Source organism: Pseudomonas weihenstephanensis (genome assembly GCF_016812185.1).
Taxonomy (GTDB): domain Bacteria; phylum Pseudomonadota; class Gammaproteobacteria; order Pseudomonadales; family Pseudomonadaceae; genus Aquipseudomonas; species Aquipseudomonas weihenstephanensis.
In genome coordinates this window covers 566,310-623,980 of sequence record NZ_JAAEBV010000002.1, presented here as the reverse complement: position 1 = coordinate 623,980, position 57,671 = coordinate 566,310, and the positions used below count along the sequence as shown (strand labels likewise).

The 57,671-nt window shown below is 56.6% G+C and carries 48 protein-coding genes (2 of these 48 cut by a window edge); 10 read left to right on the top strand and 38 right to left on the bottom strand.

All coding sequences use genetic code 11. The features are described 5' to 3' along the window. The 25 genes from GYN01_RS10305 to rpmH all read right to left on the bottom strand — a co-directional run. Positions 1-760, bottom strand: the 5' portion of a protein-coding gene (locus GYN01_RS10305) for a TnsD family Tn7-like transposition protein (RefSeq protein ID WP_203306980.1). Its footprint begins 743 nt before the window's first position; the window shows 760 of its 1,503 coding nt (coding positions 1-760); the start codon lies at positions 758-760; its stop codon lies beyond the left edge, outside the window. A 21-nt stretch (positions 761-781) separates the two neighbouring features. Further along, positions 782-2,227: an ATP-binding protein gene (locus GYN01_RS10300; RefSeq protein ID WP_203306979.1), complete on the bottom strand. Its 1,446-nt coding sequence runs from the start codon at positions 2,225-2,227 to the stop codon at positions 782-784. Then, complete coding sequence (locus GYN01_RS10295) at positions 2,220-4,391, bottom strand: Mu transposase C-terminal domain-containing protein (protein ID WP_203306978.1); 2,172 nt, start codon at positions 4,389-4,391, stop codon at positions 2,220-2,222. The genes GYN01_RS10300 and GYN01_RS10295 overlap by 8 nt, the downstream gene beginning before the upstream one ends. Then, on the bottom strand, positions 4,384-5,235 hold the full coding sequence (locus tag GYN01_RS10290) for a TnsA endonuclease N-terminal domain-containing protein (protein WP_203306977.1): 852 nt from the start codon (positions 5,233-5,235) through the stop codon (positions 4,384-4,386). Before GYN01_RS10290 ends, GYN01_RS10295 begins: the two co-directional genes overlap by 8 nt. A 319-nt stretch (positions 5,236-5,554) precedes the next feature. Further along, positions 5,555-7,390: a glutamine--fructose-6-phosphate transaminase (isomerizing) gene (glmS, locus tag GYN01_RS10285; protein WP_048402132.1), complete on the bottom strand. Its 1,836-nt coding sequence runs from the start codon at positions 7,388-7,390 to the stop codon at positions 5,555-5,557. A 9-nt stretch (positions 7,391-7,399) separates the two neighbouring features. Next, positions 7,400-8,167, bottom strand: coding sequence for a DeoR/GlpR family DNA-binding transcription regulator (locus GYN01_RS10280; RefSeq protein WP_048402131.1), 768 nt, complete (start codon positions 8,165-8,167; stop codon positions 7,400-7,402). A 266-nt stretch (positions 8,168-8,433) separates the two neighbouring features. After that, positions 8,434-9,801, bottom strand: coding sequence for a bifunctional UDP-N-acetylglucosamine diphosphorylase/glucosamine-1-phosphate N-acetyltransferase GlmU (glmU, locus tag GYN01_RS10275; RefSeq protein ID WP_203306976.1), 1,368 nt, complete (start codon positions 9,799-9,801; stop codon positions 8,434-8,436). Between the two features lie 115 nt (positions 9,802-9,916). Further along, positions 9,917-10,336: a F0F1 ATP synthase subunit epsilon gene (locus GYN01_RS10270; protein WP_420850406.1), complete on the bottom strand. Its 420-nt coding sequence runs from the start codon at positions 10,334-10,336 to the stop codon at positions 9,917-9,919. A 53-nt stretch (positions 10,337-10,389) separates the two neighbouring features. Continuing rightward, positions 10,390-11,769, bottom strand: a complete 1,380-nt coding sequence (atpD, locus tag GYN01_RS10265; RefSeq protein WP_019828667.1) for a F0F1 ATP synthase subunit beta — start codon at positions 11,767-11,769, stop codon at positions 10,390-10,392. Positions 11,770-11,796: 27 nt separating this feature from the next. Continuing rightward, positions 11,797-12,657, bottom strand: a complete 861-nt coding sequence (gene atpG, locus GYN01_RS10260) for a F0F1 ATP synthase subunit gamma (RefSeq protein ID WP_048363763.1) — start codon at positions 12,655-12,657, stop codon at positions 11,797-11,799. Positions 12,658-12,707: 50 nt separating this feature from the next. Further along, a complete protein-coding gene (atpA, locus tag GYN01_RS10255) occupies positions 12,708-14,252 on the bottom strand; it encodes a F0F1 ATP synthase subunit alpha (protein WP_048363764.1) in 1,545 nt (514 codons plus the stop codon). Positions 14,253-14,273: 21 nt separating this feature from the next. Then, a complete protein-coding gene (locus tag GYN01_RS10250) occupies positions 14,274-14,810 on the bottom strand; it encodes a F0F1 ATP synthase subunit delta (RefSeq protein WP_048363765.1) in 537 nt (178 codons plus the stop codon). A gap of 12 nt (positions 14,811-14,822) precedes the next feature. After that, entirely contained in the window at positions 14,823-15,293 is a 471-nt protein-coding gene (locus tag GYN01_RS10245) for a F0F1 ATP synthase subunit B (protein ID WP_047279006.1), read from the bottom strand. 57 nt (positions 15,294-15,350) lie between these two features. Beyond that, positions 15,351-15,608: a F0F1 ATP synthase subunit C gene (atpE, locus tag GYN01_RS10240; RefSeq protein WP_002555987.1), complete on the bottom strand. Its 258-nt coding sequence runs from the start codon at positions 15,606-15,608 to the stop codon at positions 15,351-15,353. 120 nt (positions 15,609-15,728) lie between these two features. Beyond that, positions 15,729-16,598 carry a F0F1 ATP synthase subunit A gene (gene atpB / locus GYN01_RS10235; protein ID WP_047279004.1) on the bottom strand — a complete coding sequence of 290 codons (870 nt, stop codon included), beginning with the start codon at positions 16,596-16,598 and terminating at the stop codon, positions 15,729-15,731. 16 nt (positions 16,599-16,614) lie between these two features. Beyond that, entirely contained in the window at positions 16,615-17,022 is a 408-nt protein-coding gene (locus tag GYN01_RS10230; RefSeq protein ID WP_048363766.1) for a F0F1 ATP synthase subunit I, read from the bottom strand. Between the two features lie 147 nt (positions 17,023-17,169). After that, a complete protein-coding gene (locus GYN01_RS10225) occupies positions 17,170-18,042 on the bottom strand; it encodes a ParB/RepB/Spo0J family partition protein (RefSeq protein ID WP_048363767.1) in 873 nt (290 codons plus the stop codon). A 9-nt stretch (positions 18,043-18,051) separates the two neighbouring features. After that, positions 18,052-18,843, bottom strand: a complete 792-nt coding sequence (locus GYN01_RS10220; protein WP_048363768.1) for a ParA family protein — start codon at positions 18,841-18,843, stop codon at positions 18,052-18,054. A gap of 18 nt (positions 18,844-18,861) precedes the next feature. Beyond that, positions 18,862-19,506 carry a 16S rRNA (guanine(527)-N(7))-methyltransferase RsmG gene (gene rsmG, locus GYN01_RS10215; RefSeq protein WP_048402129.1) on the bottom strand — a complete coding sequence of 215 codons (645 nt, stop codon included), beginning with the start codon at positions 19,504-19,506 and terminating at the stop codon, positions 18,862-18,864. Further along, positions 19,503-21,395, bottom strand: coding sequence for a tRNA uridine-5-carboxymethylaminomethyl(34) synthesis enzyme MnmG (gene mnmG / locus GYN01_RS10210; RefSeq protein ID WP_048364273.1), 1,893 nt, complete (start codon positions 21,393-21,395; stop codon positions 19,503-19,505). The genes rsmG and mnmG overlap by 4 nt, the downstream gene beginning before the upstream one ends. 805 nt (positions 21,396-22,200) lie before the next feature. Next, positions 22,201-23,568 (bottom strand): tRNA uridine-5-carboxymethylaminomethyl(34) synthesis GTPase MnmE, encoded by a 1,368-nt coding sequence (gene mnmE, locus GYN01_RS10205; protein ID WP_048402127.1) that lies wholly within the window; start codon positions 23,566-23,568, stop codon positions 22,201-22,203. A gap of 80 nt (positions 23,569-23,648) precedes the next feature. Continuing rightward, the gene (gene yidC, locus GYN01_RS10200) at positions 23,649-25,334 is read right to left on the bottom strand and encodes a membrane protein insertase YidC (protein WP_203306975.1); all 1,686 of its coding nucleotides are present in this window, start codon (positions 25,332-25,334) and stop codon (positions 23,649-23,651) included. Between the two features lie 2 nt (positions 25,335-25,336). Beyond that, positions 25,337-25,582 (bottom strand): membrane protein insertion efficiency factor YidD, encoded by a 246-nt coding sequence (gene yidD / locus GYN01_RS10195; protein WP_048402126.1) that lies wholly within the window; start codon positions 25,580-25,582, stop codon positions 25,337-25,339. Next, complete coding sequence (gene rnpA, locus GYN01_RS10190; RefSeq protein WP_203302153.1) at positions 25,575-25,976, bottom strand: ribonuclease P protein component; 402 nt, start codon at positions 25,974-25,976, stop codon at positions 25,575-25,577. Before rnpA ends, yidD begins: the two co-directional genes overlap by 8 nt. Positions 25,977-25,992: 16 nt before the next feature. Then, positions 25,993-26,127, bottom strand: coding sequence for a 50S ribosomal protein L34 (gene rpmH / locus GYN01_RS10185; protein ID WP_003213577.1), 135 nt, complete (start codon positions 26,125-26,127; stop codon positions 25,993-25,995). A 563-nt stretch (positions 26,128-26,690) separates the two neighbouring features. On the opposite strand from rpmH, the gene dnaA reads away from it, so the two are divergent. The 4 genes from dnaA to gyrB are packed head-to-tail and all read left to right on the top strand — an operon-like array spanning position 26,691 to position 32,892. Continuing rightward, complete coding sequence (gene dnaA / locus GYN01_RS10180) at positions 26,691-28,202, top strand: chromosomal replication initiator protein DnaA (protein ID WP_203306974.1); 1,512 nt, start codon at positions 26,691-26,693, stop codon at positions 28,200-28,202. Positions 28,203-28,240: 38 nt separating this feature from the next. Further along, positions 28,241-29,344: a DNA polymerase III subunit beta gene (dnaN, locus tag GYN01_RS10175; protein WP_048363774.1), complete on the top strand. Its 1,104-nt coding sequence runs from the start codon at positions 28,241-28,243 to the stop codon at positions 29,342-29,344. Between the two features lie 21 nt (positions 29,345-29,365). Further along, complete coding sequence (gene recF / locus GYN01_RS10170; RefSeq protein ID WP_048363775.1) at positions 29,366-30,469, top strand: DNA replication/repair protein RecF; 1,104 nt, start codon at positions 29,366-29,368, stop codon at positions 30,467-30,469. 5 nt (positions 30,470-30,474) lie between these two features. Then, complete coding sequence (gene gyrB, locus GYN01_RS10165) at positions 30,475-32,892, top strand: DNA topoisomerase (ATP-hydrolyzing) subunit B (RefSeq protein ID WP_048402142.1); 2,418 nt, start codon at positions 30,475-30,477, stop codon at positions 32,890-32,892. A 73-nt stretch (positions 32,893-32,965) separates the two neighbouring features. On the opposite strand, the gene GYN01_RS10160 is transcribed toward gyrB, so the two are convergent. The 3 genes from GYN01_RS10160 to GYN01_RS10150 form a co-directional block, all read right to left on the bottom strand. Next, on the bottom strand, positions 32,966-36,070 hold the full coding sequence (locus tag GYN01_RS10160) for an autotransporter serine protease (protein WP_203306973.1): 3,105 nt from the start codon (positions 36,068-36,070) through the stop codon (positions 32,966-32,968). 74 nt (positions 36,071-36,144) lie between these two features. After that, the gene (gene eprS, locus GYN01_RS10155; protein ID WP_420850405.1) at positions 36,145-39,078 is read right to left on the bottom strand and encodes an autotransporter serine peptidase EprS; all 2,934 of its coding nucleotides are present in this window, start codon (positions 39,076-39,078) and stop codon (positions 36,145-36,147) included. Between the two features lie 232 nt (positions 39,079-39,310). Further along, on the bottom strand, positions 39,311-40,198 hold the full coding sequence (locus GYN01_RS10150; protein ID WP_048364276.1) for a LysR family transcriptional regulator: 888 nt from the start codon (positions 40,196-40,198) through the stop codon (positions 39,311-39,313). 137 nt (positions 40,199-40,335) lie between these two features. Here GYN01_RS10150 and GYN01_RS10145 point away from each other — a divergent pair, with 137 nt between their 5' ends. Continuing rightward, entirely contained in the window at positions 40,336-41,997 is a 1,662-nt protein-coding gene (locus GYN01_RS10145; protein WP_203306971.1) for a GMC family oxidoreductase, read from the top strand. Between the two features lie 90 nt (positions 41,998-42,087). Further along, positions 42,088-43,710, top strand: coding sequence for an MFS transporter (locus tag GYN01_RS10140; protein WP_048363778.1), 1,623 nt, complete (start codon positions 42,088-42,090; stop codon positions 43,708-43,710). A gap of 214 nt (positions 43,711-43,924) precedes the next feature. Here GYN01_RS10140 and GYN01_RS10135 read toward each other — a convergent pair whose 3' ends face one another. The 4 genes from GYN01_RS10135 to glyQ form a co-directional block, all read right to left on the bottom strand. Then, positions 43,925-44,695, bottom strand: coding sequence for a lysophospholipid acyltransferase family protein (locus GYN01_RS10135; protein ID WP_048363779.1), 771 nt, complete (start codon positions 44,693-44,695; stop codon positions 43,925-43,927). A gap of 77 nt (positions 44,696-44,772) precedes the next feature. Next, positions 44,773-45,306 carry a D-glycero-beta-D-manno-heptose 1,7-bisphosphate 7-phosphatase gene (gmhB, locus tag GYN01_RS10130; protein ID WP_048402122.1) on the bottom strand — a complete coding sequence of 178 codons (534 nt, stop codon included), beginning with the start codon at positions 45,304-45,306 and terminating at the stop codon, positions 44,773-44,775. A gap of 9 nt (positions 45,307-45,315) precedes the next feature. Continuing rightward, complete coding sequence (gene glyS, locus GYN01_RS10125) at positions 45,316-47,370, bottom strand: glycine--tRNA ligase subunit beta (protein WP_203306970.1); 2,055 nt, start codon at positions 47,368-47,370, stop codon at positions 45,316-45,318. Further along, positions 47,367-48,320 carry a glycine--tRNA ligase subunit alpha gene (gene glyQ / locus GYN01_RS10120; RefSeq protein WP_019828634.1) on the bottom strand — a complete coding sequence of 318 codons (954 nt, stop codon included), beginning with the start codon at positions 48,318-48,320 and terminating at the stop codon, positions 47,367-47,369. Before glyQ ends, glyS begins: the two co-directional genes overlap by 4 nt. A gap of 81 nt (positions 48,321-48,401) precedes the next feature. Here glyQ and GYN01_RS10115 point away from each other — a divergent pair, with 81 nt between their 5' ends. Both GYN01_RS10115 and GYN01_RS10110 read left to right on the top strand, forming a co-directional pair. Continuing rightward, positions 48,402-48,959, top strand: coding sequence for a DNA-3-methyladenine glycosylase I (locus GYN01_RS10115; RefSeq protein WP_048363782.1), 558 nt, complete (start codon positions 48,402-48,404; stop codon positions 48,957-48,959). A 149-nt stretch (positions 48,960-49,108) separates the two neighbouring features. Further along, on the top strand, positions 49,109-49,996 hold the full coding sequence (locus tag GYN01_RS10110) for a lysophospholipid acyltransferase (RefSeq protein WP_048364277.1): 888 nt from the start codon (positions 49,109-49,111) through the stop codon (positions 49,994-49,996). Between the two features lie 68 nt (positions 49,997-50,064). On the opposite strand, the gene GYN01_RS10105 is transcribed toward GYN01_RS10110, so the two are convergent. The 5 genes from GYN01_RS10105 to def form a co-directional block, all read right to left on the bottom strand. Next, the gene (locus tag GYN01_RS10105; protein WP_203302112.1) at positions 50,065-50,379 is read right to left on the bottom strand and encodes a tetratricopeptide repeat protein; all 315 of its coding nucleotides are present in this window, start codon (positions 50,377-50,379) and stop codon (positions 50,065-50,067) included. A 12-nt stretch (positions 50,380-50,391) separates the two neighbouring features. Continuing rightward, on the bottom strand, positions 50,392-51,768 hold the full coding sequence (gene trkA, locus GYN01_RS10100; protein ID WP_048363784.1) for a Trk system potassium transporter TrkA: 1,377 nt from the start codon (positions 51,766-51,768) through the stop codon (positions 50,392-50,394). A gap of 21 nt (positions 51,769-51,789) precedes the next feature. Beyond that, entirely contained in the window at positions 51,790-53,100 is a 1,311-nt protein-coding gene (gene rsmB / locus GYN01_RS10095; RefSeq protein WP_203306969.1) for a 16S rRNA (cytosine(967)-C(5))-methyltransferase RsmB, read from the bottom strand. Then, positions 53,097-54,062, bottom strand: coding sequence for a methionyl-tRNA formyltransferase (fmt, locus tag GYN01_RS10090; RefSeq protein ID WP_048402119.1), 966 nt, complete (start codon positions 54,060-54,062; stop codon positions 53,097-53,099). Before fmt ends, rsmB begins: the two co-directional genes overlap by 4 nt. 162 nt (positions 54,063-54,224) lie before the next feature. Then, positions 54,225-54,731: a peptide deformylase gene (def, locus tag GYN01_RS10085; protein WP_048363787.1), complete on the bottom strand. Its 507-nt coding sequence runs from the start codon at positions 54,729-54,731 to the stop codon at positions 54,225-54,227. Positions 54,732-55,297: 566 nt separating this feature from the next. On the opposite strand from def, the gene dprA reads away from it, so the two are divergent. Together dprA and tsaC are read left to right on the top strand one after the other, a co-directional pair. Further along, positions 55,298-56,404, top strand: coding sequence for a DNA-processing protein DprA (dprA, locus tag GYN01_RS10080; RefSeq protein WP_203306968.1), 1,107 nt, complete (start codon positions 55,298-55,300; stop codon positions 56,402-56,404). Positions 56,405-56,440: 36 nt separating this feature from the next. Then, a complete protein-coding gene (tsaC, locus tag GYN01_RS10075; protein ID WP_048363789.1) occupies positions 56,441-56,998 on the top strand; it encodes an L-threonylcarbamoyladenylate synthase type 1 TsaC in 558 nt (185 codons plus the stop codon). Positions 56,999-57,051: 53 nt separating this feature from the next. Here tsaC and GYN01_RS10070 read toward each other — a convergent pair whose 3' ends face one another. Next, positions 57,052-57,671, bottom strand: partial view of an NADPH:quinone reductase gene (locus tag GYN01_RS10070; RefSeq protein ID WP_048402117.1) — the 3' portion only. Its footprint extends 358 nt past the window's final position; only the last 620 of its 978 coding nucleotides appear in the window; its start codon lies beyond the right edge, outside the window; its stop codon occupies positions 57,052-57,054.

Here is a 57,671-nt window from a genome sequence, read left to right as displayed (position 1 = left end):
CGCGAGGGCTACAGAGCAAACGAGGGGTCAAGAAACTCTTTAATGTCTGTAGCCTCACCCGGCCAGCCTTGAGGAAGCCCATCTCATCCAGACGATGCCAGAGGAAGTCTCCGACCAGTAGATTACGAACAGCCGCAGGGTGTTCGAGTCCCCAAAGTTGCATTTCACTTAATTCACCAGCTGCAGGCCTGCAAGGAACCTGCATCACTGGCGACCCTACCACTTCTGCCGGAAACAGCATGCAACGCCAGTCTGCTCCATTCGGAAACGTCGTCCCGCAGAGCACCTCTCCATGGAGGGGGCAGATGCAAGTACCCGTCGCCTGGTGAATACGATGCCAGTAGGCCGATCCGCAATGTTGAATGTCTTCCTCAACACATCTCTCGCAGTATCTGAAAGATGCGTGCTTGAGGAATCCTGAGGCTGTGATTCCTAGGCTCATCTTCAGGCCTGTGCCGTCGTCACCAGCCATGGCGATACGCGCAGCACGGCTCTTCGTGTCATTTAAGAATGGTTCGTACAGAGGCAAAAGGGTAAAACGGTCAATCAACTGCTCTACCGAATAAGCTGATGCCAACCGTTGCGACAGCGCGCCCAAGCAGCACGGCAAGATAGAGCCACAGGTTCTGGAATACACACCAAACAGCTCCTGGCTTGTCCGGCGATAGCTGTCGTTCGACAACAGCCTGTGATAACGGACCGCCAGGCTATAGAGAGACTCGTCAGGGAACGGTTGAGGAAATCCATGCAAGCGATCCATTAACCTAATCTCCCGGGTTCATCACCAGGCTGACTCCTTATCCACCCACCCCCTCTGTTCGAGCTGAGTTTGCACATCAACACCTTCGACAAAATGGGCAGTTGGTACTGGCTCGTTGGGAACCGGAACTACCGGTTTACTAGCAGGCTTTGTTGCTGCTTTTTCGCTGTGCATAACGGGTGCGATCGCGGCCTGGGTGATCAACGAGAGATACGATCTGTCTGCGCGACGCGCCAAATCGTAATTCATCATCTGAGCAATCTGGTCCTTCGTAGGCATCAAGTCCTCGAAGTCAGCAATCTGTAATGGATCCCCGCTTCGCAAAGCCTCAATAGGCTTGTGAAGGATCGCCATCTGATCGTCGTACACCTCCTGCAGAAGCGCCGGCGTGATCGAGTCGATGTTCTCCCAGATCGCGTGCCGTTGAGCTAGCTGAAGAAGCTTGACCAGGAAATCCGTGTCTCCTTGGGTGAGATCATAGATTTTGGCAACGAGCCTGCCCGTCAACGGAACCGAAGTTTTGGTCCAGTCGTATGACCAAAGCTGTGACACCAGATGCGCCCAATACGGGTCACCCTCGGGAAACCTATCAAAGGCGATAGGACCCATTCCTGCTGCACGCCGGGCATTTCGCACAACACCTGAAAACAGTGGAAGCATGGCATTCGTGCCGACGTAGACCAGCGGGATGCCGGCATCATTCGATAGCTGCACGAAAAAATTGAGCAGCTTTTCGCGATCTTTCCCGCCTCGGGATGAGCAAAGATGCTGCATCTCATCAATGATGAGAACCCCGATGAAGTAGGCCTTGCATAGCTGACTAATTCTTTGAAGCATGACGCTGATGCTGCGGCCAGTACCGGCTCTGCCTGAGTACTTCTCAATGCCCAATGCGTCATCCAACGACGAGAAGAATGCGGCGCAAAAACCGCCTAACGAGCCATCGTGCGGACAATCGATCTTGAGCCAGACCACCTGAGTCTCGATGAAGATCTGCCGCTTATACTTACTGTGACTGATTACTTGTGGATAAAGCTTGGCAATGGAGTTCAGCGCAGTCGTTTTACCCATGCCACTCAACCCTATCAGGGTCAAAGTTTCAGCGGTGGACATGAACCCATGCCCCTTGATTTCCGCAGAAGAAGGCAAGCGATGTCTAACGGTAGACGCATGCAATGGGTTGCGCCCGGTGTACCCATATCGAATCAACTGACTGAACAGATCCTCAAGTCTGAGGTGGATATGAAAAGGTACGACGACATCCTTCATCCTGTTGATGCCATGGCCACGTAGCTTAGGGTCCAAGGCTCGCTCCGTCTCATCAGGCCGAGGAGGCATGTGTCCGATGCGCCGGACTACATCAACGTCCGACAGAATCTTCGGAAGGCACTCAATCAGAGGATTACCGTCGTATTGAGGCATGCCAGTCAGGTTGTAATCTGCCCGCGCAAATCTGACCTTACTCATGGTTAGCCTCGTTGTCCGTATTGATCACCAATCTCAGGAAAGCCGCGCTCCTACCCGAGACGGTCATTACAGTGTCTGGCTTATGAGTTTCCACTGCAACCGGCGGCTTATCCACAAGGCGAATCTGATTTAGATCAGCTGTATGCAGGTCGCGCTCATTCTGGGCTTCTGCGGCACGTTTCGAGCGCTTGTCACGCTTGAATTCAGCGTGTGACTTCGGATCCCCTTGGCCTTTGCGTTTGGCCTGCGCCCGCTGAAGGATCTCCTCCTGGTGGTCCTGGAGGAGTGCTCCAGTGTTGGCATCCTCGTACCTGGCATCAGGAGCGACCTGGCTCAGAATCTTGATCATATCGAGGACCTCCTCCATACGAAGCCCGCCATACTTAGCTCGCTGCTGCGGTACGATGGTTAAAGGCTCGAAACCCGCCTCAGATTTCATCCAGCAGTTTTCGATAGAGTTTGGGTCGTAGAAAACCCTTACGTACCTCGTTTTAAAGTTGTGAGATCGCTCCAACCACTCCAAACGTATGGCGGTTTCACACGTGTACTGCACACCTTGGAAATTGATGCCACCTCGACTGATCCGACACTCCTGCGACGGCAGCAATGCGATCTTCAGCTCCGCCGGTGACACAATCTTCGAGTTCAGAAGATTGTTTGCCATAGACCACTTCCACATGGCTATAGGCGTAGGCTCAACTTCTGCGGCGATCATCTCCCGGTTCAGGAGATGAGGAACGCGGAGGCTTATGTTGTGAGCCAAAACACCGGCGATGACCATCTCAGTAAACTCATCGATGTCGAAGATTGCGTCGAGCTGATAGTCACGGTCACCTCGCTCCATCTTCCGAGCGTCTACGCCACCCGGGACGAACTTCAAATCCAGTTGTCCGTTTATCAGCCGGAATCGGCTTTCAATGATACTTTTCCAATCAGGCCGGAACGGTGGCAAAATCTTCAATGCCGTGCCAAGCATTTTCGTCATCGTCTCCCCAGCTTCACTGAGTAGTTCGGCGCGATCTGCGACAAGCTCGACAGGAAGATGAGAGCAAGGCCAGTCAGCCTCATCGATCTCAATGTTGTAGCGCTTGCAAAACTCTTTCTTGGGCGTGCAAGCATTATAAATGGCATGTCGAGCGCCATTCCAACTGGGCCCTTCAAGACCGACATGAATGCCTACAATCATTCTGGTGAACGTATCAACCACTACATACAATACTGGCCTGCCGATCAGCCACAATCGATTTACACGGTGCACTAGATAAACATCAGCAATCGTCGAGTCGATCTCGTAACGATGGCCTGCACCGATCAACCCTTGAGAGGCAGATCCAATTAACGCGCGGTGGTCTTTGTTATAGCGAATTGCACCGCCACTTTTCTTCAGCTTATAGAGTTCATCAAAGAAGTTTTTCCCATTATATTCAAACTGGTTTATAGACGGGTAGCTGCCGCGAACCAAATTTCCTTTCGAACCATCGGGCTTAACCGATCTGTAAAACTTATTGAGCATCCAATCATAAGCTTTCTTTAACTTACCGCACTTGCCACTGGCAAAGCGCCCATAGGCCAAGCGAATGTGCGTGATGTGCCGCGACTCGAGCAGAATGGCACCACCGTCATCCACAACTACACCCCGATATTTAAGCGGTCGACCAGGAACGATGCACGAGGCACGACTTTTTTTCTTCCCTGGGCCTCCGCACGCGCTGGTATTCCACAAAAAGGCATTACGTGTCTGCCCCATGCTCCAATACCGATAGAGCAGGCGATAAATTTGCTTCCGATCAACCCCCTCCATGATTGCATGATCAGCAACAAGTGCACCGAAGTTCGACGTCAAGATATCGAGGGGGCCATGGTCTTCCACCAAACCACGCACCCGCTCCCAGTTCCTATCTCGGCTGGCCTTTTCATTCTCACCGATCTCGTCATCACTTCGAAGCAAGTGCAGAGGTACCAGTTCTGGATTAATAACTGCCGCTCCGCTATTAATCTCTTCGATCAGCAAAGATATTACAACCCACCATGGTTTCCTCGGCATCAAGCCAAGTTCAATGACTAAGACAAGTTCATCCTTTATGCCTAAAACCCTGACCGGCTTATTCAGAAGCCCAGAGCCTTCACCTGGAGAAACGATACAGTTAACTCCAAGACTAAGCATGACGAAGCACCTCTATTTTTGGTGTACTGGAAGCGAATGACTCACTAACCCAAACTCGTAAAGGTTCAGATAAGCTTATCAACCTATCAGTAAGATCCGTCTCCAGTTTGCCCATCCAGAGAAGGTGATGAAAGAGGCGTTTAACATCCATATACTCGATAAAAACTACTCGTGAGGCTTTTTGAAGTAGTACCTTAAGTGGTAATTGTTCAGTATTACATCCCGCTATAACCTCGAGGAGGTTATTTATATTTTTATCAGTAGGCAAAGAAGGATGAATGTTCGCATAAGTTCTAAGAATTACGAGATTTGCTATCTTGATGCGAGAGAGACTTTCATGGAGAACCAGTTTCCACTCTACATTCCTCACGGCCCAGTACTTAGCTTCGATCTCGAGCTTTTCCGCCATGCGATTCTGTTCCCTTCGGTCGGCCTCCTCAAATTCCTTGCGGTATTTCACCGAGCGTGCAGCTAACCTCGCTTCGCCCGCCGAATCTATAAACGTTATGAGAAAGTCAGTGGTCATAACCACAGGGACCTGAGTACCTGGATACACAGGGTGATGGTAATTCAAGCTCGAAGCGATCGCCTGAGTTTCAGCCTGTGTTAGTAGTGGAAACTGCTCGCGGATGTCGATGATTGAGGGGTCATGCTCGAGGATCAGGTGAAAGTCGCGCTCCGCGTTGGATAGCAAATGATGGCTGCGACGAAATTTAACTCCAGGTACGAGATGTGATACTCCTCTCGACTTGATATCCCATATTTTGATCCAAGGCTCATAGGACTCTCTTACGCCAAATCCGCGACCCGATTTGATTTTCCTATCAATTTTCTTCTGGGTCATCAGTCTCGAGGAGACTGGTGCCGGCTGTGCAGCGGATATAGTTGTCATTTCACGAGTCGCTCATCGTTGAGTAACCCACTCGATCGGATCGGAACGGCACAGGGGGTTGTGGCGTGTGGAAATCACGAGCGGGTCCATCCAGGACAGCTGTCACTGTGGTGCAGAAGGGATTGTGCTCCTATATCAAAAGACCAGGCTCTGCCCCGACTAACGGCCGAGGCAGAGCTCTGTGACAACCTTTCCTAACTTGAGACTACCTTTATTCTTTTGTGACAACCTTTATTCTTGAAAAACAAACGTTTTATCAATCCGGTGATGTTTATTCTACCGTCACGGACTTAGCCAGGTTACGCGGTTGGTCGACGTCGGTGCCTTTCAATACGGCCACGTAGTACGACAACAATTGCAGCGGCAGCGTGTAGAGGATGGGCGCCAATACATCGTGGATGTGCGGCATGTTGATCACATGCGTGCCTTCACCATTGGTCATGCCCGCTTGCTCATCTGCAAACACAATCAATTCACCGCCACGGGCGCGTACTTCTTGCAGGTTAGATTTCAGTTTTTCCAGCAGCTCGTTGTTGGGGGCCACCGTGACCACCGGCATGTCGCTGTCTACCAGCGCTAATGGACCGTGCTTCAACTCACCCGCCGGGTAGGCTTCGGCATGGATGTACGAAATTTCTTTGAGCTTAAGCGCGCCTTCCATCGCTACCGGGAACTGAGCACCACGGCCGAGGAACAAGGTGTGGTGTTTATCGGCGAACAATTGCGCGACTTTTTCAACCGTGGTGTCCATTGCCAGCGCTTCGCCCAAACGAGCTGGCAGACGACGCAACTCTTCAACCAACTGGGCTTCAACACCCGCTTGCAGGGTGCCACGCACCTGACCCAATGACAGGGTCAGCAGCAACAAACCGACCAATTGAGTGGTGAAGGCTTTGGTGGATGCCACACCAATTTCACGCCCTGCGTGGGTGAGCAAGGTCAGATCAGACTCACGTACCAGCGAACTGATGCCGACGTTACAAATAGCCAGGCTGCCAAGGAAACCCAGTTCTTTGGCGTTGCGCAATGCCGCCAGGGTGTCAGCCGTTTCACCGGACTGCGAGATCGAAACAAACAAGGTATCGGGCTGAACCACCACTTTGCGATAACGGAACTCGCTGGCAACTTCGACCTGACACGGAATGCCGGCCAACGATTCCAGCCAGTAACGCGCAACCATCCCCGCGTGGTAGCTCGTACCGCAGGCAACGATCTGAACATTGCGCACCTTGGCGAACAGTTCAGCCGCTTGTGGGCCGAAAGCCTGAACCAGCACATGGTCCTGCCCCAAACGATTTTCCAGAGTGCGTTGCACAACAGCCGGTTGCTCGTGAATTTCTTTGAGCATGTAGTGACGGTACTCGCCTTTGTCGGCTGCTTCAGCACCATCGCTGTATTGCACCGCTTCACGCTGCACGCTTTGGCCGGTCACATCCCAGATTTGCACGCTGTCACGATGGATTTCAGCAATGTCGCCTTCTTCCAGGTACATGAAGCGATCCGTCACTTGGCGCAGAGCCAATTGGTCGGAGGCAAGGAAGTTTTCGCCCAGACCCAGACCAATCACCAAAGGGCTACCGCTACGCGCTGCTACCAGACGATCCGGTTGTTTGGCGCTGATTACAGCCAAACCGTAGGCACCGTGCAATTCTTTGACGGTGGCTTTGAGCGCGGTCGTCAGGTCGTTGTTGTCTTTGAGCTTGTGGTTAAGCAGGTGAGCAATGACTTCAGTGTCGGTGTCCGAGGTGAACACATAGCCCAAGCCTTTAAGTTGTTCGCGCAGGGCTTCATGGTTTTCAATGATGCCGTTATGCACCACAGCCAGGTCCGAACCCGAGAAGTGCGGGTGCGCATTGCGCTCGCAAGGTGCACCGTGCGTGGCCCAACGCGTGTGGGCAATACCCAGCCGTCCGACCAGCGGTTCACCGGCCAGGGCTTGTTCCAACTCAGCGACTTTGCCATTTCGGCGCATGCGCTCCAGTGTGCCGTTGTTTGTAAAAACAGCCACACCGGCGCTGTCATAGCCGCGGTATTCAAGACGCTTCAGGCCTTCGAGCAGAATGGCCGTGATATTTCGTTCAGCGACTGCGCCAACAATTCCACACATAACGTTCTCCTAACTAAGTGCCGCGCATAACAAGGTTATGCCTCGGGCCTGAATCTGTTCGCGAGCGTCTTTGGGCAAGCGATCATCAGTAATAAGGGTATGGACGCTGCTCCAGGGCAGTTCCAGATTGGGTATTTTGCGGCCGATTTTGTCGGACTCGACCATGACAATGACTTCACGCGCGACTTCAGCCATGACCCGGCTCAGCCCCAGCAACTCATTAAAGGTGGTGGTACCGCGGTGCAGATCGATTCCGTCAGCGCCGATAAACAGTTGGTCGAAATCGTAAGAGCGCAGCACTTGCTCCGCCACTTGGCCCTGAAAAGATTCGGAATGCGGATCCCAGGTGCCACCCGTCATCAACAACACTGGCTCGTGCTCAAGTTCAGTGAGGGCATTGGCGACATGCAACGAGTTGGTCATGACCACCAGGCCAGGTTGCTGGCCTAACTGAGGAATCATCGCCGCGGTGGTACTGCCACTGTCGATGATGATGCGTGCGTGTTCTTTGATCAGTGCCACAGCAGCACGAGCGATGGCTTGCTTATAAGCAGACACCGGCTGAGTGGGGTCTATCACCAACTCTTGGGGCAAGGTAATAGCGCCGCCATAACGACGCAGCAGCAGGCCATTACTTTCGAGTGCTGCCAAGTCCTTGCGAATCGTAACCTCTGAAGTTTCGAAACGTTTGGCCAGTTCATCCACACTGACTTCACCTTGCTCACTGAGCAGGGCAAGAATGTTGTGTCTGCGTTGAGGCGTATTGCGCTTGGACATAACGACCTAAGTTTCGTTTCGAAAGATAACGAAAGCAATGAAACCCGATCTCGAAATTTTCGTCAACAAAAAACTCCATACACGGGGTTGTGCATAACTTCTCGTGCCAAGGATTTGCAGGGGGGTAAGCCCTGTTTTCGGGTTATTAAAAAGCCCTTATCCACAAGGCATGGATAAGGGCTTTAGCTAACATATTGATTTTTAACAAAAATGTAACAATCAAACTTACCCACAAACTGCTTTTTTAGCGTGTGGATAAAACCCTCTCAAGCCTTGGGTCGCTTAACGGGACGCTTCCAGCCTTCGATATTGCGCTGGCGTGCACGACCCACGGCAAGCTGTTCAGCGGGCACGTGCTGATTAATGGTCGAACCGGCAGCCGTCGTGGCGCCGTCAGAGATATCCACAGGTGCAACCAGTGAGTTGTTGGAACCAATGAATACATCTGCGCCCAACACTGTCGTCCACTTATTGGCGCCATCGTAGTTACAGGTAATGGTGCCGGCGCCGATATTGGTGCGCGCCCCCACTTCAGCATCGCCCAAGTAGGTCAGATGGCCACACTTGGCGTCTTCACCGAGGTGGGCATTTTTCAGCTCAACAAAGTTACCCACATGAGCACGGGCATCAAGCACGCTACCTGGGCGTAATCGGGCGAATGGGCCTGCATCGCTGCCCTCGCCCATGATGGCACCGTCCAGATGACTATTAGCTTTGACCACGACACCTTTGCGCAAGGTGCTGTCCTTAATCACGCAATTAGGACCAATCACCACGTCGTCTTCAATCACTACGCGACCTTCGAGGATCACGTTAATGTCGATCAGCACATCACGCCCGACGCTGACTTCGCCGCGCACATCAAAGCGCGCCGGATCGCGCAAGGTCACACCCAATGCCATCAGACGGCGGCCTTCACGCAACTGATAGTGACGTTCCAGTTCACTGAGTTGCTTGCGGTCGTTGGCGCCCTGTACTTCCATCGGGTCCAGCGCATGTTCGGTGGCCACGACCAAACCATCGTTCACCGCCATTGCGATCACGTCGGTCAGGTAATACTCGCCCTGTGCATTGTTGTTCGACAGGCGGCTCATCCAGTCCGCTAATCGATGGGCCGGCAACGCAAGAATCCCAGTATTGCCTTCAGAGATTGTGCGTTCAGCTTCGCTCGCATCCTTGTGCTCAACGATGGCACTGACCTTGCCGCTCGCATCACGAACGATACGGCCATAACCGGTCGGGTCTGGCAGGTTGACGGTCAGCAGGCCCAGTTGTTCAGGGCCGACTTGCTTAAGCAGGCGTTGCAGGGTCTCAACTTCGATCAACGGGACATCGCCGTACAGGATCAGCACGTTTTGTGCCGTTATAAACGGCAGTGCCTGAGCCACGGCGTGGCCGGTGCCCAACTGCTTGTCTTGCAGCACAAAATTCAAGTCTTCTGCGGCCAGACGTTCGCGTACTAATTCAGCCCCATGGCCGATCACTACGTGAATACCGGTTGGCTTGAGTTGGCGGGCGCTGTGGATAACATGGCCCAACATGGAATTGCCGGCCACCGGGTGCAATACCTTGGGCAAGGCCGAACGCATGCGTGTGCCCTGACCTGCGGCGAGAATGACGATATCGAGAGACATGACTGGCTACCAATCCTGGGTGGTCAGCGGCTGCGACCAAAAAGTATTTCGCGGAAAAAGAAAAAGGGTAGCCGAGGCTACCCTTTTTAATCAATCACACAATGAAGCAGGAGCCTTAGCCGCCGAACTTCTTGCGGATTTGCTGGACGGTGCGCAGCTGAGCTGCGGCCTCGGCCAGTCGTGCAGCAGCAGATCCGTAATCGAAATCTGCGCCTTTTTCGTTCAGGGCCTTCTCGGCAGCCTTAACGGCTTCCTGAGCGGAGGCTTCATCCAGGTCGGCAGCACGTTGCACGGTATCGGCAAGTACCTTAACCATGTTCGGCTGAACCTCGAGGTAACCGCCGGAGATGTAAAACACCTCGGCTTCCCCACCCTGTTTGATCAGGCGGATCGGACCTGGCTTGAGTTCAGTGATCAGCGGAGCGTGACCCAGAGCGATACCAAGATCACCCAGGCTGCCGTGCGCAATCACCATCTCAACCAGACCGGAAAAGATTTCTCCTTCCGCGCTGACGATATCGCAATGGACTGTCATATTAGCCATCTGATTGCCTCAACCTGATTAGCGCCCGTTACCGGGCGCCCGAATTACAGTTTCTTGGCTTTCTCGATCGCTTCTTCGATGCCGCCGACCATGTAGAACGCTTGTTCTGGCAGGTGGTCGTAGTCACCGTTGAGGATGCCTTTGAAGCCAGCAATGGTGTCTTTCAGGGAAACGTATTTACCCGAAGCGCCAGTGAAGACTTCAGCCACGAAGAACGGCTGAGACAAGAAACGCTGGATCTTACGAGCGCGAGATACCAACTGCTTGTCGGTTTCCGACAGCTCGTCCATACCCAGGATCGCAATGATGTCCTTCAGTTCTTTGTAACGCTGCAACACGTACTGAACGCCGCGAGCGGTGTCGTAGTGTTCCTGGCCGATTACGTTCGGGTCCAGCTGGCGCGAAGTCGAATCCAGTGGATCTACCGCTGGGTAGATACCCAGGGAAGCGATGTCACGGGACAGAACGACAGTGGCGTCCAAGTGGGCAAACGTGGTCGCAGGCGACGGGTCAGTCAAGTCATCCGCAGGTACGTATACCGCTTGGATCGAAGTGATCGAACCGTTTTTGGTCGAAGTGATGCGCTCTTGCAGAGTACCCATCTCTTCAGCCAGAGTCGGCTGGTAACCTACTGCCGAAGGCATACGGCCCAGCAGTGCGGATACTTCAGTACCGGCCAAGGTGTAACGGTAGATGTTGTCAACGAACAACAGTACGTCGTTACCTTCGTCACGGAACTTCTCGGCCATGGTCAGGCCAGTCAGTGCAACGCGCAGACGGTTACCCGGCGGCTCGTTCATCTGACCGTAAACCAGTGCCACTTTGTCCAGTACGCTGGAATCCTTCATCTCGTGGTAGAAGTCGTTACCCTCACGGGTACGCTCGCCCACACCAGCAAACACAGAGTAACCGCTGTGTTCCATGGCGATGTTACGGATCAGTTCCATCATGTTTACGGTTTTGCCTACACCGGCACCACCGAACAGACCCACCTTACCGCCTTTTGCAAACGGGCAGATCAGGTCGATAACCTTGATGCCTGTTTCCAGCAGGTCGTTGCCGCCAGCTTGCTCAGCGAAGGACGGTGCAGGACGGTGAATGCCCCAACGCTCTTCGGTGTCAATCGGGCCAGCTTCGTCGATCGGGTTGCCCAGAACGTCCATGATCCGGCCCAGAGTCGCTTTACCGACTGGAACGGAGATGGCTGCGCCAGTGTCGGTGACTTCCAGACCGCGCTTCAAGCCCTCGGTGGAACCCATCGCAATGGTACGAACCACGCCGTCGCCCAGCTGCTGCTGAACTTCCAGAGTGGTTCCGGCCGCGCTTTGTACTTTCAGCGCGTTGTAGATGCTCGGTACGTTTTCGCGTGGGAATTCCACGTCGATCACGGCGCCGATGATTTGAACGATACGTCCGCTACTCATAGCTGGATCCTCTGAATATTTGAACCGTTAAACCGCGGCAGCGCCGCCGACGATTTCCGAGATCTCTTGGGTGATCGCAGCCTGACGCGCCTTGTTGTAGATCAGCTGCAAATCGCTGATCAAATCACCGGCGTTATCAGTGGCGTTCTTCATTGCGATCATCCGCGCAGCTTGTTCAGCTGCACTGTTCTCGACCACCGCCTGGTACACCTGCGACTCCACGTAACGCACCATCAAGCCATCAAGCAGCTCTTTGGCATCTGGCTCGTAGAGATAGTCCCAGTGGTGCTTGAGTTCTTGATCCGGGGTCGCCACCAGTGGAATCAGTTGTTCCACAGTAGGCTGTTGCGTCATGGTGTTGATGAACTTGTTGGATACCACAGAAAGGCGATCAATACGGCCTTCCAGGTAAGCATCCAGCATCACCTTAACGCTGCCGATCAAGTCATTGATCGACGGTTCTTCACCCAGATGGCTGATTGCAGCAACGACGTTACCGCCAAAGTTGCGGAAAAAAGCCGCACCTTTGCTGCCGACCACGCACAGATCAATCTCGACGCCGTTTTCGCGGTTTACCGCCATGTCCTTGACCAAAGCCTTGAACAGGTTGGTATTCAAACCACCGCACAAACCACGGTCACTGCTCACAACCACATAACCCACACGCTTGACAGCACGGTCGATCATGAATGGGTGGCGGTATTCCGGGTTGGCGTTGGCCAAATGCCCAATAACCTGGCGGATGCGCTCCGCATAAGGACGGCTAGCAGCCATGCGCATTTGTGCCTTGCGCATTTTGCTGACCGCCACTTTTTCCATGGCGCTGGTAATTTTTTGCGTGCTTTTGATGCTCGCAATCTTACTGCGAATCTCTTTTGCGCCTGCCATGTAACACCTATCAGGTTAGCAAGCGGGAGCCTTGCGGCTCCCGCTGCGGCTTACCAGGTTTGGGTGGCCTTGAACTTCTCGATACCGGCTTTGATGCCAGCATCGATGTCGTCATTGAAGTCACCTTTAACGTTGATCTTCGCCATCAATTCGGCGTGATCGCGGTTGAAGTAAGCAATCAGCGCTTGTTCAAAGCTACCGACCTTGGTGATTTCGACGTCAGTCAGGAACCCACGCTCAGCGGCATACAGCGACAGCGCCATGTCAGCGATCGACATTGGTGCGTATTGCTTCTGCTTCATCAGCTCGGTAACGCGCTGACCATGCTCAAGTTGCTTGCGGGTCGCTTCGTCCAGGTCAGAAGCGAACTGGGCGAATGCCGCCAGTTCACGGTACTGAGCCAGAGCGGTACGGATACCACCGGACAGCTTCTTGATGATCTTGGTCTGAGCGGCACCACCCACACGGGATACCGAAACACCGGCGTTCACAGCAGGACGGATCCCGGAGTTGAACATGGCCGATTCCAGGAAGATCTGACCGTCAGTGATGGAAATCACGTTGGTCGGAACGAACGCAGAAACGTCGCCAGCCTGGGTTTCGATGATCGGCAGTGCGGTCAGGGAACCGGTTTTGCCGGTCACTGCGCCGTTGGTGAACTTCTCTACGTACTCTTCGGAAACGCGGGATGCGCGCTCCAACAGACGGGAGTGGAGATAGAACACGTCGCCTGGGTAAGCTTCACGGCCTGGTGGACGGCGCAGCAGCAGGGAAATCTGGCGGTAAGCCACTGCTTGCTTGGACAGATCGTCATAAACGATCAGCGCGTCTTCACCGCGGTCGCGGAAGTATTCGCCCATGGTGCAACCGGAGTACGGTGCCAGGAACTGCAGCGCTGCGGATTCGGATGCACTGGCAGCTACGACGATGGTGTTAGCCAGCGCGCCGTTTTCTTCCAGCTTGCGAACCACGTTGGCGATGGTCGATTGCTTCTGACCGATCGCTACGTATACACAGAAAATGCCGCTGTCTTTCTGGTTGATGATCGCGTCGATCGCCAGAGCGGTTTTACCGATCTGACGGTCACCGATGATCAGCTCACGCTGGCCACGGCCGACAGGGATCATGGCATCGACAGCCTTGTAGCCAGTCTGTACAGGCTGGTCTACCGACTTACGCCAGATCACGCCTGGAGCAACTTTCTCGACTGCATCAGTCTCGGTGTTGTTCAGCGGACCTTTGCCGTCAACGGGGTTACCCAGTGCGTCGACAACGCGACCCAGCAGTTCCTTACCAACAGGAACTTCCAGGATACGGCCGGTGCACTTGGCGCTCATGCCTTCAGCCAGAGTCGTGTAAGCGCCCAAAACTACGGCACCTACAGAGTCTTGCTCAAGGTTAAGCGCCATACCGAAGACGCTGCCCGGAAACTCGATCATTTCGCCGTACATTACGTCGGCCAGACCGTGAATCCGCACAATGCCGTCAGATACGCTGACGACAGTGCCTTCGTTGCGGGCTTGAGAGGTCACATCGAGTTTTTCGATGCGGCCCTTGATAATTTCACTTATTTCGGAAGGATTGAGTTGCTGCATTGCTCTGCTGCCCCTTCAAACTCAAGATTTCAATGCTTCGGCAAGGTTTGCGAGTTTCCCGCGAACCGAGCCATCGATAACCAGGTCGCCGGCGCGGATGATGACACCACCTATCAGGCTGGCATCCTCCGCAACTTGCAGGCGCACTTCCCGGTTGAGTCGTGCACTGAGAACCTTGGCGAGTTTGTCTTGCTGTTCTTGGTTCAATGCAAAAGCACTGGTCACTTCAACGTCTACCGATTTCTCTTGTTCGGCCTTGTACAGGTCAAACAGAGCGGCGATCTCCGGCAATAGCGGGAGACGGTCGTTTTCGGCAACGACATTGATGAAGTTCTGTGCTTCTACAGTGAACTTGTCACCGCACACATCAATAAATGTGGCGGCCTTTTCTGCGCTCGTCAGTCGCGGGGCCTTGAGCACGCGCTGCATAGTGTCGTCTTGCGACACTGCTGCAGCCAGGCCGAGCATGGCTGACCAAGAGGCCAGTTGCTGGTGGGCCTGGGCGTGCTCGAAGGCTGCCTTAGCGTAAGGTCGGGCCAACGTGGTCAATTCTGCCATGATCGCCCTCGCTTAAATTTCAGCAGCCAGTTTATTAACCAGCTCCGCGTGCGCGTTTTGATCGATTGTGGCACCCAGGATCTTCTCTGCGCCTTCAACAGCCAAGCCACCCAATTGGGTACGCAGGGCGTCTTTGACGCTGTTCAGTTCCTGTTCGATCTCGGCCTGAGCCTGAGCCTTCACACGGTCAGCTTCAACGCGAGCCTGTTCACGGGCTTCGTCTACGATCTGAGTACCGCGTTTCTTGGCTTGCTCAATGATTTCAGCTGCTTGAGCCTTAGCTTCGCGCAGTTGTTGACCCGCTTTATCTTGGGCCAACTCCAGGTCGCGAGCTGCTCGGTTAGCAGCGTCCAGTCCAGCCGCAATCTTCTTCTGACGTTCTTGCAATGCCGCGATGACCGGAGGCCACACGAACTTCATGCAAAACAGTACAAAAATGAAGAACGCAACGGACTGGCCAATCAGGGTTGCATTAATGTTCACGCCAACACCTCGCTCGTTCGTTGTCCATCACTCTAATCAACTCGACAATTCGAGTGATTAGCCAGCGAGTTGACCAACGAAGGGATTAGCGAAGGTGAAGAACAGTGCGATACCAACACCGATCATGGTTACGGCGTCGAGCAGACCGGCAACGATGAACATTTTAACTTGCAGCATTGGAACCATTTCTGGTTGACGCGCTGCGCCTTCCAGGAATTTGCCGCCCAACAGGCCGAAACCAATTGCGGTACCCAGTGCGCCCAGGCCGATCAACAGTGCAACAGCGATAGCGGTTAGACCAACTACAGTTTCCATCTTTCCTCCCGACTTTTACGTCGTATGGTTTAGGTTTTTAGATTAAAGCGGTAAAACAAAATCATTTTGCGACGCCCTCCCACCGAAGCAGGAGGGGCACCAGACTCGCCGAAGCGGGCCTTAGTGGTTCTCTTCGTGCGCCATCGACAAGTAGACGATGGTCAACATCATGAAGATGAACGCTTGCAAGGTGATGATCAGGATGTGGAATACAGCCCACGCCCATTGCAGCACCACGCCCAGACCGCTAAGCCAAAGCAGGCCGCTGCCGAACATTACGGCGATCAGGATAAATACCAGTTCGCCAGCGTACATGTTGCCGAACAGACGCAGTGCCAGCGAGATTGGCTTGGCAATCAACGTCACGAATTCGAGCAGGAAGTTAACCGGAATCAGCAGCGCTTGAACGAAGATGTTCTTGCTGCCAAACGGGTGCAGGGTCAATTCGCCGATGAAGCCGCCGATGCCCTTGATTTTGATGCTGTAGAAGATGATCAGCGCAAATACCGACAGGGCCATGCCCAGGGTAGCGTTAGGATCAGTCGTCGGTACGGCACGGAACGGGAAGTGTTCATCGCCAGTGATCAGAATGGCCAACTGAGGAATCCAGTCAACCGGGATCAAGTCGATGGCGTTCATCAGGAACACCCAGACGAAAATCGTCAGCGCCAGTGGAGCAATAACTGCGCTGCGGCCGTGGAAACTGTCTTTGACGCTGCCATCAACGAATTCCACCAGCACTTCAACGAAGTTCTGCAATGCGCCTGGTTGACCCGAAGTTGCCTTCTTGGCCGCCATGCGGAAAACGAGGATAAAGATCAGGCCGACAAACAGCGACCAGCCGAGTGTATCGACGTGGAATGCCCAAAAGCCCATTTCTTTAGCTTCTGCAACGGTGTGAGCAAAGCCCCAGCCGCCATCAGGTAGCTGCCCGAAGGTCAGGTTCTGTAAGTGGTGCTGGATATAGCCCGAAGCGGTTGTTTCTGCCATGGTTGCCTCAAACGCCCTAAGGTCTCGAAAGTGTTGTTCTCATTAGCAGGGGAGCGAACCAACTGACCAGTTGGGTCAGCACGAAGACGCCAAATACTGCTAATGGCGCCAATGGCTTCACACCTGCAAACGTCAGCGCGAACAGCACTGCCGTCAAAATTAATTTGCCTGCCTCGCCAGCGTAAAACGACCGGACGATGGCTTGCGCTGCTCGGGCGCCGGAAAACCGGAAAGCCCTGTGAGCAAAGTACACATTGGGTAGCAAAGCAATCAGGCCTCCGCAAAGTCCTGAATAACCGGCGACGACTCCATGCCATTGCCAGAGCCCCAGAGCAGCCAGCAATACAACGACAAATTGAGCCAGTAAAACCGGAAAAACCGCCAAGCGATGGAACGGCAAGCGGTTTGGCGTGCGTGTTTCCATCACATCTGCTCCTCAAAGGTCGGCTGCCAAAAGTGAAAACTTGGCATAATTTGTGCCGACAAAATGCGCGCAGAGTATAGGGGCGCTTAATTCCCTATTCAACTGTCAGGTAGTGATTTCCGACTGCGCGCTACACGAGGAATTGTTTCAGCGGATGTGTGCAAGCACACCCTGAAGCTCATCCAGAGAATTGTAACCAATTACTAATTGGCCTTTTCCCTTCTTTCCGTGGCGGATTTGCACCGCAGAGCCTAGTCGTTCGGCCAGTCTTTGTTCGAGACGCGTGATATCCGGATCGGGTTTAACCGGTTCAACTGGGTCTTGTTTGCCGCTCAACCACTGGCGAACCAAGGCTTCGGTCTGACGCACGGTCAGCCCTCGTGCGACAACGTGTCGCGCCCCTTCAACCTGCTGGTTTTCCGGCAAACCCAGCAAAGCCCGCGCGTGACCCATTTCCAGGTCGCCGTGGGAAAGCATGGTTTTGATCACTTCCGGCAACGAAATCAATCGCAACAGGTTAGCCACAGACACCCGGGACTTGCCCACGGCGTCAGCCACTTGCTGTTGGGTCAGCTGGAACTCTTGCTGCAAACGCTGCAAGGCAATGGCTTCTTCAATCGGATTGAGGTCTTCGCGCTGAATGTTTTCGATCAGCGCCATTGCGATAGCGGTTTCGTCCGGTACATCGCGCACCATCGCCGGGATGGTGTCTTTGCCAGCTTGCTGGCTCGCGCGCCAGCGGCGTTCACCGGCGATGATTTCAAAGCGCTCGCCTGCAATGGGGCGTACCACGATGGGCTGCATCACACCTTGGGACTTGATGGAGTTAGCAAGCTCTTCAAGGGCTTGCGGGTCCATATCGCGGCGCGGCTGGTATTTGCCACGCTGGATCAGGTCCAGGGGCAAATGTTGCAGTTCGCTTTGATCAACCTTGACCGCTTGCTCCTCCAGCGAGCTGACCGTAGGGCCACTCAGGAGTGCATCCAGTCCGCGTCCGAGACCTCGTTTCTTGACGGCCATGGGATTTCCTTAAGTTGGCTGAACGGTGCGGGAGCTGCGACGTTGACGACGAACCAACTCGCCCGCGAGGGCCAGGTAAGCAATCGCGCCACGGGAATTTTTGTCATACGCCAGCGCCGGCATGCCATAGCTGGGCGCTTCGGCCAAACGGATGTTGCGTGGAATCACCGTGTCGTAAAGCTGCCCGCCAAAGTGCTCCTTGAGCTGCGCCGAAACGTCATTCATCAGGCTCAACCGCGGATCGTACATGGTCCGCAACAGGCCTTCGATCTTCAGGTTCGGGTTGAGCAGCTCAGCAATGCGTTTGATGTTATCCACAAGGTCACTCAACCCTTCCAGTGCAAAGTATTCGCACTGCATGGGGATGATGACGCCATCGGCGGCAACCAGCGCGTTCAAAGTCAGCATCGACAGTGAGGGCGGGCAATCGATCAGGATGTAATCGTAGCTCTCGCGAACCGGCGCCAGCGCTGTGCGCAGACGGCTTTCTTTCATCTGCATTTCAAGCAGCACGACTTCCGCTGCCGTGAGATCACGGTTAGCCGGCAGCAGCTGATAACCACCGTGTTCGGAGTAGTGCATGGCCTGGGCCAGGTCGCATTCTCCGATCAACAGGTCGTACACCGAGTTCTCGAGCGCGTGTTTATCCACACCGCTACCCATGGTGGCGTTGCCTTGTGGATCGAGGTCGATCAGCAGCACCCGACGCTTGGTGGCGACCAGCGATGCTGCGAGGTTGATACAGGTGGTGGTCTTACCCACACCACCCTTTTGGTTCGCTATTGCGAATACCTTAGCCATTCTTGCGTGCGTTCCCAATCATGCCGTGCGGCGCAGTATCAGCAGATGGCGTTGGCCTTGGCAACCCGGAACGGTCAAGGCGTGTTCGCTATCGAGACGAAAATCAGTCGGCAATGCTACCAGCTCATCAGCAGGATGAACGCCCTTCATTGCCAACCAGCGCGTTTGGCTGTCGCCCAAGTGGCGCGTCCAGTTGGAGAAGTTCTCCATGCTGCTGAAGGCTCTGGACACAATTCCGTTAAACGGCAACGCCGGTTGATATTCCTCAACGCGGCTGTGGATAACTTGCAAGTTGTCCAGTTTGAGTTCGAGTTTAACCTGGGTCAGAAAACGGGTTTTTTTACCGTTACTGTCCAGACAGGTCACTTGCGACTCAGGAAACAGGATCGCCAGAGGGATGCCGGGCATGCCGCCACCACTGCCGACATCCAGCCAGCGGCCATTTTCGATAAATGGCATGACGCTGAGACTGTCGAGCAAATGACGCGACACCATTTCGTCCGGGTTACGCACAGCCGTAAGGTTGTAAGCCTTGTTCCATTTAATCAACAGGGCCAGATAAGCCAGCAATTGCTGGTGCTGGATGTCGGTCAATTCGACGCCCAGTTGACGTGCACCTGTGGATAACTCTTCGGCGTGTTGTGCAGTGACCAGCGAACTCAAGCGTTTTGCTCCAACGTGCGGCCTGCGCCGCGTTTTTTCAGATGAATCATCAACAGGGAAATGGCCGCCGGCGTGACGCCGGGGATCCGCGATGCCTGGCCCAGGGTCTCGGGGCGAGTTGCGCCCAGCTTGCTCTGGATCTCTTTCGACAGCCCGGAAATGACCGTGTAATCGATATCCACAGGCAGTTTGGTATTTTCGCTTGCCCGCAAACGGGCAATTTCGTCCTGCTGACGATCGATATAACCCGCATATTTGGTCTTGATTTCAACCTGCTCGGCGACCAACGGGTCTTCAGCGCCTTGCCCGGTCACTTCAACCAGACCGGCGTAGTCGATTTCGGGGCGGGTCAACAAATTCAGCAAATTGTACTCATGGGTCAAGGGCGTACCGAATTTGGCAGCAATTGCATCGCCTTGTTCCGTACCCGGTCGCACCCATGTGCTTTTCAATCGTTGTTCTTCCAGCGCAATACTTTCGCGCTTGGTGCAGAAGGCCGCCCAACGCGCGTCATCGACCAATCCGAGTTCACGACCTTTTTCGGTCAGACGCATATCGGCGTTGTCTTCACGAAGGATCAGCCGGTACTCGGCGCGGGAGGTGAACATCCGATACGGTTCTTGAGTACCCAGAGTAATCAAATCGTCGACCAACACCCCGATGTAGGCTTCATCGCGACGCGGGCACCAGCTCTCTTTGCCTTGTGAAAGCAAAGCCGCATTGGCGCCGGCCAGCAAACCTTGGGCACCCGCTTCTTCGTAACCGGTGGTGCCGTTGATTTGCCCGGCAAAGAACAAACCGCCAATGACTTTGGTTTCGAGGCTGTACTTCAGATCTCGCGGATCGAAGTAGTCGTACTCGATGGCATAACCAGGACGCACGATATGGGCGTTTTCCATACCGCGAATCGATTGCACGATCTGGATTTGCACATCGAACGGCAGTGAAGTTGAAATCCCGTTCGGGTACAGCTCATGCGTGGTCAGGCCTTCCGGTTCGATAAAGACCTGATGGCTTTCTTTGTCTGCAAAGCGATGAATCTTGTCTTCAATCGATGGGCAGTAGCGTGGGCCAATTCCTTCAATCACGCCCGAATACATCGGCGAGCGGTCCAGGTTGGCGGCAATGATTTCGTGGGTGCGTGCGTTGGTATGGGTGATCCAGCAACTGACTTGCGCCGGGTGCTGTTCTTTGTTGCCCATGAACGACATGACAGGAATCGGGGTATCGCCAGGCTGCTCGGTCATCACCGAGAAATCCACCGAGCGACCGTCGATCCGCGGTGGCGTGCCGGTTTTCAAGCGACCTACTCGCAGCGGTAGTTCACGCAGGCGCTGGGCCAAGGCGATCGAAGGTGGATCACCGGCCCGGCCGCCCGAGTAGTTCTGCATACCGATGTGGATAAGTCCACCGAGGAACGTGCCTGTGGTCAAAACCACGGCATCGGCCATGAAACGCAGGCCCATTTGGGTCACGACGCCTCGCACTTGATCCTGTTCGACGATCAGGTCATCAGCGGCTTGTTGAAATATCCACAGGTTGGGCTGGTTTTCCAGAATTTCACGCACAGCTGCCTTGTAGAGGATGCGGTCAGCCTGTGCACGGGTTGCGCGTACGGCGGGGCCTTTACGGCCATTAAGTACACGGAACTGAATACCGCCTTTATCGGTGGCTATCGCCATCGCGCCGCCAAGGGCGTCGATTTCTTTAACCAGATGGCTTTTACCAATCCCGCCAATCGCAGGATTGCAGCTCATTTGCCCGAGGGTTTCCACGTTGTGGGTCAACAGCAGGGTTTTTACGCCCATACGTGCTGAAGCAAGTGCAGCCTCGGTTCCGGCGTGACCGCCACCGATGACGATCACTGCAAAACGGGAAGGGAAATTCACCACGCACCTCGTGCCTGTTACTAGGGGTTTTTTAGAGAGACCGCAAAGTATAGGGACTTCGCCCTTCTTAAAGAACCCTTTGCACAAAATTTAACCAGCTGTGGATAAGGGCAAGATAGATAAATAAATAGAGAAGAAATTTATAAAGCTTTGTTTTTATGTTTATTTCTACTGAGGCACATTTCTGTGGATAGATTGCTACAGGCCATATTTCGCGTACTGTACAGAGATTCAAAAGCCTGTGGTCATGTGCCAATGAGGGGCGTGAATAAGTGCTTTAAGCCTGTGGGTAAAACAGGTGCTTATCCACAGGGGTAGTTATCTTCAGTTTTCAGGCCTACTTACCCACTGATCTGAAGGCCAGTTATGCACAGGGCTTATTCCACAGAAAAAGACTGCACCGGCCAATAAACAGACAGGCGAAAGCCGCCTGAATGAAGGATTCATCAAGCGTTTAGTCGATCAGGAGGGAATTAAGGCGATGAATGGCAGGCCCGCATGCCGTCGGTGAAGATTCAGATTGAGGTCAAACCATCGGGCTGATGATGGACATTTACTCCAGAGATGCACTGATCTGCCCCTGTTGCAGGGGAATCAAGAACTGGCCGCAAGCTTCGCGGCGGCATCAATGGCGTATGGAACGAGTCACTCAGTAGGCACGTGGGTAACGGTAGCAAGATGATTGATATCTGTAGCCGCTGATGCGATACAAGGCTGCGATGGGTTGCGAAGCAGCACCGGCAATCTGAAGCCCTTCGGTCCTTTTCGCAGCCTCGCTACGCCTCTCAGCGGCTACAGTGCGTCGTTACTTACCGATACAGAAGCTCGAGAAAATCCGGCCCAGCAAATCATCGGAACTGAAGGCCCCGGTAATTTCGCCCAGTGAATGCTGTGCCTGGCGTAAATCTTCAGCCAACAACTCTCCAGCGCCCGCGAGGGTCAATTGCGCGCGACCGTGTTCAAGCGCCGCACTGGCATGACTCAAGGCCTCCAGATGGCGACGACGTGCGCTGAAGCTGCTCTCAGAGGTCTGTTCATAGCCCATGCAGGCTTTGAGGTGCTCACGCAGCAAGTCCAGGCCTGCGGTGGAGCGGGCGCTCAGGCTGATCGTGACATGGCCATCTGCGCTGACCTCCAGCGCTATATTTTCGCCGCTCAAGTCGGCCTTGTTACGGATCAAGGTTACTTTCGCAGGGTCAGGACGCTGCTCCAGAAATTCTGGCCACAGAGCAAACGGGTCTTCTGCTTCCGGTGCCGTTGCATCCACCACCAACAGCACACGGTCAGCTTCACCAATGGCCTTGAGCGCCCGTTGCACACCGATTTTCTCGACATGATCGTCGGTATCACGCAAGCCCGCCGTGTCGACCACATGCAACGGCATGCCATCGATGTGGATATGTTCGCGCAACACGTCGCGAGTGGTGCCTGCGATTTCAGTCACGATCGCCGCTTCACGTCCGGCCAACGCGTTGAGCAGGCTCGACTTGCCTGCATTTGGGCGCCCCGCAATAACCACCGTCATGCCATCGCGTAGCAAGGCACCTTGCCCCGCTTCGCGCTGAACGGTGGATAACTCTTCACGCACCTTGTCGAGCATGCCCAGCACATGGCCATCTGCTAAAAAGTCGATTTCTTCTTCCGGGAAATCAATCGCTGCTTCGACATAGATGCGTAAACCGATCAGTTGCTCGGTCAAGTTATGCACACGCTGTGAGAAAGCGCCCTGCAAGGAACGTAATGCGTTGCGCGCAGCCTGTGCAGAACTTGCTTCGATCAAGTCGGCAATGGCTTCAGCTTGAGCCAGATCGAGCTTGTCATTCAAAAATGCGCGTTCGCTGAATTCTCCCGGACGCGCCAGGCGGCAACCCAACTGGATGCAGCGCTGCAACAACATATCCAGCACGATCGGGCCGCCGTGGCCTTGGAGTTCCAGTACGTCTTCGCCAGTAAACGAGTGGGGGCCGGGGAAATAAAGTGCGATGCCTTCGTCCAGCACCTCACGGTTTTCTCCGTAAAAAGGGCCGTAATGGGCGTAGCGCGGTTTCAACTCACGCTCACAAAACGCTTGGGCCGCAGCCCGGGCGAGTGGCCCGGAAACACGTACGATCCCCACACCACCTCGGCCTTGGGCGGTTGCTACTGCGGCAATGGTTTGTGCCGGAACACTCATAAAACAGGCCTCAAAACAAAAGTGACGGATAGCAAAACGCCCCACTAGGGGGCGTTTTGAGTGGTGCGCATCAGAGTAAGTTATTCAGCTGCTTTTTTGGTAGCGGCTTCAACTTTACGCGTGATGTACCACTGCTGCGCGATGGACAGGCAGTTGTTCACAACCCAGTACAGCACCAGACCAGCCGGGAACCACAGGAAGAAGAAGGTGAAGATGATTGGCATCAGCTTCATCACCTTGGCCTGCATCGGGTCCGGCGGAGTCGGGTTCAGACGCTGCTGGATGAACATGGTTGCGCCCATGATGATCGGCAGAATGAAGAACGGGTCTTTGATCGACAGGTCGGTAATCCAGAGCATGAACGGCGCTTGGCGCATTTCAACACTTTCCAGAAGTACCCAGTACAAGGACAGGAAGACTGGCATCTGCACCAGAATCGGCAAGCAGCCGCCCAGTGGATTGATCTTCTCTTTCTTGTACAGCTCCATCATCGCTTGCGACATTTTCTGACGGTCATCACCGAACTGCTCTTTCAGAGCGGCCAGTTTTGGCGCCACAGCGCGCATGCGAGCCATCGATTTGTAGCTGGCAGCCGACAGCGGGAAGAAGATCCCTTTGATCAGCATGGTCAGGAAGATGATCGACCAGCCCCAGTTACCCACGATGCTGTGGATATGTTGCAGCAGCCAGAAAATAGGCTGGGCAATGAACCACAGAATGCCGTAGTCGACAGTCAGTTCCAGACCTGGGGATAACTCTTTGAGTACGCCCTGGCTTTTTGGTCCTGCATACAACGTGGCGCTGGTTTCAGCGGTTTTGCCCGGCTCAACGGTCAACGTTGGGCCAGTGAAACCGATGATGTAGTTGCCTTGGTTGTCTTTGCGGGTCTGAACGACGTTGTTATCGCCTTTCTGTGGGATCCACGCGGTCACAAAGTAGTGTTGCAACCAGGCAACCCAGCCACCTTGAACGCTTTCTTTCAGCTGGCCTTTGTCGATATCTTTCATCGACACTTTTTTGTACGGCTCTGCACTTGTCCACAGGGCGGCGCCCAGGTAAGTCGCAGTACCGGTGGCGGTGCTGGAAGAAGGATCGGAGCTGGCATCACGTTTCAATTGCGCGAACAGGTTGCCGTTCCACGGCTTGCCGCTCTCGTTATCAATCAAATAAGTGACTTGTACATCGTAAAGGCCACGCTTGAGCGTGAAGCGCTTGATGTAATTGACGCCGTTTTCGCTGAATTTGAGATCAACAACCATTTGATCCTGGCCTGGAGCCAGTTCATAAGTCTTTTTCTCAGCGCTGAAAACAGGGCGACCCGACGAACGTGCATCCGGACCGTCTACGCCGGTCAGGCCACTTTGTGCCAAATAGGTGCGTTCGTTGCCGTTATCGAACAACTGAAACGGAACATCCGGGTGATCCTGGCGACGCGGGTAGAGCGGCAGACGCAACTGGGCGATGTCACCACCCTGTGGATCGATTGCAATATCCAGAACGTCGGTTTTTACATGAATCAGGTCTTTGCTGGCAGCAACCGGTGTTTCGGTCACGGTGCTGGTATCAGCAGAGGCGCTAGGGACATCAGCACTGTTGGAAGCGTTGTTACCTGGAACCGTGTCGGGCAAAGCCGGCGCGGTCGTACTGCTGGCGGCAACATTCTGAGTCGGCAGAGCAGCTTGACCGTAGTCCTGGTTCCATTTGAGAACCATAACGTAGGACACGACTGCCAGGGCGACGATCAGGATCGTGCGTTTAATATCCATGATTACTCGGCCATCGAAGAAGAACGGGAGGTAGGGATAGGTGGAACCGGGTCATAACCACCGGGATTCCACGGGTGACAGCGACCTAAACGACGAAAGGTCAGCCAGCCGCCGCGAAGAACGCCATGATTTTCGATGGCTTCCAACGCGTAGCAGGAACAACTGGGGTAGAAACGGCAGTGGCTGGCCATCAAAGGACTAATGGCATAGCGATAAAACTGGATCGGAACGAGTGCCAGTTTACGCATCAGGACTGCCTACCCCTACAGTTTCGGTTTTAACCGCTGGAACTGGCGTGTTACGTGCCAGACGCTTCCAGAGTTTGCCGAAATGCTGAATCAATTCGGGGTTCTCTACGTCACCCAAACCTTTGCGCGCGACGATTACGATATCCCAACCAACCAGTAAATCCTGGTGGAGACGAAACGATTCACGCATCAAACGCTTAAGGCGGTTGCGCTCAACGGAGAGCTTTACGCTCTTTTTACCGATCACTAACCCCAGGCGGGGGTGATCCAGATCGTTGTTGCGCGCAAGGAGCAGGAGATTTTTCCCCGGTACCTTGCCGGTGGGGGAGTCAAAGACTGCCTTGAAATGTCGGGGAGTGAGTAACCGCTTTTCCCGACTGAAGTCCTGACTCACCACCATTGTCTGATTATCAAACTGCCAGACGCGCACGGCCTTTGGCGCGGCGACGCGACAGGACGGCACGGCCGTTTTTAGTAGCCATGCGTGCACGGAAACCGTGAGTGCGGGCGCGTTTGATAGTGCTTGGTTGGAAAGTACGTTTCATGTCGTGCTACCTGGTTCGTCCACAACGGGCCGGAATGGCCCCCGTTTTAAGAGACCGGCGATTCTAGAGAATGCAAGCCAATAGGTCAATTTCCAACCAGCCTTTCCTGGTAAATAGATGTCGAGGGTTTTACGCAAACCTTTTGCCTGCCAACTATAGAAATAAAAAAACGAAGTATTTAAAGCTCTTTTAAAGAACTTACTACTCTTATAGAGGCCACCTTCTGTGGATAACTCGCGCTAGGCCATATAAAACAAGGTGTATAGAGAATTGAAAGGTTGTCCACAAGCCGTGCTTTGCCTGTGCCACTCCTTCGGAAAAGCTGTGCATGAAAGGGCTACTTATCCACAGGCGACTTATGCACAGCGTTTCACCCCCACTTGTGCAATGGGCTTAGGCCCGCTTATCCACAGAGCTTACGCACCGACCATTTGTCGCTTTTTTTAGGGATAAAAACCGAATATCTCCTTATAGACAGGCAACCTACATGTGGATAAGTGGGCGAGTGACCGCTACAATGGCGCCTGTTTTTGCCTCACCGGCTTTCAACTTAGGGGATATCCGTGTCAGTGGAACTTTGGCAGCAGTGCGTAGAGCTTTTGCGCGATGAGCTGCCTGCCCAGCAATTCAACACTTGGATCCGTCCACTACAGGTCGAAGCCGAAGGCGACGAGTTGCGCGTGTATGCACCCAACCGCTTTGTCCTCGACTGGGTGAATGAGAAGTACCTGAGCCGTTTACTTGAGCTATTGAATGAGCACAGCAATGGCATGGCGCCAGCGTTGTCCTTATTAATAGGCAGCAAACGCAGCTCGGCACCTCGTGCAGCGCTCAATGCACCGCTGGCGGCCGCCGCCTCGCAACAGGCGCCAGCGCCTGCTCCGAGTGCACCTGCCAATACCGTCAGTGCGCCAGCTCCGGCGGCTAAACAGGCTGCGCAAGCGAGCGAAGAACCGTCGCGTGCCAGCTTCGACCCGATGGCTGGCGCCAGTTCGCAACAGGCCCCGGTCCGGGCTGAGCAACGTACCGTTCAAGTCGAAGGCGCGCTCAAGCACACCAGTTACCTGAACCGCACCTTTACCTTCGAAAACTTCGTTGAGGGCAAGTCCAACCAACTGGCCCGCGCTGCGGCGTGGCAGGTGGCGGATAACCCCAAACATGGTTACAACCCGCTGTTCCTGTATGGCGGCGTTGGCTTGGGTAAAACGCACTTGATGCATGCGGTGGGTAACCACCTGCTGAAAAAGAACCCGAATGCCAAGGTGGTTTACCTGCATTCGGAGCGTTTTGTTGCTGACATGGTTAAAGCCCTTCAGCTCAATGCGATCAACGAGTTCAAGCGCTTCTACCGTTCGGTCGATGCCTTGCTTATCGATGACATTCAGTTCTTTGCCCGCAAGGAGCGGTCCCAGGAAGAGTTTTTCCACACCTTCAACGCCCTGCTTGAAGGCGGTCAGCAAGTGATTCTGACCAGCGACCGTTACCCTAAAGAGATCGAAGGCCTTGAAGAACGCCTCAAATCCCGTTTCGGTTGGGGGCTGACCGTTGCCGTCGAGCCGCCAGAACTTGAAACCCGTGTCGCAATCCTGATGAAAAAGGCCGACCAGGCCAAAGTCGATTTGCCGCACGACGCTGCCTTCTTTATTGCCCAACGCATCCGTTCAAACGTGCGGGAGCTTGAAGGCGCACTCAAGCGAGTCATTGCTCACTCGCACTTCATGGGCCGCGACATCACCATTGAGTTGATTCGCGAATCCCTGAAAGACTTGCTGGCGCTGCAAGACAAACTGGTGTCTGTGGATAACATTCAGCGCACGGTCGCTGAGTACTACAAGATCAAAATTTCAGACCTGCTGTCCAAGCGCCGTTCGCGCTCGGTAGCGCGACCACGTCAGGTCGCCATGGCACTGTCCAAAGAACTGACCAACCACAGCTTGCCGGAAATCGGCGACGTGTTTGGCGGTCGTGACCACACCACGGTCTTGCACGCATGCCGCAAGATCAACGAACTCAAGGAATCCGACGCGGACATCCGCGAGGACTACAAGAACCTGCTGCGTACACTGACCACCTGATGACACCAGCGCAGCTTATTAAGGCAAGGGACTAGACCATGCATTTCACCATTCAACGCGAAGCCCTGTTGAAACCCCTGCAACTGGTCGCAGGCGTCGTTGAACGCCGCCAGACCTTGCCGGTATTGTCCAACGTGCTGTTGGTTGTCGAAGGCCAGCAATTGTCGCTGACCGGTACCGACCTTGAAGTCGAACTGGTCGGCCGCGTTCAGCTAGAAGACATCGCCGAGCCTGGCGAAATCACCGTACCTGCGCGCAAGCTGATGGATATCTGCAAAAGCCTGCCGAACGATGCGCTGATCGATATCAAGCTGGACGATCAAAAACTGGTTGTTAAAGCCGGTCGTAGCCGATTCACCCTGTCTACGTTGCCCGCCAACGATTTCCCGACGGTTGAAGAAGGCCCGGGCTCGCTAACCTGCAACTTGCAGCAAAGCAAACTTCGCCGCCTGATCGAGCGCACCAGCTTCGCAATGGCGCAGCAGGATGTGCGTTATTACCTCAACGGCATGCTCCTGGAAGTGTCAGCTGGCATCATCCGCGCTGTTGCCACCGACGGTCACCGTCTGGCGATGTGCTCGATGAAAGCCGATATTGGCCAGCCAGACCGCCATCAGGTCATCGTGCCGCGTAAGGGCATCCTTGAGTTGGCACGCCTACTGACCGAGCCGGACGGTGAAGTCAGCATCGTATTGGGCGCGCACCACATCCGTGCCACCACGGGCGAGTTCACGTTCACCTCCAAGTTGGTGGACGGCAAGTTCCCTGACTACGAGCGCGTGCTCCCTAAAGGTGGTGACAAAACCGTGATCGGTGATCGTCAGGCGTTGCGCGAAGCCTTTAGCCGTACGGCGATCCTGTCCAACGAAAAGTACCGCGGTATTCGCCTGCAACTGGCTAATGGTCAATTGAAAATCCAGGCCAACAACCCGGAACAGGAAGAAGCGGAAGAAGAAGTGGGCGTTGACTACAACGGTGGCTCGCTCGAAATCGGCTTCAACGTGAGCTACCTGCTGGACGTGCTGGGCGTGATGACCACTGAACAAGTGCGTCTGATCCTTTCCGACTCTAACAGCAGTGCACTGGTGCAAGAGTCGGACAACGACGACTCGGCCTACGTTGTTATGCCGATGCGCCTGTAACTTATGCACAGCCTGCGCTAGATGTCCCTCAGTCGTGTCACAGTCACCGCGGTGCGTAACCTGCACCCGGTGACCTTCTCTCCCTCCCCCCGCATTAATATCCTGTACGGCGATAACGGCAGCGGAAAAACCAGCGTGCTGGAAGCCATCCACCTGTTGGGTTTGGCGCGTTCGTTTCGCAGTGTGCGACTCAATCCTGTGATTCAGCATGAACAACAGGCTTGCACCGTGTTCGGTCAGGTCGAGTTGGCAGAAGGCGGACACAGTGCGTTGGGTATTTCGAGGGACCGTCAAGGCGAGTTTCAAATCCGTATCGACGGCCAGAATGCGCGCAGTGCCGCGCAATTGGCCGAGATACTGCCACTGCAACTGATCAACCCAGACAGCTTCCGTCTATTGGAAGGTGCCCCAAAGATCCGTAGGCAGTTTCTTGACTGGGGGGTGTTCCACGTCGAGCCACGCTTCATGTCGACCTGGCAGCGGCTACAGAAGGCCCTGCGGCAGCGGAACTCATGGCTGCGGCATGGTACACTCGACGCCGTTTCACAAGCGGCCTGGGACCGGGAACTGTGCCTGGCCAGTGCTGAAATTGATGAATACCGCCGCGCCTATATCAAAGCCTTGAAACCAGTCTTTGAGCAGACCCTGAGCGAATTGCTTGAGCTCGAAGGGTTAACGCTGAGCTATTACCGTGGTTGGGACAAAGACCGAGAGCTGAGCGCTGTGCTCGCCGCGTCCGTCCACCGGGACCAGCAAATGGGACACACCCAGGCTGGGCCACAACGTGCTGATTTACGCCTCAAGCTGGGCGCACACAACGCCGCAGAGATTCTGTCGCGCGGCCAGCAGAAGTTAGTGGTGTGTGCGTTGCGCATTGCCCAGGGGCATTTGGTCAGTCAGGCACGACGTGGCCAATGTATTTATCTGGTGGATGACCTGCCGTCCGAATTGGACGAGCAGCATCGCCAAGCACTGTGTCGCTTGTTGGAAGACTTACGCTGCCAGGTGTTTATCACCTGTGTAGATCACGAATTATTGAGGGAAGGCTGGCAGACGGAAACGCCAGTTGCGCTGTTCCACGTGGAACAGGGCTGTATCACCCAGACCCACGACCATCGGGAGTGAAGGCATTGAGCGAAGAAAACACGTACGACTCAACGAGCATTAAAGTGCTGAAAGGCCTTGATGCCGTACGCAAACGTCCCGGTATGTACATTGGTGACACCGACGATGGCAGCGGTCTGCACCACATGGTGTTCGAAGTAGTCGACAACTCCATCGACGAAGCGCTGGCTGGCCATTGCGACGACATCACCATCACCATCCACCCGGATGAATCCATCACCGTGCGCGATAACGGTCGTGGCATCCCGGTAGACGTGCATAAAGAAGAAGGCGTTTCCGCAGCTGAGGTCATCATGACCGTGCTGCACGCCGGCGGTAAGTTCGATGACAACTCCTACAAAGTATCCGGCGGTCTGCACGGTGTAGGTGTTTCGGTGGTAAACGCCCTGTCTGAGCTGTTGGTTCTGACAGTGCGCCGTAGCGGCAAAATCTGGGAACAGACTTACGTACACGGTGTTCCTCAGGCACCGATGGCAATTGTGGGCGAAAGCGAAACCACGGGGACCCAGATCCACTTCAAGCCATCGGCAGAGACGTTCAAGAACATCCACTTCAGCTGGGACATCCTGGCCAAGCGGATTCGTGAACTGTCCTTCCTTAACTCCGGTGTAGGCATCGTCCTCAAGGATGAGCGCAGCGGCAAGGAAGAGCTGTTCAAGTACGAAGGCGGTCTGCGCGCATTCGTGGATTACCTGAACACCAACAAGACCCCGGTCAACGAAGTCTTCCACTTCAATGTTCAGCGTGAAGACGGCATTGGCGTTGAAATCGCCTTGCAGTGGAACGACAGCTTCAACGAGAACCTGTTGTGCTTCACCAACAACATTCCGCAGCGCGATGGCGGCACCCACTTGGTGGGTTTCCGCTCGGCACTGACGCGTAACCTCAACACCTACATCGAAGCTGAAGGCCTGGCCAAAAAGCACAAAGTTGCCACCACCGGTGATGACGCGCGTGAAGGCTTGACCGCAATCATCTCGGTAAAAGTGCCAGACCCTAAGTTCAGCTCTCAAACCAAAGACAAGCTGGTGTCTTCTGAAGTGAAGACCGCAGTGGAACAGGAAATGGGCAAGTTCTTCTCTGACTTCCTGTTGGAGCACCCGAACGAAGCCAAGCTGATTGTCGGCAAGATGATTGACGCGGCCCGTGCCCGTGAAGCTGCCCGTAAAGCCCGTGAGATGACTCGCCGTAAAGGCGCGTTGGATATCGCCGGTTTGCCAGGCAAGCTGGCCGACTGCCAGGAAAAAGACCCGGCACTGTCCGAACTGTACCTGGTGGAAGGTGACTCTGCTGGCGGCTCCGCCAAGCAGGGACGTAACCGCCGTACCCAAGCGATCCTGCCGTTGAAAGGCAAGATCCTTAACGTTGAAAAAGCGCGTTTCGACAAGATGATCTCTTCGCAAGAAGTCGGCACCTTGATCACTGCGCTGGGCTGCGGCATTGGCCGCGACGAATACAACATCGACAAGCTGCGCTATCACAACATCATCATCATGACCGATGCTGACGTCGACGGTTCGCACATCCGTACCCTGCTGCTGACCTTCTTCTTCCGTCAGTTGCCAGAGCTGATCGAGCGTGGCTACATCTACATCGCTCAGCCGCCGCTGTACAAAGTGAAAAAGGGCAAGCAAGAGCAATACATCAAAGACGACGAGGCCATGGAAGAGTACATGACCCAGTCGGCGCTTGAAGACGCCAGCCTGCACTTGAACGAAGAAGCCCCGGGCATCTCCGGTGAGGCGTTGGAACGCCTGGTTTACGACTTCCGCATGGTGATGAAAACCCTCAAGCGTTTGTCGCGCCTGTACCCGCAAGAGCTGACCGAGCACTTCATCTACCTGCCAGCCGTGAGCCTTGAGCAGTTGGGCGACCACGCGGCCATGCAAGACTGGATGAGCAAGTACGAAGCCCGTCTGCGTCTGGTCGAGAAGTCGGGCCTGGTGTACAAAGCCAGCCTGCGTGAAGACCGTGAGCGTAACGTCTGGTTGCCAGAGGTCGAATTGATCTCCCACGGCCACTCGACCTTCATCACATTCAACCGCGACTTCTTCGGCAGCAACGATTACAAAACCGTTGTGACACTGGGCGCTCAACTGAGCACTCTGTTGGACGAGGGCGCGTACATTCAGCGCGGTGAGCGTAAAAAGGCCGTGACTGAGTTCAAAGAAGCACTGGACTGGTTGATGGCCGAAAGCACCAAGCGCCACACCATCCAGCGCTACAAAGGTCTGGGTGAAATGAACCCGGATCAACTTTGGGAAACCACCATGGACCCAAGCGTGCGTCGCATGCTGAAAGTCACCATTGAAGACGCGATCGGTGCAGATCAGATCTTCAACACCTTGATGGGCGACGCCGTTGAACCACGTCGTGAGTTCATCGAGAGCAACGCACTGGCAGTGTCCAACCTGGACTTCTGATGCGGGTGTAATGCGCAATAAAAAGGCCAACGCTCAGCGTTGGCCTTTTTTTATGCGCGATCGATACAGGCGATCAGAACTGCCAGCTCAGATTCAAACCCATGCCATGCGCCTTTTCTTTGTTGCTTAATTGCCCGTTGTAATCCAGCTCCAGGCGCGTAGCTTTACCCAGTGCCATGCCCACTCGAGCGCCCACCACGGCTGCATCGCGTGCCAATGAAACGCTTTGCACGCTAAACGCGGTACTGCCCGCCACGAAGCTCAAATCCTGATCCGAATGCACGGCGTTCAGGTTGTGCTGCCACCCTAAACTCCCCGCCACGTCCAGCTGTTGATCACGGCCTAATGTGAGGGTTTTTGCGGCCCGTAAGCCCAAGGTCGAGAGCACCGCTTCGCGATTATCACGACGACCTTGCAGAGCCGCTGCCCCACCCTTTTCATGGAAGCTGTCGCTGCCCACATGCACGTACGTCAGGTTGGCGAAGGGTTCCAGCGCCAGTGTGTGCATCTCGACGCGATAGGCGGCTTCGGTAAACACTTGCGCGGTTTGGGCGTCGCGTTTGGTTTTCTGTTTGGCGTCGATGTCTGCGAATTGCACCTCGCGTTTTATATCGATGCGGTTCCAGCTGTAAGAACCCCCAACGCTCAAGCGCAGCGCGTCAATTTCATGCCCCAGATATGCACCCAGGTGATAGCTGTCGGTGGAGGCTGTTGAATGCGTGCCGTCCCCCATGTTCAGGCCGCTGTGGCTATAACCGGTGAACACACCCAGGCGTGTCGCATCGCTTATTAAACCGTCCGCGCCCACCAACATCCCGCCCAAAGAGGTGGTGTAGTTGGCGTTGGCTGAACCTGAGTTGGTTTTACCCCACGCCCCGAGGGCTTTGACCCACACGTTGTTTTGCCCTGCTACTTCTGGGCTGGCGCTGTATAAGTCGTGCTGGCGAAGACGATCACCCACGGCATCGCGAAGATGACGGGTGTCGTTGATCAATTGCGTAGCAATCGCGGGATGTATTTCACCGCTCAATTGCTGATAGGCCTGACGCGCACGGGCCACCGAAGGTGACAGCAAAACGCCTTCGTAGACGGCGTTGCCTGCGTTTAAGCCTTCAGCCGCTTGTGCCACGGCGCGTTGATTGGCGGTCAACGCGACGCTGGCAAAGGAGGTTGCATTGCGCTCGATACCCAACTGCACTGCCGTGGCGGAGTAATCGAGTTGCCCGCCGATAAACAGATAATTGGGCAACACGTCGCCAAATTGGCCGTCAATTCCGCCGGCCGCTTGCAGGATGTCGAACTGTTGCCCCAACAGACTTTGGGTTTGCTGGCGGCTTAGCAGCGCGGGGTTATTTTCCAGCGCCAGTGTCACGGTGCCGCCCTTGAGTGTGGCTTTGCCGCCCGCCACGATCCGGTCGCTTTGGGTAGGGGATAACTCCACGGCGTAGGTCGAGCCTGATTCAAACGTTATGTCGCCCGCCACGTTCAGCGTACCGATGGAATTGCCCGGTGCCACAGTGCCGCCGTGGGTCGCCGTGAGCGCCGCGACCTGACCACTGCCGCCCAGGGTGCCGCCAGCGTTCACCGTCACGGCCGAGCTGAGCGAACCATTGATGGCCAGCAGGCCCTGATTGACCGCTGTCGGGCCGCTGTAGGTGTTGGTACCCGTCAACACCAGCGTGCCGAGACCGAGTTTGGTCAGCCCGCCGTGCCCGCTAATATCGTTGCGCCATACATCACGCCCACAACTGATGTCGGTACAACGTCGTTCTGTGGGTTTACCCGCATCGATGAGGGCGCCCACGCCGGGCAAGTCCGCCACAAACTGGCCGTTGCCATAAGCCCCTTCAACCCGCAAGGGTTGTGGAATATCGGCATCGGCAATCAACATGCTCGGGCCGTCGATGGCTTTGTGCAGGTTGATCATGCCCCAGCCATACAACTCGTCGACGCCCGGCGCACCCAGGTCAGTCGCTGTGGATTTCAGCACGCCTGCGATCTGCGCACCGGTCATGTAGGGGAAGCGCTCCATCAACACGGCCGCACTGCCCGCCACATGGGGCGCCGCCATTGAGGTGCCGCTCTTGTTGCCATAACCGACGGTCATGTTTTCCAGCGTGGTGCCTTCAATGATTGCGCTGTAAATAGTGCTACCCGGTGCTGACACACAAAAACTCGCCGCATACCCGCAGCGGGACGAGAACTTGCTCAGGGTGTAAGGCGTTGTACTGTTGCTATCCGGGTTTTGCTGCAAGCTGGCGACGGTGATCCAGTTCGGCGCGATGTCCGGTACAAAGTGCGCCAGCCCTGCAATCGCGTCGGGGTTGTTCAGGTTGTAGTCATTGCCAGCGGCGAAAATAGTCACGATACCGCTGCGCGCAGATTCGATAGCACCGCGGTAAGCGCCCCCTGCTTTAGTGTCCAGCAATGGCAGGATTTGATCGAACTGAGCTTGCGCGTCGTTCATCGTGAAATGCGGGTAAGCCGGATTGCTGCCACCGAGGTTGAATTTATCGGTGATGCCAATGCCCCAGCTGTTGTTGATGATCCGTGCTCCGCTGGCCGCCAGTGCATCCCACCCGGCCTTGTACACCGCACCGTCATTGCCGCGAATAATGCCGTCTTCGGGGCCGGGGTCGCCGTTGTCCGCCATGATGATCTGCGCGCCATACGCCACACCATGCATGGGGCCACCGTCTCTGTCACCGGCGGCAATGCCGCCGACGTGGGTGCCGTGCGAGCCCAGTTTGCCATTGGAGCCGGCGGACGGGCTGCCATCGTAAATAAACGCGTCACCGGCTTTGACCCGAATGTAGGGGTCGGTGTATTCGCGAATCCCTGTAGTCACCACGGTGACCACTTTGTTCGGGCTACTGAATTCGGGGTGTTGGGCGTACACCGGCTGGTCGAAGATCCCGAGTTTGACGCCTTTACCGCTGTAACCTGCCGCGTAAGCGTCTTGCGCGTTGATGGCGCCCAACCCCCAGTCGGCCTTGAATTCAGGGCTGCGCCAGCTGTCAGGCTGCCCGCCCCTCCCTGCTTCTATATAAGGTGCGGCTTGCGCCTGGCCTAGCAGGCTCAGGGTCGCCAGCCCCAGGCTCACTGAAAGCGCACGCTTGCTAAACGGTAGTGCGCGTTTTTCTTGCACAGGCAGACGCTGCCCACGTAGTGATTCCATGCCGGTAACCTTCCTTGGTGGATTGCTGATTAGCCCTGCGCCTTGAGGCACAGGGAGGGATGAACGTTGGGGCATCAGAACTGCCAATTCAGGCTCAAGCCCACTCCGTGGCTTTTCTCCTGAGTGGCCAGTTGGCCGCTGTAATCCAGATTGATCCGCAGATCGCGATTGATCGCCAGGCTCGCCTGCGCGCCCACCAGTGCGGCGTTGCGCACCAGAGGCGAGCTTTCAATCGCAAAGGAGGGGCCACCCGAAGCGAAACGCAGATGCGCGTCTGAATCGACCGAGCTGAGGGCATGCTGCCAGCCCACACTGCCCGCCAGCTCCAGCGGCTGGGCGGCGATATGCACGGTTTTCAGCGCCCTCAGGCCCACGGTGCTAAGCACGGCATCGCGCTGGTCCTGGCTGGCTTTGAGCGCGGCGGCGTCACCTTTTTCGGTAAAGCCGTCACTGTTCAAATGGATGTACGCCAGATTGACGAACGGTTCCAGGCCCAGTGCGGGTACGTTCATGCGATAAGCCGCTTCGGTAAACAGCTGCACGGTTTGCGCGTCGCGTTTGGTTTTTTGTTTGGCGCTGTTGTCGTTGTAGTGCAAGTCGCGCTTCACATCGGCGCGATGCCAGCTGTAGGTGGCTGCGCCGCTCAACCGCACGGCGCCCAGTGTATGGCCGAGGTAGGTGCCCACGTGGTAACTGTCCACCGTCGCCCGCGAATGCGTACCCGCGCCCATGTTCAGCGAGCTGTCGCTGTAACCGCCCAGCACACCCAATCGGGTGTCGTCGTCGAGTGCCCCATCAACACCCGCCAGCAGGCCGCCAATCGAGGTGGTGTAATCAGCCGTGTCGTGGCGGCTGTCGGTTTTGCCCCATGCCCCAAGCGCTTTGATCCACACGTTAGGTGCTGTTGGCGGAGCATTGCGGGTGCCTGCCTGGTTGAGGCGTTCGCCTACCGCGTCGCGCAATTGGCGGTTGTCGTTGATCAGCATCGTGCCCAGTGCCGGGTAAATTTCACCGGATAACTGTTGAAACGCGCTTTGCGCCACTGCGATGGAAGGCGCGCTCAGCACGCTCTCATACACCGCATTGCCAGCACCGAGTTGTTCACTGGCCGCCGCCACGGCCCGCTGATTGGGCGTCGCCGCGACGTGGGCAAAGGGGGTGGCGTTACGCTCGATGTCCAGTTGCACGGCCGTGGCCGAGTAATCGAGGCTAGCGCCGATGAACAGGTAATGAGGTACAACGCTGGCGAATTGCCCTTGCACCCCGCCTGCGGCTTGCAGGATTTGATACTGACGGCCGAGCATGCTGCGTGCTTGTGGCTGGGTCAGGACGTCAGGGTTGTTTTCCAGCGCCAGCGTCACAACACCGCCATTGAGCACGGCTTCGCCACTCACGAGCAGGCGGTCACTGTGGGCTGTGGATAACTCCACGGCATAGGTTGAACCTTGTTCGAAGGTCACATTGCCGTCGACCTGCAAGGTGCCAATCGAGTTGCCCGGAGCCACGGTAGCCCCCGCGTTGGCAATCAATCCGCCAACACGGCCCGTTCCGCCGAGTGAACCGCTGTTGTTAACCGTCACCCTCGACGCCAGCGAACCGTTGACGTTGAGCCTGCCGCCATTGACGGTGGTGGCGCCGCGATACGTGTTGGTGCCATTCAACGTCAGGCTGCCTGCGCCGGACTTGATCAAGCTGCCGTGATATTCACGTTGTGCGCCAGCCGCATCGCGGGCCATGCCAATCGCATAGTCGGTGTGCTCTTGCTGACTGGCGTTGCTCGCCAGGCCGTGAGTCCAGCCCTTGTCGATCAGAGTTTGTTGCCAGGCTTGGTGCTCAGCAGCGTCTTCTTTCTGGCGTGCCGCCAAGGCGGTATCTGACAGGTTGTTACTCCATACATCCTGTTGCCCGGGCGCCAACTGCACATCGAAGGTGCCGAGTAACTGGCCCGGCCCTTTCATTGCCCGGTCCAGATCGGGCACACCCCAGCCCACACGGGTTGTGGGCGTGTCGGTGATCGAACCGTCCAGTTGCGTCGAGGTCGTTAATAGCACCTCCAGGGCTTGCTGATTATTCAGATATGGATAGCGCTCCATGACCAACGCCAAGGCGCCAGTAGCATGGGGGGCAGACATCGACGTACCGGATTTAACCCCGTAGCCGTCACCGGGAATGGTGCTGTTGATCAGCGCGCCGGGCGTGGCAATGCACCAATATTTGGCGATGCCACATTGGTTATATTTTTGCTGATTGTTTTTATCCAGCCCCGACACGGCCAGCCAGTGCCCTTCCAGGTCGGGCTGAAAATACGGCAGTGCGGAGCGCACGCTGGCATTGGCCACCCCACTGTTACCGGCGCTGAACACGTTAATCACGCCACGGCGCGACACATCGGCCGCAGCATCCAGCCATGTGTTCTGGTTGTAGTGCTGTGCATAGGCGGCGTGCAGGCCGTCGAGGGTTTGGTAGTTCACGTCTTTGGGCTGGCTGCCCCAACTGTTGTTGATGGCGCGTACCCCGGCATCGGCGAGCGCGTTATAAGCGGCCTTGAAATACAGGGCGTCAGGCTTGGGGCCAAACAGAAAGCTGTCGTTTTGATTGGTATTGGCTACATACAGATCGGCATTAAAGGCGACCCCGTGCATGCCGACGCCATCGCGGGCGGCGGCAATGGTGCCCGTGACGTGAGTGCCGTGGGAGTCGTTACGCGGGTTGAGCTGGCCGCTGACTGAAAACGGTGTGCCGTCTGCGGATTGACCGTTGGCCGTCACGGCATGAAAACGTGCGGCTTCGGGATGGCTGGCGTCAAAACCGGAGTCCATCACCCCAATCTTGACCCCGGCGCCGGTGATGCCTGCGGCGTAAGCGGCATCGGCTGACAGACGCTTGAGGCCCCAATCCTGTTGGTACTCTGCTGAGCGCCAACTGGCGACATCGCCGAGCGTACCCTGTTCTTGATACTGCGCACGGGCGGGGGTTGAAAGCAGTACCAGCAGGCTGGCGCACAGCATAGGCGCGGCGCTGCCACGACGAACGTCCTTGTTCATAAAAGCTCACTTTTTATCGTTATAAGAGCGTGGGCTTCTATAGCGAAGACCCGATTGAAGGGCATGACTGTAGAACAGGCATCAGGCCTCTGCCGGAATTAACCGCAAGCTGTGGGCTGTTTCGCGTTTTTACCCGAAACCCCAAAAATTACGACGGCCAGGTCATCGGACGCAGCCTTCGGCAGCGGTTAAGGGTTCACGGTGCGAGCAGGAGGGTTTGTTCGGCTGTGCATAACGCCAGCAAAAAATCCCACACCACGCGTAACCTCACCGACTTGTGCAACTCGCGCCGAGTGCTAATCCAGTAGCTGCGTTGCACGGACTCCTGTGGCAAAACCCGCACCAGTTCGCTGTCGTGGCGGGCCATGTAATTGGGCAGCACTGCGATGCCTAATCCGGCACGCGCTGCTTGCTGCTGGGCGATCACGCTGGTACTGCGAAATGTCACGGTCGGCGTGCGACAGAAGGTGTTGAGAAATAACAACTCCTGGCTGAACAACAGATCATCGACGTAGCCAATCCAGTGGTGATGCGCCAGATCATCGCGGTGGTTGAGCGGCGGTGCCTGCTCCAGATAGGCGGGGCTGGCGTAAAGCGCGAGGGTGTAATCGGTGAGTTTGCGCGTGATCAACAGGTCGGCGTTGGGCCGCTCCAGATGAATACTGATTTCGGCCTCACGGTTGAGGATGCTGACAAACCGTGGCACCGCGACCAATTCCACTTCCAGCCCCGGATAGCGCTCAAACAAACCGCGCAGGCGTGAGGTGATGAACATGATGCCAATGCCTTCGGTGACGCCCAGACGGATCTTGCCCAGCGGCGTCATGGCCTGGGTGATTTCTTCCTGGGCCAGCAGGGCAACGTTTTCCATCGCTTCGGCATGTTTGAGCAGCGCCTGCCCGGCGGGGGTCAGTTCATACCCCTGTGCATGCTGCACAAACAATGCGGCCCCCAAGTGCCGCTCGATGCTGTCAATGTGCCGCGCCACCGTGCTGTGGGTGGTGTTCATGCGTTTGGCGGCGGTCAGCAAGCGTCCGCTGCGGTGTAACTCCAGAAAGTAGCGCAGGTCATTCCAGTCGAACATGGTCATCCCCGAGTGCGGCGTATGGGCCAACTGTGCAAAAACGCACAGGCCGTGGGCAAAATCGCGCGTTTTCATCTCGAAATTAATCAATACGATGGTGTAGGACAATAAAAATAAAGACCGGTGCGAGGTGCTTCATGCCATCAGCCACTCAGGTATACGACTACATCATCGTGGGCGCGGGCCCTGCGGGTTCTGTGCTGGCGAACCGGCTGTCGGCCAATCCTGCCCACAAGGTGCTGCTGCTCGAAGCGGGCGGGCAAGACAACTACCCCTGGATTCATATTCCGGTGGGTTACCTGTATTGCATTGGCAACCCGCGCACCGACTGGTGCTTCAAAACCGAGGCACAGGCCGGGTTGCAAGGGCGCCGCTTGAGCTATCCGCGCGGCAAGGTGTTGGGTGGCAGCTCGTCGATCAACGGCATGATCTACATGCGCGGGCAGGCGGGTGATTACGACCGCTGGGCTGAGCAGGGCAATCCGGGCTGGGCCTGGAAAGACGTACTGCCCCTGTTCAAGCGCAGTGAAAAACACTGCGATGGCAACGCGGATCTGCATGGCGGTGACGGTGAGTGGCGGGTGGAGCAACAGCGTTATTCATGGCCCATTCTCGATGCGTTCCGGGAAGCCGCGGCGCAAAGCGGCATTCCCACCGTGGGCGATTTCAACACCGGCGACAATCAGGGCTGTGGATACTTTCAGGTCAATCAGCGCGCAGGTGTGCGCTGGAATGCCTCCAAAGCCTTTTTACGGCCTATCCTCAAGCGTCCAAATCTGACCGTTCTGACCGATGTGCAGGTCAACAAAGTGCTACTGACCGCAGGTCGCGCCACCCATGTACGCGCCCGTTGGCAAGGCTGCGAGCATGACATTCAAGCCCAACGCGAAATCATCCTGTGCGCCGGCGCCATTGGTTCGCCTGGCATTTTGCAGCGTTCGGGGATTGGCCCGCGCCCACTGCTGGAAAGCCTGGGCATCAAGGTCGAGCACGAACTGCCTGGGGTGGGCGGCAACCTGCAAGATCACCTGCAACTGCGTCTGATCTTCAAACTGAGCAATGCGCGCACCCTCAACCAAGTGGCCAATAGCCTGTGGGGCAAGTTAGGCATGGGCCTGCGTTACGCCTACGATCGCAGCGGTCCGCTGGCGATGGCGCCCAGCCAATTGGGGGCGTTTGTAAAGTCAGACCCTGCGCAACCGTCCGCCAATTTGCAGTACCACGTGCAGCCTTTATCGCTGGAACGCTTTGGCGAGCCTTTGCACCGTTTCCCTGCGTTTACCGCATCGGTGTGTAACCTGCGGCCCAAGAGCCGGGGCCGCGTGGATATTCGGTCAGCCAACCCGGACGATGCGCCGCTGATCGACCCTAATTACCTGAGCCACCCTGACGATTTAAAGGTCGCGGCAGATGCCATTCGCCTGACCCGTAACATCGTGGCCAGCCCTGCCCTGCAAGGCTTCAGCCCCGAGGAGTACCTGCCAGGCAAAGACCTGCAAACCGAGCAACAGCTGTACGAAGCCGCCGCTCGTATAGGTACGACGATTTTTCACCCGGTGGGCACTTGCCGTATGGGCCAGGACACTCAGGCGGTGGTCGATGCTGAGCTACGCGTCCACGGCGTGCCGGGTTTACGGGTGGCGGACGCCTCGATCATGCCGGATATCGTGTCAGGCAATACCTGTTCACCCACCTTGATGATTGGCGAAAAAGCCGCGCAATTGATCTTCGACACCCCGTTTCAGGCAGTAGAAACACCCGTAGAACGGTTTCGCGCAGCAGCAATACCGGTCGCCTGAAGGCGGTCGTGGTTTCGGTCGCAGTCATCCGGAACCGACAGTGGACAACAACAATAATCACTGTGGCCCCAAGGGCCGAGGGCATTGAAAATGTCAGACTCCATCGCACAAACTGCCAGCGTCGCGAAAGCGCCGACAGGTCGTGAAGAACGAAAAATCATTTTTGCGTCATCCCTCGGGACTGTTTTCGAGTGGTATGACTTTTTCTTGTATGGCGCCCTGGCCACCGTCCTGAGCAAACAGTTCTTTGCCGGGGTAAACGACACCACCGCGTTCATTTTTGCCTTGATGGCCTTTGCGGCGGGTTTTTTGGTCAGGCCGTTCGGGGCGTTGGTGTTTGGTCGGTTAGGCGACATGATCGGGCGAAAATACACCTTCCTGATGACCATCATTCTGATGGGCTTATCGACCTTTGCTGTGGGCTTGCTGCCGACCTACACCAGCATCGGCATTGCCGCACCGATCATGCTGGTGCTGTTGCGCATGCTTCAGGGGCTGGCGCTGGGCGGTGAATATGGTGGCGCCGCCACCTACGTCGCAGAACACGCGGCGCCCGGCAAACGCGGTTTTAACACCAGCTGGATTCAATCCACCGCTACCTTGGGCTTGTTGCTGTCGTTGTTGGTGGTGCTGGGCTGCCGTTACCTGACGGGCGACCAGTTTGAAGTGTGGGGCTGGCGCCTGCCGTTCCTGCTCTCCATCGTGCTGCTGGGCATCTCGACCTGGATCCGCTTGAGCATGCACGAGTCGCCCGCCTTCGTGAAAATGAAGGCCGAAGGCAAAGGCAGCAAATCGCCGATCCGCGAGTCGTTCGGCAAATGGGAAAACCTCAAGATCGTGCTGATCGCGCTGTTTGGCATCAACGCGGGGCAAGCGGTGACCTTCTACACCGCGCAATTCTACGTGCTGTTCTTCCTGACGCAGATGCTCAAGATGGACCCGGCGCAGGCCAATACCCTCTTGATTATCAGCGTGGTGATGGGTGCACCGTTCTTTATCTTCTTTGGCTGGCTGTCAGACCGTGTGGGGCGTAAACCGATTCTGATGCTGGGCTTGCTGCTGGCCACCGTGCTGTACTTCCCGTTATTCAAAGCACTGAGCTATTACGCCAACCCGCAAATCGACACCGCGAGTCGCCAATCGCCAATCGTGGTAATGGCCGACCCGTCCACCTGCACCTTCCAGTTTGACCCCGTCGGCAAGGCGCGCTTTGACAGCCCCTGCGATAAAGTCAAAACCTTCTTGGTCAAGCAAGGGTTGCCCTACACCTCGGTGGCGGCAGCGCCCGGCACCCTGGTTGAAGTGTCAGTGGGTGAGCAAAAAATCACCGGCTTTGACGAAGCGGCCATGCGCGCGGCGATCACCGACGCAGGCTATCCGGCCAAGGCGGACCCGAGTGCCGTAAACCAACCGATGGTGGTGCTGGTGATGGTGCTGCTGACCCTGATCGCGACCATGACCTACGGCCCGCTGGCGGCGGTGATGGTGGAGCTGTTCCCTACCCGTATTCGCTACACCTCCATGTCACTGCCGTATCACATCGGTAATGGCTGGTTTGGTGGCTTCTTGCCGACCGTGTCGTTTGCGCTGGTGGTGTACACCGGGGACATCTTTTACGGGCTGTGGTACCCGGTGGTGATCACCGGTGTCAGCCTGGTGGTGGGAGTGCTGTGCCTCAAAGAAACCCGCAACGTGGATATCGATAAGGTTTGAGACTGCGCGCTATTGCGCTCTCCCCTCAGCCCGCGCCTACAGAGGATACTGGCACAAAAAAACCGGCTAATTAGCCGGTTTTTTTCTGCTTAGAAAAACTTATGCACGTTTTTCGCTAAAAAGTCATACCGAGAAATAAGTATTTAAATCATTGGGTTACGACTGTTTTTTGCAAGAAATCCAAAACTTGTGCACACGTTATCCACAATTCGCACTAACCCAGTGCGACATCCGCTGGCGCTGCAACCGGTGGCAGTGATCCCATGTCGCGCTGCGTCTGTTCGTTCCAGGCTTGCACCCGCTCATTGAGCTCGGCAATCGCCCGTGGGCCCGTGCCGTTGGCGTACATCGGCGCGCCAATCACCACTTCAATCGTGCCAGGCTTTTTCGCCCAGCCGGTTTTAGGCCAGTATTTGCCTGCGTTGTGCGCAATCGGCAAGACCGGCAGCTCAGCGTTGACCGCCAATGCGGTGCCCCCGCGCGAAAACTTGCCCACCGTGCCAAACGGCACACGGGTGCCTTCGGGAAAGATCAGCACCCAAATGTTGTCCTTGAGCAGCTCGTCACCCTTCTTGGCGATGTGCTTGAGCGCCGCTTTCGGGTTGTCACGGTCGATGGCAATCGGGCGCAGCATGGCCATCGCCCAGCCAAAGAACGGCACATACAGCAGTTCGCGCTTGAGCACCTGGCTCAACGGCTGAAAGTAGGCCGAGAGAAAAAACGTCTCCCAGGTACTTTGGTGGTTGGCCAGAATCACGCACGGACGCTTCGGAATATTTTCGGCGCCCTTCACTTCAACGTGAATGTTCAAAAACACCCGCGTCAGCCACAGTGCGCAGCGGCACCAGTACACGTTGATAAAGCGATAACGCGCACGAAACGGCAGAAAAGGGGCGACAAAAAAGCTCAGCGAGCACCACAGCAGCGAACTGGTGCCCAGCAGCAGGTAAAAGAAAAAAGTTCTGATGGCCTGCAAGATCGACATAGAGGCTTTTACCGTTGCGGATAACGCATTCGTGAACAGGCCTGGGCAACGGATGTCAGCAGGTGTTCAAAAATGCCTTATGTGTGGATAAGTTGTGCGGCAACTGCCGCCAGATCGTCAAAAATCAGGGTAGTAGCCGGTAGATTTTTTTCGAACGTTTTTTCGCCTTTTCCGGTTTTCACCAAAACAGGCTGTGAACCGACGGCCTCTGCGGCCTGCAAGTCACCCAAACTGTCACCCACAAACCAACATTCACGTAAATCAGTACCGTAATGCTCGGCAATCGTGCGCAACATGCCCGGTTTGGGTTTGCGACAGGCACAGCCCTCATCAGGGCCGTGCGGGCAATACACTATCAGGCCGACCTCGCCACCCTGCTGCGCCACCAATGCCCGCAAACGGGCGTGCATGGCGTCCAGCGTGGCGATGTCGTAGTAGCCGCGCGCAATACCGGACTGGTTGGTGGCAATCGCCACCGTCCAGCCGGCCTTGCTCAACTGCGCGATGGCCTCGATCGCACCGGGGAGTGGCAACCACTCCTCGACAGACTTGATGTAAGCGTCGGAGTCGTGATTGATCACGCCGTCCCGATCAAGAATCAGCAGTTTCACGGCAGCCCCTTAGCCCAGCAGCGAAATGTCGGCTACGCCGAGGAACAGACCGCGCAAACGCGCCAGCAATGCGTAGCGGTTAGCCCGCACGTTGGCATCTTCGGCGTTGATCATCACCGCTTCAAAGAAGGCATCCACCGGTTCGCGCAAGGCGGCCAGGCGGGTGAGCGCTTCGTTGTACTGACGGGCAGCGGCCATCGGTTGTACCGCTTCGTCAGCCTTTTGAATGGCCGAGTACAGCGAGAACTCGCTGGCGTTGTCGAAGAACTTGGCTTCGACGTGGGTCGAGACCTTGCCGTCTACCTTGCTCAGCAGGTTCGACACGCGCTTGTTGACGGCGGCCAGGGCTGCGGCTTCCGGCAATTGACGGAAGGCTTGAACGGCTTGCACGCGCTGATCGAAGTCCAGCGCCGAGGTTGGCTGCAACGCACGTACCGACAGGTAAGTGGCCACGTCCACGCCTTCGTCTTCATAACGCGCTCGCAGGCGGTCGAAGATGAACTCCAGCACTTGATCCGCCAGCCCGGCCGACTTGATCTTGGCGCCGAAGGCGGTCACCGCGAAATTCACGGCTTTAGTCAGGTCGAGGTCGAGTTTTTTGTCGATCAGGATGCGCAAGATACCCAGCGCTGCACGGCGCAGTGCGTACGGGTCTTTGCTGCCGGTGGGCAGCATGCCGATGCCGAAAATACCGACCAGCGTGTCGAGTTTGTCAGCAATGGCCACCGCGGCACCGGTCAGGGTGCCCGGCAATTCAGCGCCTGCACCGCGCGGCATGTATTGCTCGTTCAGCGCCAGTGCGACGTCTTCAGGCTCGCCGTCGTTGAGGGCGTAGTAGTAACCGGCAATGCCTTGCATCTCCGGGAACTCGCCGACCATTTCGGTCGCCAGGTCGCACTTGGACAGCAAGCCTGCACGGGCTGCGCGCTGTGCGTCGCCGCCGATGCGCGGGGCAATGAATGCGGCAAGTTTGGACACGCGCTCAGCTTTGTCGAACACGCTGCCCAGTTGGGCCTGGAACACCACGTTTTGCAGGCGCAGGTTGAAGCTTTCGAGTGTCTGCTTCTTGTCTTGCTTGAAGAAGAACTCGGCATCGGTCAGACGCGGGCGCACCACTTTCTCGTTACCCGAGATGATTTGCTGCGCGTCTTTGCTCTCGATGTTGGCCACGGTGATAAAGCGCGGCAGCAACTTGCCGTCCACGTCCAGCAGGCAGAAGTACTTCTGGTTGTCCTGCATGGTGGTGATCAGGGCTTCTTGCGGTACATCGAGGAAGCGCTCTTCGAACGAGCACACCAGCGGCACCGGCCATTCAACCAGCGACGTGACTTCGTCGAGCAGGCTTGGCGGCACGATGGCTGTCCCTTCCTGCATCGTCGCCAGTTCGGCCACGCGCTTGGAAATCAGTTCACGACGCTCGTAAAAGTCGGCCAGCACGTAGGCTTTGCGCAAGTCTTCGAGGTAGTTGGCTGGCGCGCTGATGCGTACGTTTTCGGGGTGATGGAAGCGGTGACCGCGAGAATCACGACCGGCTTTTTGCGCAAGAATCGTGCAATCGACCACGTCGTCGCCCAGCAGCATGACCAGCCATTGGGTTGGACGTACGAACTCTTCTTTACGGGCGCCCCAGCGCATGCGTTTGGGGATTGGCAAATCGTTGAGCGAGTCTTCAACGATGGTTGGCAGCAGGCTGGCGGTCGGCTTGCCGACAATGACCTGGCTGAAACGCAGTTTTGGACCGCTCTGATCGATTTCGCTCAGGTCAACGCCACACTTCTTGGCAAAACCAAGGGCGGCTTGAGTCGGGTTGCCCTCAGCGTCGAACGCCGCCTGACGGGGCGGGCCGTCGATGTTGATGCTGCGATCCGGCTGCTGGGTGTCGAGCTGGGTCAGCAGCACGGCCAGACGACGCGGCGCGGCGTAGACTTTTTTGGCGGTGAAGTTCAGGCCAGCGCTTTGCAGGCCTTTTTCAATCCCGGCGAGGAACGCTTCAGCCAGGGTATTGAGGGCTTTTGGCGGCAGTTCTTCAGTGCCCAGTTCAACCAGAAAATCTTGAGCACTCATTGTGCAGCCTCCAACTTAGCCAACACTTCATCACGCAAATCAGGGGGTGCCATCGGGAAGCCCAGCTTGGCGCGTGCTTCGAGATACGCCTGCGCCACGGCACGGGCCAGGGTACGCACACGCAAGATGTACTGCTGACGGGCCGTTACCGAAATAGCCCGGCGCGCATCCAGCAGGTTGAAGGTGTGGGACGCCTTGAGCACCATTTCGTAGCTCGGCAATGGCAGCGGCTGGTCGAGTTCGATCAGGCGCTTGGCTTCGCTTTCGTAGAAATCGAACAGCTCGAACAGTTTGTCGACGTTGGCGTGTTCGAAGTTGTAAGTCGATTGCTCGACTTCGTTCTGGTGGAACACGTCGCCGTAGGTCACTTTGCCGAACGGGCCGTCAGTCCAGACCAAGTCGTAGACAGAATCGACGCCTTGCAGGTACATCGCCAGGCGCTCAAGGCCGTAAGTGATTTCGCCCGTCACCGGATAGCACTCGATGCCGCCCACTTGCTGGAAGTAGGTGAACTGGGTGACTTCCATGCCGTTAAGCCAGATTTCCCAGCCCAGACCCCAGGCGCCCAGTGTTGGCGACTCCCAGTTGTCTTCAACGAAACGGATGTCGTGCACCAGCGGGTCGAGGCCGATGTGCTTCAGCGAGCCCAGGTACAGCTCCTGGAAATTAGGCGGATTTGGCTTCAATACCACCTGGAACTGGTAGTAGTGCTGCAAACGGTTCGGGTTTTCGCCGTAGCGGCCGTCAGTCGGGCGACGACTGGGCTGCACATAAGCGGCGTTCCACGTTTCTGGGCCCAGAGAGCGCAAAAAAGTAGCGGTATGGAATGTGCCGGCGCCCACTTCCATATCGTAGGGCTGAAGCACCACACAACCTTGCTCGGCCCAGTATTGCTGGAGGGCGAGGATCAAGTCTTGGAAGGTACGCACTGCTGGCGTAGGCTGGCTCACAAATTCACCTGTTTCTTGGGCTGCGATTTAAAGAGCGGGAGTATACCCGATTCGGTCGCGCCTCTACCTCTTGGAGCCTGTATGGCACGTTGTTTCTGGTGTTCGGATGACCCTTTGTACGCGGCCTATCATGATCAAGAGTGGGGCGTGCCGTTGCGCGATGCGCACGGGTTGTTCGAGTTGTTATTGCTCGAAGGGTTCCAGGCCGGTTTGTCATGGATCACGGTTTTAAAAAAACGCGAGCACTATCGCAAGGTCATGTTTGGCTTTGATGTGCAGCGTTTGGCCGCCATGACGGACGCCGAGATAGAGGTCTTGCTGCAAGATCCGGGGATTATCCGCAACCGCCTGAAAGTGGTGGGCGCCAGGCGCAATGCCCACGCCTGGCTGGCGCTGGACAACCCGGTGGAGTTTTTGTGGTCGTTCGTGGGCGGCCAGCCGAAGATCAATCACTTCACTGAACGCCATGAATTCCCGGCGGTTACACCCCAGGCTGAAGCCATGAGCAAGGGCCTTAAAAAAGCCGGATTTACCTTCGTTGGCCCGACTATTTGTTACGCGTTCATGCAGGCAAGCGGCATGGTCATGGACCACGCCACCACCTGTGACCGCTACGCGCAGCTGGTCAACGGCGGTTAGAATACGGGCCAATTGCATTGACTGTAGTCGCTGGCGAAGGCTGCGATAAGGCTATAAGGGCCTTCAATAGCGAGGTTGTTGGGCAACTGATCGCCACCTCGTACTTCGCCTGCGACTACAAAGCCGTTTGTTTTGAATGGGAAAACCCTGTGGAAAAGTTTAAAGGCGCCCTGCTGGTCGGGGCTTTGCGGTTATTTGCCATGCTCCCGTGGGGCGCGGTGCAACGCGTGGGCTCGGCCATTGGCTGGCTGATGTGGAAACTGCCGAATCGCTCACGCGATGTGGTGCGCATCAATCTGGCCAAATGCTTCCCTGAAATGGACCCGGTTGCCCGTGAGCAACTGGTCGGCCAAAGCCTCAAAGACATCGGCAAAAGCCTGACCGAAAGCGCCTGCGCCTGGATCTGGCCGGCTCAACGCTCGATCGATCTGGTGCGTGAGGTTGAAGGCCTGGACGTGCTCAAGGATGCTTTGGCGTCAGGCAAGGGCGTGGTTGGCATCACCAGCCACTTGGGCAACTGGGAAGTGCTCAACCATTTCTATTGCAGCCAGTGCAAGCCGATCATTTTCTATCGCCCGCCAAAACTCAAAGCGGTAGACGAGTTGCTGCAAAAGCAGCGTGTTCAGTTGGGCAACCGCGTCGCGGCATCGACCAAAGAAGGCATCCTGAGTGTCATCAAAGAGGTGCGCAAAGGTGGTCAGGTGGGTATTCCGGCAGACCCGGAGCCAGCAGAGTCGGCGGGTATTTTTGTACCGTTCCTGGGCACCATGGCCCTGACCAGCAAATTTGTACCGAACATGCTGGCGGGCGGTAAAGCGGTCGGGGTGTTCCTGCACGCGCTGCGCCTGCCGGATGGCTCGGGCTTCAAGGTGATTCTGCAAGCCGCGCCTGAAGAAATGTACAGCACCGACACGGCCACTTCGTGCGCGGCCATGAGCAAGGTGGTCGAAAAATATGTGCGCGCTTACCCCAGCCAGTACATGTGGAGCATGAAGCGCTTCAAAAAGCGTCCGCCAGGCGAGGCGCGCTGGTACTGATAACCGTGCAGGCTGCGATCTTTCCAGATCAGAACATCGCAGCCTGCGTTAACGCCCACCGGACCGTGTCAGGGCTGCTGTTTATCCAGCTTCTTCAAAAACACGCTCATTTCTTTTTCGGCCTGTTTGTCGCCATGGGCCTGCGCGGCCGCAGTGCCCTGCTCCCATGCGGTGCGCGCCGCCGCTCGATCCCCGGCCGCCAAATACGCCTTGCCCAATAACTTCCAGGCCGCCGAGTACTTGGGGTCAAAACCTACGCAGCGTTGCAGATGCTCTGCCGCCTTGAGGTTATCCCCGAGGTCGAGATACCCCTTGCCCAAGCCAAAGCGCAGCAGTGAGTTATCCACACCCTTGGCCAGCATTTTTTCCAGTGATTCCAGCATCCGTCCGGCTCCTTAGAAAAAGCTCAGTCCTACATGGAACAGCTTCTCAACGTCGCGAATATGCTTTTTATCCACCAGGAACAAAATCACATGGTCGCCCGCATTGATGACGGTGGCGTCGTGGGCAATCAGCACTTCTTCGTCACGAATGATCGCGCCAATGGTGGTGCCCGGTGGCAGGTGAATCTCGCCGATACGGCGGCCAATCACCTTGCTCGACTTTGAGTCGCCGTGGGCAATCGCCTCAATGGCTTCGGCCGCACCCCGACGCAATGAGTGCACGCTGACGATATCGCCGCGTCGCACGTGCGCCAGCAAGGTGCCGATGGTGGCCAACTGCGGGCTGATGGCGATGTCGATCTCGCCGCCTTGAATCAAGTCAACGTAGGCCGGGTTGTTGATGATGGTCATCACCTTCTTGGCCCCCAGACGCTTGGCCAGCAGCGAGGACATGATGTTGGCTTCGTCGTCGTTGGTCAGGGCCAGAAACAGGTCGGCGTCGGCGATGTTTTCTTCCAGCATCAAATCGCGGTCCGACGCGCTGCCTTGCAGCACCACGGTACTGTCGAGGGTGTCCGACAGGTAGCGGCAGCGGGCGGCGCTCATCTCGATGATCTTGACCTGATAACGGCTTTCAATGGCTTCGGCCAGCCGCTCGCCGATTTGCCCGCCACCAGCGATCACGATGCGTTTGTAGCTTTCATCCAACCGGCGCATTTCACTCATCACGGCGCGAATGTTGGCGCGTGCGGCGATGAAAAAGACTTCGTCATCGGCCTCGATCACCGTGTCGCCCCGTGGGGTAATCGGGCGATCACGTCGGAAAATCGCAGCAACACGCGTGTCCACATTCGGCATGTGTTCGCGCAACTGGCGCAGTTGCTGACCAATCAACGGGCCGCCGTAGTACGCCTTGACCGCCACCAACTGCGCTTTGCCTTCGGCGAAGTCGATCACCTGCAAGGCACCGGGGTGTTCGATCAGGCGCTTGATGTAGTTGGTCACCACTTGCTCGGGGCTGATCAACACGTCGACCGGAATTGCGTCGTTGTCGAACAGCTCGTTGCCCCGGCTTAAGTAGGCCGATTCACGCACCCGGGCAATTTTGGTCGGGGTGTGAAACAGCGAGTACGCCACTTGGCAGGCAACCATGTTGGTCTCGTCGCTGTTGGTCACCGCCACCAGCATGTCGGCATCGTCGGCACCGGCCTGACGCAGCACATTGGGCAACGAGGCGCGGCCCTGAATGGTACGAATGTCGAGACGGTCGCCGAGGTCACGCAGGCGTTCGCCGTCGGTATCGACCACGGTGATGTCGTTGGCTTCGCTGGCCAGATGCTCTGCCAATGTGCCGCCGACCTGACCCGCGCCGAGGATGATGATTTTCATGCCGTCATTTCCTGTTCTCGATTAGCCGCGCGCGGCTGCGATCTTGATCAACTTGGCGTAATAGAAGCCATCATGCCCGCCTTGCTGGGCCAGCAACTGGCGCCCGTGCGGCTGCTTGAGGCCGAACTGCCCGGCGATGTCCAGCTCACGCGCACCCGGTGTACGGGCCAGGAAAGCTTCAATCACTTCGGTGTTTTCGGTCGGCAACGTCGAGCACGTGGCGTAGAGCAGGATGCCACCGACGTCCAGCGTCGGCCACATTGCGTCGAGCAACTCGCCTTGCAGGGTCGCCAAAGCGGCGATGTCGTCAGGTTGGCGTGTCAGTTTTATGTCTGGATGGCGTCGGATAACGCCTGTCGCCGAGCAAGGCGCGTCGAGCAAGATGCGCTGGAACGGCTTTCCGTCCCACCAGATAGCGGTATCGCGGCCGTCGGCTGCGATCAATTCTGCACTCAGGCCCAGACGCTCCAGATTTTCGCGCACACGCACCAGGCGCTTGGCTTCCAGGTCTACTGCCACCACGCCAGCCAGTTTGGGTTCGACTTCAAGGATGTGGCAGGTTTTACCGCCCGGCGCGCAGCAGGCGTCGAGCACGCGTTGGCCGGGTGCCAGGTCGAGCAGGTCGGCCGCCAATTGCGCGGCTTCGTCCTGCACGCTGATCCAGCCTTCGGCAAAGCCGGGCAGGTTGCGCACGTCGCAGGCTTCGGCCAGCACGATGCCGTCCTGGCTGAAGGTGCACGGTTGCGCTTCAATGCCGGCTTCGATCAGCAATTGCAGGTACGCATCGCGGCTGTGATGACGGCGATTGACCCGCAGAATCATCGGCGGATGGGCGTTGTTGGCCGCGCAGATGGCTTCCCACTGCTCAGGCCAGAAGGCTTTCAGCGATTTTTGCAGCCAGCGCGGGTGCGCCGTGCGCACTACCGGGTCGTGCTCCAGCTCGGCCAGCAAGGCTTCGCTTTCCCGCTGCGCATTGCGCAACACGGCGTTGAGCAGCGCTTTGGCCCACGGTTTTTTCAGTTTGTCGGCGCAGCCTACGGTTTCGCCGATGGCGGCGTGGGCAGGAATACGGGTGTAGAGCAGTTGGTACAAACCGACCAGCAGCAGCGCCTCAACGTCCGCATCGGCGGCCTTGAACGGTTTTTGCAGCAATTTGTTGGCCAGCGCGGACAAGCGCGGTTGCCAGCGTGCCGTACCGAAGGCGAGGTCCTGGGTCAGGCCGCGGTCGCGGGCCTCGACCTTGTCCAGTTGCAACGGCAGTGAGCTGTTAAGCGAGGCTTTGCCGTTGAGCACGGCGGTCAGTGCCTTGGCGGCGGCCAGACGCGGGTTCATTGAGCGGTTTCCGTTGCGCCGAGGAGGGTGCTGATGGCGAATTTCTCACGACGGCTGTTGAAAAAGTCGCTGAAGTTCAGCGCCTTGCCACCGGGTAATTGCAGGCGGGTCAGCGCGAGTGCGCCATCGCCGCAACCAACGATCAGGCCTGTTTTTCTGGCTTCAAGGATTTCGCCAGGCTTACCGACAGCGTCGAAAGGCAACAGGCTGGCCGCGAGCACTTTCATGGCTTCGCCCTTCAACGTGGTGTGGCAAATGGGCCACGGGTTGAACGCACGAATCTGACGCTCCAGTTCGCTGGCCGGGCGGGTCCAGTCGATACGGGCTTCGTCCTTGTTCAGCTTGTGGGCGTAAGTCGCGAGGCTGTCGTCTTGTACTTCGCCCTGCAACGTACCGGCCGCCAGCCCGGCGATGGCTTCAATCACCGCAGGCGGGCCTAGCTCGGCCAGACGGTCGTGCAGGCTGCCGCCGGTGTCTTCAGAGGTGATTGGGGTTTTTACCTTGAGCAGCATTGGCCCGGTGTCGAGCCCGGCTTCCATGCGCATCACGGTCACGCCGCTTTCACCGTCGCCCGCTTCGATGGCGCGCTGGATCGGTGCCGCGCCCCGCCAGCGTGGCAGCAAGGAAGCGTGGCTGTTGATGCAGCCCAGGCGCGGAATATCCAGTACCACTTGCGGCAGGATCAATCCGTAGGCCACGACCACCATCAAGTCCGGTTTGAGCGCGGCCAGTTCGGCTTGCGCGTCAGGTGCTCGCAGAGTCGGCGGCTGCATCACGGGAATGTTGTGTTCCAGCGCGAGTTGTTTGACCGGGCTTGGCATCAGCTTTTGCCCGCGCCCGGCCGGACGGTCCGGCTGGGTGTAAACCGCGACGATCTCGTAAGGCGTGTTTAGCAGCGCCTTGAGGTGTTCAGCGGCAAATTCTGGGGTGCCAGCAAAGACGATGCGCAGTGGCTCAGTCATGGGGTTCTCACTTGGAATGGGGGGGAGGCGGCAAATACACACCTGGATGACTGGCGAATAACCCCGAAGGCTGCGAACGTAAGCATTTAAAAGCTCGCAGCCAGCGCCTGCAACGAGGCCTGGAAACCCGGGGTCAGGCCGCGTGTGCCCGTTAAAGGTCGATCAAGTGTTCTGGCGGTGCAGCTTTTCCAGCTTCTTCTTGATCCGGTCACGCTTGAGATTAGACAGGTAATCGACAAACAGCTTGCCGTTGAGGTGATCGCATTCGTGCTGGATACACACGGCCAGCAGGCCTTCAGCGATCATTTCGAACGGTTTGCCGTCGCGGTCCAGCGCATTGATTTTGACGCGCTGCGGGCGATCAACGTTTTCATAGAATCCCGGTACCGACAGGCAACCTTCTTGATACTGGTCCATCTCGTCGGTCAGGGTTTCGAATTGCGGGTTGATGAACACCATTGGCGCGCTGCGATCTTCGCTCAGGTCCATGACCACGATGCGCTTGTGCACATTGACCTGGCTGGCGGCCAGGCCAATGCCCGGTGCTTCGTACATGGTTTCAAACATGTCATCGATCAACTGACGCACTTCGTCGTCCACAACCTCCACGGGCTTGGCGATGGTGCGCAGTCGCGAGTCTGGGAATTCGAGGATATTTAGGATGGCCATAGGCGTAATTGCTGCACTGTATGAAAGATTGATAACGGTTGTCAGGTGGTCCTGAGGACTCGGGCAACCTGTGCAAAACGTCTCTTCCAGAGAGAACCCGCTCGGGTTCAGGCGTTTTACGCGAAGAAACATAATAAAGGGATTCATCCGCGGATGAAACGACTAGCTGCCGGGCTGCATGGCGCGCGCGCCGTGCTGGCCGCTGCTTGCAGCACTTTGAAACCACCCCGTGGCACCTACTGTGTCAGCAGATATGACATGTGTGGCGGCGTTCTGTCCCCCGCTTTTGGGCTTGGAAACTCAGGCCCCGCCTGCGTTAGATGTGAGTCGGATGCTTACAGGGCCTGAGTTTTATTGCCCACTTCCTGGCGATTCTGCCAAGTGGCCATTGGCCCCTTCCCTGCCTGGCTGAATCGTTCAACTAAGGTGGGGTGTGCCCGCTGTTTTTCAAGTGAATGAGCAGGCTCAACCGTCGCGATTGCGGCGATTGCCCAACAACTTGTTAACAGAGTTATCCACAGCTTGTTCATTGCGTAATGCTGCTGAAACCGATCAAGGATGATCCTATGTCGCTGTCTGATTGTTCCCGTATTTCCCCTGCTGAGCTCGAAGCCCGACTGCGCTTGCATGGCTTGCCCGAGCTTGGCCCTCGGCGTTACTCCACGCTTTTCAGTGCCTTTGGTTCGGCCAGTTCGGCGCTCAGCGCACCGGCCAGTGCGTGGCGTGCTTTGGGGCTGCCAGCGGTGTGCGCCGAGGCTCGGCGCAGCGCCGTAGTTCGCGACGGTGCAAGCGCTGCATTGCGCTGGCTTGAGGGCTGCAAGCACCATGTGCTGCTGCATGATCAGTGCGATTACCCGGCGTTATTGTCTGAACTCAACGATGCGCCGCCGCTGTTATTCGTGGCGGGCGAGCCGTCTATTCTGGAAAAACCGCAGTTGGCGATGGTCGGTAGCCGACGCGCTTCACGGCCCGCTCTGGACACCGCCACGGCCTTTTCTCGCGCATTGGCGGGTGCCGGTTTTGTGATCACCAGTGGCTTGGCGTTGGGCATAGATGGCGCGGCGCATCAGGCTGCACTGGACGTCGGCGGGCAAACAATTGGCGTGTTGGGCACCGGGTTGCAAAAACTTTATCCACAGCGCCATCACGCGCTGGCCGACGCAATGATTGCCAGCGGCAGTGCAGTGGTTTCTGAGTTCCCGCTGGACGCCGGACCGCTACCGGGCAATTTCCCGCGGCGCAACCGCATCATCAGCGGTTTATCGCTCGGCGTGCTGGTGGTGGAAGCCAGTGTGGCCAGCGGCTCGCTGATCACGGCCAGGCTGGCGGCCGAACAAGGGCGTGAGGTGTACGCCATACCCGGCTCGATCCACCACCCCGGTGCGCGGGGTTGCCATCAATTGATCCGCGATGGGGCTACGCTGGTGGAAACAGTCGAACACATTCTGGAAGGGTTACACGGCTGGCGCTCCATGCCCTTATCGACAGGTGGAATGTTTACGCCAAGCTGTCATCCGCTCGTGCAATTGTTGCAGGCATCGCCTTACACCAGCGAAGGACTGGCCAGTGCCAGTGGCTGGGAATTACCCGCGCTGCTGGCCGCCCTGACCGAGCTGGAACTGGAGGGCCATGTGGTGCTGGAGGCCGGGCGTTGGTTTGCTCGCGCCAGCTAAGTACACTTGCGCACAGCACACATCTGGAGACATTCAATGATCAGCACCTGGCGCGTACAGCAAGCCGCAACAGCCATTCGCGCGGGCGCGGTAATTGCCTACCCCACCGAAGCTGTTTGGGGATTGGGTTGCGACCCATGGGATGAAGAGGCCGTCGAGCGGTTGCTGGCAATCAAATCGCGGCCGGTGGAAAAAGGCCTGATTTTGGTGGCCGACAACATTCACCAATTCGACTTTTTGTTTGAAGACTTCCCGCAGGACTGGCTCGACCGCATGGCCAGCACTTGGCCGGGGCCCAACACCTGGTTGGTGCCGCACCAAGGGTTGTTGCCCGAGTGGATCACCGGCATGCACGATTCGGTGGCCTTGCGTGTGAGCGATCACCCGCTGGTGCGGGAGCTGTGCTCGCTGGTAGGGCCGATTGTGTCGACGTCTGCCAACCCGGCCGGGCTGCCGGCGGCACGTACGCGACTCAAGGTGGAGCAGTATTTCCGTGGGCAAATCGACCACGTTTTGGGTGGCAACCTGGGCGGGCGTAAAAACCCGAGCGTGATTCGTGATTTGGCGACGGGCAAAGTGGTTCGCCCGGCGTAAATCCTTACACAAACGTAGGAGCGAGTAAGCTCGCTCCTACGTGGTTTGGTACATCAGGGCACCAAGATGGTCGACCCGGTGGTGCGACGGGCTGACAGTTCGGCCTGCGCCTTAGCTGCGTCTTTCAAGGCAAAGCGCTGGCTGATGTTCACGGTGATGTGGCCATTGCGGATCATGTTGAACAGCTCGTCCGCCATCGTTTGCAGGTTTTGTGGGCTGTTGGCGTAGGACGCCAGTGTCGGGCGCGTGACGTACAACGAGCCTTTCTGCGCCAAGATCCCCAAGTTCACACCCGTCACTGCACCGGAGGCATTGCCAAAGCTGACCATCAGCCCACGCAGCGACAAGCAGTCCAATGATGTGAGCCAAGTGTCTTTGCCCACGCCGTCATACACCACGGGGCATTTCTTGCCGTCGGTCAGTTCCAGCACGCGTTGAGCGACATCTTCATGGCTGTAATCGATGGTTTCCCACGCGCCAAGCTTTTTGGCCAGTGCGGCTTTTTCTGGCGAGCTGACGGTCCCGATCAACTTCACACCCAGCGCCTTGGCCCATTGGCAGGCAATCGAACCGACGCCCCCGGCAGCCGCGTGGAACAGAATGGTTTCGCCACCTTTAAGTTCATAGGTCTGACGCAGCAGGTACTGCACCGTCAGGCCCTTGAGCATTACGG

Bases quoted from the DNA above. Each gene is read 5' to 3' on its own strand.
- GYN01_RS10220 (WP_048363768.1), bottom strand. From the start codon at position 18,843: ATGGCTAAGGTATTCGCAATAGCGAACCAAAAGGGTGGTGTGGGTAAG.
- GYN01_RS10290 (WP_203306977.1), bottom strand. From the start codon at position 5,235: ATGACCCAGAAGAAAATTGATAGGAAAATCAAATCGGGTCGCGGATTT.
- GYN01_RS10300 (WP_203306979.1), bottom strand. From the start codon at position 2,227: ATGAGTAAGGTCAGATTTGCGCGGGCAGATTACAACCTGACTGGCATG.
- yidD (WP_048402126.1), bottom strand. From the start codon at position 25,582: ATGCGTAAACTGGCACTCGTTCCGATCCAGTTTTATCGCTATGCCATT.
- atpE (WP_002555987.1), bottom strand. From the start codon at position 15,608: ATGGAAACTGTAGTTGGTCTAACCGCTATCGCTGTTGCACTGTTGATC.
- def (WP_048363787.1), bottom strand. From the start codon at position 54,731: ATGGCCATCCTAAATATCCTCGAATTCCCAGACTCGCGACTGCGCACC.
- GYN01_RS10225 (WP_048363767.1), bottom strand. From the start codon at position 18,042: ATGGCCGTCAAGAAACGAGGTCTCGGACGCGGACTGGATGCACTCCTG.
- GYN01_RS10160 (WP_203306973.1), bottom strand. From the start codon at position 36,070: ATGGAATCACTACGTGGGCAGCGTCTGCCTGTGCAAGAAAAACGCGCA.
- eprS (WP_420850405.1), bottom strand. From the start codon at position 39,078: ATGCTGTGCGCCAGCCTGCTGGTACTGCTTTCAACCCCCGCCCGTGCG.
- GYN01_RS10105 (WP_203302112.1), bottom strand. From the start codon at position 50,379: ATGCTGGAATCACTGGAAAAAATGCTGGCCAAGGGTGTGGATAACTCA.
- atpG (WP_048363763.1), bottom strand. From the start codon at position 12,657: ATGGCAGGCGCAAAAGAGATTCGCAGTAAGATTGCGAGCATCAAAAGC.
- dnaN (WP_048363774.1), top strand. From the start codon at position 28,241: ATGCATTTCACCATTCAACGCGAAGCCCTGTTGAAACCCCTGCAACTG.
- recF (WP_048363775.1), top strand. From the start codon at position 29,366: ATGTCCCTCAGTCGTGTCACAGTCACCGCGGTGCGTAACCTGCACCCG.
- GYN01_RS10150 (WP_048364276.1), bottom strand. From the start codon at position 40,198: ATGTTCGACTGGAATGACCTGCGCTACTTTCTGGAGTTACACCGCAGC.
- GYN01_RS10140 (WP_048363778.1), top strand. From the start codon at position 42,088: ATGTCAGACTCCATCGCACAAACTGCCAGCGTCGCGAAAGCGCCGACA.
- atpA (WP_048363764.1), bottom strand. From the start codon at position 14,252: ATGCAGCAACTCAATCCTTCCGAAATAAGTGAAATTATCAAGGGCCGC.
- mnmE (WP_048402127.1), bottom strand. From the start codon at position 23,568: ATGAGTGTTCCGGCACAAACCATTGCCGCAGTAGCAACCGCCCAAGGC.
- dprA (WP_203306968.1), top strand. From the start codon at position 55,298: ATGTCGCTGTCTGATTGTTCCCGTATTTCCCCTGCTGAGCTCGAAGCC.
- rpmH (WP_003213577.1), bottom strand. From the start codon at position 26,127: ATGAAACGTACTTTCCAACCAAGCACTATCAAACGCGCCCGCACTCAC.
- GYN01_RS10230 (WP_048363766.1), bottom strand. From the start codon at position 17,022: ATGGAAACACGCACGCCAAACCGCTTGCCGTTCCATCGCTTGGCGGTT.
- glmU (WP_203306976.1), bottom strand. From the start codon at position 9,801: ATGTCTCTCGATATCGTCATTCTCGCCGCAGGTCAGGGCACACGCATG.
- GYN01_RS10270 (WP_420850406.1), bottom strand. From the start codon at position 10,336: ATGACAGTCCATTGCGATATCGTCAGCGCGGAAGGAGAAATCTTTTCC.
- trkA (WP_048363784.1), bottom strand. From the start codon at position 51,768: ATGAAAATCATCATCCTCGGCGCGGGTCAGGTCGGCGGCACATTGGCA.
- glyS (WP_203306970.1), bottom strand. From the start codon at position 47,370: ATGAGTGCTCAAGATTTTCTGGTTGAACTGGGCACTGAAGAACTGCCG.
- rsmB (WP_203306969.1), bottom strand. From the start codon at position 53,100: ATGAACCCGCGTCTGGCCGCCGCCAAGGCACTGACCGCCGTGCTCAAC.
- GYN01_RS10280 (WP_048402131.1), bottom strand. From the start codon at position 8,167: ATGTCCAAGCGCAATACGCCTCAACGCAGACACAACATTCTTGCCCTG.
- GYN01_RS10115 (WP_048363782.1), top strand. From the start codon at position 48,402: ATGGCACGTTGTTTCTGGTGTTCGGATGACCCTTTGTACGCGGCCTAT.
- atpD (WP_019828667.1), bottom strand. From the start codon at position 11,769: ATGAGTAGCGGACGTATCGTTCAAATCATCGGCGCCGTGATCGACGTG.
- GYN01_RS10145 (WP_203306971.1), top strand. From the start codon at position 40,336: ATGCCATCAGCCACTCAGGTATACGACTACATCATCGTGGGCGCGGGC.
- fmt (WP_048402119.1), bottom strand. From the start codon at position 54,062: ATGACTGAGCCACTGCGCATCGTCTTTGCTGGCACCCCAGAATTTGCC.
- GYN01_RS10250 (WP_048363765.1), bottom strand. From the start codon at position 14,810: ATGGCAGAATTGACCACGTTGGCCCGACCTTACGCTAAGGCAGCCTTC.
- atpB (WP_047279004.1), bottom strand. From the start codon at position 16,598: ATGGCAGAAACAACCGCTTCGGGCTATATCCAGCACCACTTACAGAAC.
- glmS (WP_048402132.1), bottom strand. From the start codon at position 7,390: ATGTGTGGAATTGTTGGCGCAGTCGCTGAACGAAATATCACGGCCATT.
- GYN01_RS10135 (WP_048363779.1), bottom strand. From the start codon at position 44,695: ATGTCGATCTTGCAGGCCATCAGAACTTTTTTCTTTTACCTGCTGCTG.
- tsaC (WP_048363789.1), top strand. From the start codon at position 56,441: ATGATCAGCACCTGGCGCGTACAGCAAGCCGCAACAGCCATTCGCGCG.
- yidC (WP_203306975.1), bottom strand. From the start codon at position 25,334: ATGGATATTAAACGCACGATCCTGATCGTCGCCCTGGCAGTCGTGTCC.
- GYN01_RS10295 (WP_203306978.1), bottom strand. From the start codon at position 4,391: ATGCTTAGTCTTGGAGTTAACTGTATCGTTTCTCCAGGTGAAGGCTCT.